Raw genomic sequence first — 57,671 nt, 5'->3', positions numbered from 1 at the left:
TTAATTACATTATGGCAGTTAATTTTATTAGCTTTAATAGGTGGTCAAGATGTTGTAAAACCTCATGATAGACTTGTCAATATAGCGGCTATTATTTTTTTAAGCTTAAATTTATTTACAATCAATTTATATTTATTATTTAATATTGATGAATTAGCCTTACTTTATACCCAATTATTTCAATATGGTTTATTATCTATACCTGTAATATTTTTATTTATAAGTACTGATAATCGTCATGAGCATCGTTATTATATTGATTTTTTTCATGGCTTAATTGTAGTAATGATAGTTACTATTATCGCTTTAGGTAGTTTAGTTTTGATGTATTCGAGTAATATTGTTTTGCCCTTAGCTATTTTTCAAATGTGCTTAATAGTAACAATATTATTTTTAGCTATTAGCTTGTTTTGGTTGATTTTAGTAAAAGCTCAAGGTATTGATTATTTATGGAGACGACATTTATATAATATTGGTAGTGCCTTGGAACAATGGTTAGAAGATGTCGCACAACCAAGTAATTATAAAAATATTACACCACAAGAATTTTTACATCTTGGTTTTGAAAAACTTTTAACTTTATCTTGGATTGAAGGTATTACTTGGCATTCATTGTATGGTAAAGAAATGTTAGGTCATCAAAATGATTTAAATAAAGTCATTATTACTATACAATCTATTGAAGTCATAATTTATAGTAATTACCGTATTAATGCTAGTCAATATTTTCAAGTTAAAATATTAATACAATTATTAGAACATTTTCATCAAGCTAAACGTCGTGAAGCAGCCTTTGCTCAGCAAGCTCATTTACAAGCTATTCATGAAACTGGAGCTAAACTAACTCATGATATTAAAAACTTGTTACAATCCTTGCATGTAATTACTTCAGTAATAGAAACCTATCCGCCAACACAGTTTGGTAATACTCAACGTCTGTTACAGGGTCAAATGCCACGCTTGACACAACGTTTAAAACGTACTTTAGATAAATTACAAAAACCAGCAGAATTTTCCTATTCACATGTACCTGTTAATCTATGGTGGGGTAATTTACTAGCTAGATATCGCAAGAGTCAAATTGAATTTACAGATTATACAGAAGATGAAAACGTTCTGATTCCTGAAGATTTATTTGATAATGTTTCAGAAAATCTGTTGCAAAATGCTTTAATGAAACGTAAACGTGAACCTAATTTGTATATTAAGGTAGGTTTATATATTGAAAAAGGTCGTTTACATTTCAGTGTATGTGATGATGGTAGTATCATTCCTGATGATATTGCGAAAAATTTATTAATGCAGCCAGTACCGTCTCGTGATGGTTTTGGTATTGGTTTGTATCAAGCGGTTAAGCAGCTAGCTAATACTGGATATAAACTAGAAATCATGAAAAATCATGAAGGTCAAGTCTGTTTTGAATTAGGAAGTTGCGAATAATAAAGAACTTATACAAAAGGAGTATAAATAAATGCGCGAAGAAATGCTTAAGTCCATTCTTAGTGAATTAAATGGAACTTCAGCAGAGATAGAAGCATCAGCGGCTATTTCTACTGATGGATTAGTAATAGCCTCTATTTTATCATCTGATATGGATGAAGATCGTATTGGTGCTATGGCTGCAACCATGCTATCATTAGGTGAACGAACCTCATATGAATTAGGACGAGGCAAGTTAGAACAAGTACTAATTAAAGGTGAAAATGGGTATATATTAATGACTAGTGCTGGTAATGATACTGTGGTTTGTGTTGTTACTAAAGCATCTGCTAAACTAGGATTAATCTTTTTAGATATTAAACGCGCTGCTGAATCTATCAGTAAAATCATTAGTTAATCGATTTATAAGTTTGGTTGTTTTAGAAACAACTAAACTATGAGAAAATAATTATGATCAAGCAAACATCCATAAAGATTGCTACTGTTGGTATGGATAAACAAATGCTTAGAATCCTTGAAATGGTTTTTGATGGCCCCGGCAAAGGCGATTATATACTTGTCAATAAATTAGAGGAAGCTCAAGCTTGTATTTTTGATTTAGATAATTTAGAGGGAATGAAATCATGGAAAGATTATCGTAATAGTAATTTAAAATTACCAACAATCATTTTATCCCTTAATTACAAAGATATAGCTGGCACTACCTTTGTAAAAAAACCAATTAAAATTAACGATTTACTAAAAAATTTAATCAAAATTACAAATTCTACTGTCTCTGCCCCTCAGAAGTCAGTGCAGAAGGAATCTAATAGCAAAATTCATCAACGAAAGTCAATATCTAATAACGCTGAATTAATAACAGAAACAAGTTTTACAGAACAAAATGCTACTCAATTATATGGTAATAATGAGGATATAAATCTTAATAATAAAGAAGAAATTGATAAACTTTTTTATGATACAAGTGAATATTTGCAAGGTTATTTTGAATATGCTTTTGGTTTAAGTCAAAAATTAGAAACAGGTGGATTATTAATTGAAGGTTTATATTGTCCTGTTATATTAATAGCTAGACAGAATAGAATTCTGCGTAGTAATGCTTTTAATGATAATCAATTACGGACAATGACTTTATTGCCTTTATCTAATATCACTGTGCGACATGATAAAAATCATGGTAAAGCATTAAAAGTTCATTTAAATGAGAAGCATGGTTTAAATATTGTAAATTTAAATGAATCCGAACTAGCTCAATATCAAAAACAATATAATTTAAATCCACATAATTTAGATGGAATTTTATGGCTTATAGCTTTATGGACTGCACGAGGGCGTTTACCTGCTGATACTGATTTAAATAAACCTGTAATATTAAGGAATTGGCCGAATTTTACTCGTTTAATTAAAACTCCTTATGCATTAAAAATTGCAGCTTTTTGGATATCTAATCCACATTCTTTAGTAGAAACAGCACGCATTTTGGACATTCCACAACGTTATGTATTTGCATTTTTTAATGCTGCACATGCAATTAGGTTAGCATCTACTAATTCAAATTTTGAAGCAAGTTCATCGACAACAGCTAATGTTGCCAAAAAACATGCTAAACGTGGTTTATTTCAGCTGATTTTAACAAAATTACTTAATTAATAATGAATGATTATAAATTTATTTTTACAGGACCTACGGGTTCTGGTAAAACCACGGCAGTTGCAGCAATCAGTGATACTAAAGTTATTCATACTGAAGCCAAGTTAAGTATTCCTGATGATGATCATCATGAGAAAAAAACCTTAACAGTCGGTTTAGATTATGGAACTTTGACGCTAGAAAATAAAGATAAAATTCACCTTTATGGTACTCCCGGTCAAGAACGTTTTGATTTTATGTGGGAAATATTGACTGAAGGTGGCTTGGGTTTAATTTTACTGTTAGATAATTCACGAGCTGATCCAATTGAAGATATGCATTTCTTTATGAACTTCTTTAAAGAATTTACTGATTCTAATAGGCTGATTATTGGTGTGACTCACATGGATATTAATCCTATACCTACTATAGCTTCATATCATAAAGAATTAGAGACAATGGGAATTGCAAAATTACCAGTGTTTGAAATAGATGCACGTAGTAAAAAAGATATATCTACTTTGTTACAAGCCTTATTATATGCTTTAGATCCGGGGCTGTAATATGAAAAGAGCATTTTTTTTACTACGCCTAAATGATCATATTCAATATCTGAAGAAAATTGAGGCAACATTAGCAGGTACTGGAGATTTTCAAGGAACTAGTCATTTTGACTGTAAATTAGGCAAGTGGTTATATGATGAAGGAATGAAGCAGGTTGCTGAGATGAAAGATGGTAATGCTAAAATACTTTTTAATGATATTTTTGAACCCCATGAATTATTTCATAAAAATAGTAAGATAGCATTAGATAAAAAGCAAGCTGGTGATAATGAGGAAGCTAAAGTTGCCATGACTAAAATGTATCAGTTATCACATATTATTGTACAAAAATTATTAGCTCTGGATAAATTAGGTTAATAACTCTCCTCGTAAGGAGTTAGGTAAAGCTTCTGTAATCTTAACATTTACAAAAGTTCCAATTAAGGATGAATCAGCGGTAAAATTTACTACTCTATTATTTTCAGTGCGCCCAGCTATTTGTTGAGGGTTTTTACGTGAAGGATGTTCAACTAGAATTCGTTGTACTGTACCAACCATAGATTGACTAATCACTGATGCCATTTCATTAATTCGCGCTTGTAGTTGTGTTAAACGCTGTTTTTTAATATTGATAGGTATATCATCTGGTAAATTTGATGCTGGTGTGCCGGGGCGTTGACTATAAATAAAGCTAAAAGAGTGATCAAAACCAATATCTTCAATTAATTGCATTGTTGCTTGAAAGTCTGTTTCAGATTCTCCGGGAAAACCAATTATAAAGTCAGATGATAGGCTTAAATCTGGGCGTACTTCTCTTAAGCGGCGTATTTTGTGTTTGTATTCTAAGGCAGTATGCCCTCGTTTCATCATACTTAAAATTCTATCTGAGCCACTTTGTACTGGCAAATGTAAATGACTTACTAGTTTTGGTACTTCTGCATAAACTTCAATTAGGCTGTCTGAGAATTCAACTGGATGAGAAGTGGTATAACGAATTCTTTCTATGCCGTCAATTTCTGCTATATATTGTATTAATAGAGCTAGATCAGCTATTTCTCCATTAGCCATATTGCCGCGATAGCCATTTACATTTTGCCCTAATAAGTTTACTTCACGTATGCCTTGTTCTGCTAATATTGCAATTTCGGCAAGTACATCCTTAAATGGACGACTAAATTCTTCTCCGCGTGTGTATGGCACTACGCAAAATGTACAGTAATGACTACAACCTTCCATAATTGAGACAAACGCGCTGACACCGTTGGCACTTGGTTTTGGCAAGTTATCAAATTTTTCTATTTCTGGAAAAGAAATATCAACTAGTGGTTTACGAGCGCGTTGTACTTCGGTTAGCATCTTAGGTAGGCGATGTAAAGTCTGTGGTCCAAAAATTAAATCTACATAGGGTGCGCGTTTACGAATAGCTTCGCCTTCTTGACTGGCAACACATCCGCCAACTCCAATCACCATTTCTGGTTTTGCCTTTTTTAAGCCACGCCAAACTCCTAGTAGTGAAAATACTTTTTCTTGGGCTTTTTCACGAATTGAACAGGTATTTAATAATAAAACATCAGCTAATGCAGGGTCATTTGTGAGTTCTAAGTTATGAGATGCCTTTAAAGCATCTACCATACGAGATGAATCATATTCATTCATCTGACAACCAAAGGTTTTTATATAGAGTTTTTTCATAATTTTGTCATATTTGTAAAGCATACTTGAACATTATTTTAATAAATGAGTGTTTGTAATATGCAAAAGAAAACCTTAAAAGCTCTTGCATTATGTCTAATTATAGTTGCAACTAATGCTTCAGCGATAAGTGAATTAAAATTTAATGGTGTGCATTATTTAGGTTTTACATCTTCAAAAGAAGATGGTGGTGATAGAGAAAGTAATTTTGAAACCAGACGTAATTATTTTCAAGTCAAAGCCTATTTTAACAAAAAAGATTATATGCGTTTGACTTTGGATAGTTTTCAAGAAACTAAAGGCTCAAACAAAGATAAGGGTAGTTGGTTGACTCGTGTCAAATATGCTTATCTGTATTTAGATGAAGTATTACCTTATACTGGTGTGGAAATGGGTCAAGTTCATCGCCCTTGGATTGACTATGAAGAACATCATGGTTGGTGGTTTCGTTCTATTTCTAAAGTTTTTGTAGAGTCTGGATATGGTGCGCATCTTATAAATTCAGCCGATTTAGGTGTGAATTTTAAGACTAAATTAGCTCATTTTTCTAGTGAAATTGGTGTTTATAACGGTGAAGGATACCATGCTATTGAAAATGGTGAGGGTTTATCTACTGAAGCGCGTTTAACATATCATGTATATGATAGTAGTAAAGGCAGAAAACCAAGCAATGATTATATTAATTTTTCATATTTTGGTATTAAAAGTCTTGAAGATAATAAGCGTGGAAATAATGATTTTACTCTGAATGGTTTACATGCTGTATATAACACTAAGCAATTCTTAATTGCAGGGCAATATATAAAAGCTGATAATGGAAATAATGATGTCTATGAAGGTGATGGATATTCTTTGAATTTTGAATATCGCCCAATGGATAAATTCTGGTTTATTGGTAGATATGATGATTGGGATCAAGCAGTTGCATCAAATGGCGGTGGCGATAGAAAACATTATTTGCTTGGTGCTGTATATAATTTATATAAACAAGTTAGATTTATTGCTAACGTAAGACAGACTGATTATGATGAATCAGATTCACTTAATGCAGGTATTAAAGATGAAACACAATTTATGTTGACTGCTGAAGTTCATTGGTAATTTAATTATTCTTATTTTCACATCTATTTATTTGCTTTATACTAAAGCATTTAAATAGGTGCGAAAAAAAATGATTAGATTAGTTTTTTTTATATTCATATCCCACTTCCTTTCTTCTCCAGCTGTTTCATGTTGGAACAATCTCAAATATAATTCTTCTACACCTGCTAAGTTTATTTTAGCAATGGGTGCCAATACAGGTGATTTGAAAAACACAAATCATGACGCTGAAAATTTTCTCAATGTCATTCAGCAACGCTTTAAGATACCAAATTCTAATGTATGTTTGATTAAAAATGTCACATCTTGGGAATTTGAATCTTCTTTGAAAGGTTTAGCTAAAATAGTTGATTCAAAGGATCAGGTATTTATTTATTTTTCTGGGCATGGCACTCAATATCCTGATAGTACTAATGATGAACAAAATTGTGTCGATGAAGCTTTGATTCCATTTGATTTTACAGGTAAAAGGTATCAAGCTATTAGTGATGATTTATTTGTCTATTGGGTTAATCAAATTAATACCAATAATATAATTAGTGTTATAGATACTTGCTTTTCTGGTGGTATGTTTAGAGGCGATAAAATGTGTCAGAATGCCAAATCTAAATTTTGGTTGATGGATTATATAAATTCCTTATTACCCAAGAAAACTTGTGAAGTTAAGCCGTTAAAGAATAGAATTAAGGGTGTATTATATGCCGCTGCTAAGGAATCTCAAACCGCTTGGGAAATTGCTCAGGGTGGTTTTTTTACTGTTTATTTTTTAAAAAATATTAAAGCTTATCCTAATAAAACACTTGAAGGTATATTTGAAATCACTGCTAATGAAATTAAGTTAGAATCTAGTAACTGTGATATTCAACAAGAGCCACAAAGATGGTATTCTGAATGAAATAGGAAGTGTAACTATGAATGACAAAGAAGCATTAGAATTAATGCGTAAAAATAATCCGAAAGGCTTAGAATTTCTGCATAGAAAATATTATAGCCGAGTTAGAAAGGCGATCTTATCTATAAAAAAGAAGCCGATTTCTGAAGCATCAGCAGATGAAATCTGTAATGATACGTTCTTTCAATTTCATCATACAATTAAAGGTTTTAAAGAACAATGTAGTGTCTTGACTTGGTTAGGTACATTGGCTATTCAAGAAACCAGCAAAAGATTGAGAAAGGAAAAATTTATGATCAAGAATCCACTAGCCAAAAATGAAATTGATATATTTTTTTTAGAAATGGAAAAATTAGAAAAAGATGATTGTTATCAATATTGTATAAGAACAAACATAGCTTATAATACAAATCCATTGTATAAAAATTGCTATGATAGCCTGATGTTTTTTTACAAAGGGCATTCTATAAAAGAAACATCTCAAAAAATTAATCGATCATTATCTGCTACCACAAGCTTTTTCTCGAATTGTCGGAAAACCTTCAAACAGATTTCTTCTTTTAAAGAATGTTGGGAGGATTGTAATAAAAATTAATAAATAATAATTAATAGGAAAAAAATTATGTTAAATAATGATGATAAAATTTGGTTAGATACAATTGCTGGTAAAAATGTGCCAGAAGATGCTAACCCTGATACCGTAGCTGAAGCTCAAGCTTTGCGAGATGCGTTTCATGCTGAAGAACAATTACAAAAACTAATGTCAAGAATTGCTGCTGAAACTAAAACAGAACCTAAAGAAACTTTCATAGAAAAATTGCGTCTTTGGTGGGCATCGAATACAATGACACCAGTTTTAGTGCCTTTAGTTGTAGTTGTTTCTTTTGTTGGATTGATTGTTGTTAAAATGATACCTAATCCAAAGAATAATGATTTGATGTTACCAAAATCTGCACCCAAAATACAGCCACTTAATTCTACAGAAGCTATTGTAAAAATATCTCCAACTGCTAAACAAACAGCAGAACAATTGAAACAAGAATTTATTGCCGCTGGTGCAGATGTCAAATTAACGAACAAACAAAAATCATATCAATTAGATATCGAAATGCCAACATCAGCATCTGATAAGCTACGTGATTTATGTGATCGTATTGGTATTGATGCTGAAAATAGATCAGTACGTATAATTGTTAAATTACCAGAATAAGATGCCGTTTTTTCAAATTATAATTTTGGTGTTAAGTATTAGTATTAGCACTATTGTAACTGCTAATGATCATAAATATTATGGTTTTTTAGCAGAAAAATATGAACAACAGCAGCGTTATGATGAAGCCTTGGTGTTGACGCGCCGAGCCATTTTTAAAGCGCAAGAAGCTTATCATCCAGCTTGGTTAATTCGATGGCAATGGCAATTGGGGCGAATTTTTAAAGCACAAAATAAAATAGTTCCAGCAATTGCCGCTTATCAACAAGCCTTAGATGGTTTGAATTATTTTTGTAAAACCAAATCTAATATTTATCAAAAAATACGCCCTATATATTTTGAATTAGCTGATTTATTGTTACAACAAAACTCAATCGCTGAGGCTAGAGATGTAGTTGAACAATTAAAAACCGCAGATTTAAAAAGTTATTTTGGAGATTGTGTTTTATTAAAAACTAAGTCGATTGACAAAATCGCAGATAGGCATACTGCTGTGATTTATCCTATCGTTTTAGAAAAGCGGCTAGAATTAATAATAAGTTTGCCGCATCAAGATTTGAAACGTATTACAGTAAATGTTGGGCATCAGCAAATTTATAATACAGTCACAGCATTTAATAAAGCCATACAAAAAGGGCGTAGTGATTTAGAAGATACTAGTTATTTAAAAACTGCACAGCGTCTATATAATTGGCTAATTCGCCCAATCACCCTAAATAATATTAAGACATTAGTATTTGTGCCTGAAGGTATATTAGGCACATTATCAATGGCAGCATTACATGATGGTAAACAATTTTTAATTGAAAAATACGCGCTAGCAATTACGCCTAGTCTAAATTTAACCATAGCTAAAACTAATAAACAGAAGAAAAAGATATTAGTTGCCGCTATCACTAAAGCTACACAAGGCTATGCCAAATTACATTATGCAAAAAATGAAATTAAACTAATTAGCAAACTTGGAGAAACTAGTCAATTATTAGATGAAAAATTTACAGCGGCAAATTTCAAAAGCTATTTAAATAAAGATAATTATAATATTGTTCATATAACCAGCCATGCAGAATTTGCATCAGAAGCAAAAGCCAGTTTTATCATTACTCAAAACGGTAAAATCAAGCTAAATGAATTAGATTCAATGATAAAATTCAAACAAACAATTGACTTATTAACATTAAGTGCTTGTAATACCGCAAAAGGTGATCAAGAATGGGCAGCTTTAGGATTATCAGGAATTGCGATAAAGGCGGGAGCTATAAGCTCATTAGCGACACTATGGAAAGCTCATGATTTAACGACTTATCATCTAATAAATATATTTTATCAAAACTATTTTAACAACCAATCAAAAGCACAAGCTTTACAAGCGGCTCAAAAAATAGTCATTGATACAATATATCATCACCCAATTTATTGGGCACCTTTGGTGTTGATTGGTAATTGGATATAAGATTAAACCTGACAGGTTTTAAAAACCTGTCAGGTTTTTCTCGTTACTTATTATTAGAAGCCTGATATTCTTTAGCTGCTAAATAATCAACAACTTTCATCATATTTTTATAACCAGAAAATTTCTCTCCCGGCAATTTATATTTACCATTGACAATAATCGCTGGCACACCATTTAAATCATAAGCAGCAGTTGTATCAACCGCAGTATTTAATTGTTTATAAATCCAAAATGACCTATAAACTCGGTTAAATTTTTTTGCCTTTACTCCATGTTTTTCAAAAAAGCTTCTAAGACCATCTTTTGATTGAATAATATCATACTGTTTTGGTTTGGAATTATGTATGGCATTAAAAATTGCACCATGAATTGTATCTAACATATCCAAAGCATCTGCAATATAATATGCTTTTGCACCAAAAGCCCAACCATGAGTTTGATGAAAAACAGCAGGCACCCGTTTAAATTCTATATAATCGGCTTTAGTTTTTAACCAATTATTTAAAGGTGCTTCGATATGAGAACAATGTGGGCAGCCATACCAGAAAAATTCTAACACTTCCACTTTACCATTGCTTGTTGTTGTTTCTTCAGGAAAATCTAACACCTTATACTGACCAGCATAAGGATCTTCAGCAAAACTAATGCTGCTAATAAAAAATGTGAATAAACCAATAAAAAAAGTATTTTTAATCATATTAATATAAACCTTGTATGTAATTTGTAACAGCTTGCATTTCTGCTTCAGACATTCTGATAGCAATATCACGCATAATTTCGGCTTTACCTGTGGCTTTACGTTTACCGCTCTTATAATCTTGCAATTGTTTTAAAGCATAAGCAGCATGTTGACCACTAATAGCTGGGTATTTTGCTGCGGGATTACCCTTGCCACTTGGACCATGACAGGCTATACATGCACTAACACCAGTTTCTTTATTACCGCCCCTATAAATTTTTTGTCCTAGCATAAGTGAATCTTTAGAAGTACTACCTCCATTAATAGTTTCACTAGCAAAATAAGCAGCTAAATCAAGCATATCTTGTTCACTTAAATTTGCTGCTTGAGGTGACATACTTGGATCTTGACGATCATCAGATTGAAAATTTTTCAATTGCTGAACAATGTAACTTTCATGTTGTCCAGCTAATTTAGGCCATAATGCATTAGTGCTATTACCATCAGCACCATGACAAGCTGCACACACCGCAGATTTATCTTTACCAGCATCAGCCATAACCGCAATAGAACTTATAGAAATACAGATCGCAAATATGTGTTTTTTCATAAATTATTTTTCTCCCAATAAGATTTATCTAAATGTTTCTTATCTATTTTATTAGATTTTTTACTAAAAAAATTATAGCCAGTTTTTTCTTCAACATCAGCTACAGACATTGCATTATCCCATAATTCACTCGCTTTGACAGGCTTGTTAGGAAAAATAAAACCAATACACTGCTTATCCTTAAATGAGTAAATTACCTTATAAAAACTCTCAGGTACTGGCATATCATTAATCAATTCTGGATTATCATTATATATTGGACCAGTAATAACCAGCATTTTACCCTTGGTTTGAGTCCATTTTCTAACTTTTCCCTCTAAATTTCCCCACGCTTGGCGATTTAATTTAGGATCTTGCAATACAATATTAGACATTGCAAAAGTTTGCTCATTACTTCGACGGCTAAAATCGATAGCGGCACTAGGAGCTAAATGACCTTTATCATAACCTGTATTTGTAAAATCATTTGGTTCAACTCTAAGTAGTTCTGGAATATCGGGATCAGCATAAAAATTATTTCCTCGTTCTACATTAATTCCAACAGAACCTTTAGACATAATATATGATACCCATAATGCAGCTTTATATTTAAAGCTATAACCAACACTATAACCATCCCTATCAAGTACTACACTAGTTTCAGTCGGCTCACCAAAATTTTTATGATTACGTAAAGCAAAAATCCAAGTATAAGTTTTATGACGATTTGGCCATAAATGTGTTGAGATCACATATTGTACTGTAGCACCAACTATAACACCAGCACTGCCTATCAGAATACTCTTTAATTCCATATTTAATTTGCTCTATGTATAATAATTTCTACTCTACGATTTTTCTTACGCCCTGCTCGCTTACGATTACTAGCAACTGGGCGACTTTCACCTAAACCTTTTGCTGTAATACGTGTAGAAGCAATACCATGCTCCATTAAAGAAAATTTTACTGAAGTAGCGCGTCGTTCAGATAAACCAAAGTTATGTTGACGATTACCCTTATTATCTGTATATCCTTCCACTGATATTTTTAGATTAGGATGCTGCTTCAGAAATTTAGCTAAAATTTTAATATCACGTTTATCAACATCAAATAACAGCTCATCTAACAATGTTACAACTAAACGCCCACTATGACTTTTTTCCCATTTAGCTAACTTCTTTTTTAATTTGGGGTTTTGTTTACGCATTGCCTCCAATTTTGCTAGTTTTTGTTGTTTTTTACGAGCTTCCTCTTCTTCAACAGCAGCACGTGCTTGAAGTTCTGTTATACGAGCTTGTTCTGCTGCTAGAGCTGCTGCTTCTGCCTCTGCCTTTAAATCTGGTTTTTCAGGCGCACCAGCACAACCATTTAAAATTAATGTAGTAATAATTATAGTGTTTCTTATTATCATTTTTTATCTTCAAAGCTAATGTAGTAATTAATAGTATTATCGCGTTGTTGCTCAAGTTTAATTAATTGATCAGCAAGATCTGACCAAGTTATATCTTGCTTTTCGTCTGTAGGAGAAGCTATCTCAGATGGGAATTGTTTAAAATTTTTTACTTCTTGGTTTGATAATTCAGAAGTTAAGTCTCTAATAATTTGACTATGTTTTGTTTCTAAATCTAATATTTGCTTAGTTAATATTGACCAATATACTTCTGGAGGTTTTGGCGGTTTAGTAAAAATTGGCTTCACTTTAACTTGCGTAATATCAGAGTTAATTAATATTACCACTATACTTAAAATTATGATTTTTAATCCATTGCTTAATATCACTTTCACTTTCTGCAATCTGCCTAACAATAATTTTTAATTCACTTAAATCAGTAAGTTTTTTTAAACTAACTAAAGAAGTTTTACCTAACAAAGCTATATTAGCCGATTGTTGATAAATATCTGCATTGATATTTAACATATGCAATAGCAATTCAATTTTTTGAGAATGATTATGCAATTTTGCCTCTAGACGATTTTGTGCATTATAAAATTTCTGCCATACAACTTTTTGTGCATATAAACTTTCAACAATACTTTTATAACCATCAATAGATAATTGTTTTTTTTGCCTTTCTAAAGGATCAACAATATTAGTTAATTCAATTTGCGCCTTTTTCAGTTGAACTAATTTAGCTTGTTTTTGCTTTTCTAAACCTTCGATATTATGCAAAGTTCTACCCTCTAAACTGGTAATCAATTCAAATTGTGTTTCATGCACATCCATTAATTCTGCCTTCATAGCTGCCATATTTTTATAATTTTGTGCAACAGCAATAAAGCTTTGAATTATTTCACTCATTAAAGATTCAGCATTTTCTCGATTCAATTTAGTTTGTAAACTTTTAAATTGCTTTAAATGTTCTGTAATCTTAATATAAGCTTCTCGCGTACCTTGTTTTAAAATAATATTACTAGCATCAATCAATTGATGTTTGATTTCATTAAATATTGTTCCTGACAAACGCGAAAAAATTTTAACAACCACACCCTTATCATTGGTGCGATTATCAGACTGAAAACTTACAAAAATCGCAGAACCTTCTACAGTAAATTGTTCATTTATAACACCACTAAATTTCGCAATTTCTTTTTTCTTACTATCTCTAATAATTAAATAATCATAATTTTTTTCTATCTTACCAACAACAGTCACTTCTAAACTATTGGCATCTGGAATCATCAATTTTTTAGTAAGTTTTACATTATCATTATAATTTTTAGCATATTCACCAATCGAAAATGAAGTTGCAAAAGTCTCGCTTTTAGCTGCAAATAAAATATTACTATTTACTAATAGAACTAATAACAATAGTTTCTTCATAAGAATACCATAAATCCCCACTCAGGGGGATGCTATTTAATCTCGACGCGCATTTAAAAACGCATCAGCCATAATACCAACAAAATCAGAAGGTTGTTTGTTATTACTAATCATTGGTGCTTTGTTAGAACTTGCTGATTTTTTATTGTTTTTGCGTTGTGGTTTTTTACGTTTAGGCTTTTTAGTCGCAGTTGCAACTTTTTTAGCAACTCGTGGCTTTTCTTCTAAATACATACTCAAGCCTATTCTTTTTCGTTTTAAATCAATTTCTAAAATCTTGACTTTCACCACATCTCCAGCTTTCACAACATCACGAGGATCTTTAATAAAGCTATTTGATAAAGCAGAAATATGTATTAACCCATCATGATGTACACCAATATCTACAAAGGCACCAAAATTTGTGACATTAGTTATTATACCTTCTAACACCATATCAGCTTCAAGATCTTTCAGATCTTCAATACCTTCTTTAAAATGAGGCATTTTAAACTCAGGGCGAGGATCTCTACCCGGTTTTTCTAATTCACGAATTATATCTTTAACTGTTGGAATTCCAAAAATATCATCGACAAAATCTTTTGCATTTATAGTACGTAAAAATATAACTTCACCAATTAATTCCTTAACAGGCTTATTAGTTTGAGCCACAATACGTTCTACAACTGGATAAGCTTCAGGATGAACCGCAGAAGCATCTAATGGATTTTCACTATCCATAATTCGTAAAAAACCAGCCGCTTGTTCAAAACTTTTTTCACCAAAACGCGGTATTTGTTTTAAACTTTCTCTATTAGGAAAAGCACCATGTTCATCGCGATATTCAACTATATTACGCGCTAAACCAGCATTTAAACCTGATACTCTACCTAATAAAGAAGCAGACGCAGTATTTAAATCAACACCAACTGCGTTTACACAATCTTCTACTACCGCTTCTAATGCTCGTGCTAATTGAGTTTTATTGACATCATGCTGATATTGTCCTACACCTATTGATTTAGGTTCAATTTTAACTAACTCAGCTAATGGATCTTGCAATCTTCTAGCGATAGATATAGCTCCACGTAAAGACACATCAACATCAGGAAATTCATTACTAGCAAGTTTAGAAGCAGAATAAACAGACGCACCTGCTTCTGAAATAACTAATTTATATAAGCCCAAATCAGCATGCGCTTTTAATAATTCAGTGACCAACTTATCAGTTTCGCGTGAGCCAGTGCCATTACCAATACTAATTAATTCTACCTGATGTTTACGTGCTAATTCAACTAAAGTATCAATTGATTGTTGCCATTGCTTTTTAGGTGGATTAGGAAAAATAGTAGCAGTATCAACCAGTTTCCCAGTTTTATCAACCACAGCAACTTTTACCCCTGTGCGTAATCCGGGATCTAAACCAATAGTTGCTCGTTGCCCTGCTGGCGCAGTTAATAACAAATCATGTAAATTACTACCAAAAACCTTAATCGCTTCAGCTTCAGATTTTTCACGTATTTGTGTTAATAATTGAGCTTCTAAATGTGTGCGAATTTTAAAACGCCATGCTAAATCCACAGTTTCTAATAACCAATCTTGATTCTCAATATTAAAATAAGCGGCAATTTTCTGTTTAAAATAATCATCCTCTTCAACCACTAAACTTAAACGCAAAATCTTAATTTTACGCCCACGGAACAAAGCTAATGCGCGATGAGAAGGAATAGTTTTTAAAGATTCTTGAGAATCGAAATAGTCAGCAAACTTAGCCCCTTTTTCTTCTTTGCCCTCAATTACCTTAGATGTAAGCTTAGCATTTGCAAATAAATAAGCACGTAAATCTTCAAGCAATGTTGCTTGTTCAGCAAATTTTTCTATTAAAATATGTCTAGCACCTTCTAAAGCTTTTTCACTAGTATCAATTTCCTTATCGGCATTAATATAACTAGCTGCTGCTTCTTCTGGCACCAGAGTGTGATCTTCTAATAAAGCCAATGCTAAAGGCTCTAATCCAGCTTCTTTGGCTAATTTAGCTTTAGAATTACGCTTAGGTTTATATGGTAAATATAAATCTTCAAGACGAGTTTTAGTTTCAGCATCATTAATAGAAGCCTCTAATTCAGGCGTGAGTTTTTCTTGTGTACGAATATTATTAAGTATAACTTCGCGACGTTCATCTAATTCACGTAAATAATGTAAACGTTCTTCTAAAGTACGTAATTGAATATCATCTAAACCACCCGTTACTTCTTTACGATAACGAGCAATAAAAGGTACTGTTGCACCTTCGTTTAGTAATAAAATTGCGGCTTGTACTTTATGTTCTGGCACTGAAAGTTCTTCAGCAATACGTTGAGATATTGTTTTCATATGTGTGTATATATAGAAGGGAATGAACAAAACATTACATCTTGTTCAAATTGTTTTATAGGCGTTGTTCTAATTTTTACTTGGCAATAATGCACATGAGGTATTATTGCTATTAATATCACTTGCAAATTGTTTATCGGTTGGACAAAATTTCAAGGTAGTATGAATTGCTTCTAACGATGAAAGTAGCATACTTTCATAGTTGCCGCTATTAAAATCACTTTCTTTGATTAAAGCTCCTTGAAAGTAAAAGGTATCATTACCTGCTTCAACTTGACGTTTTAATTTATCAGTTTCTAAATCAATGTCAAATATTGCTGGTAATTTACCAGATTTTTTTTGTGCTGGTATTTCATAAGTACCCAAAATTTCAATATCTTTAGTATCTAATCGCAATTTATGCTTAGAATCTGTAGTTTTGATTTTAGCAGTATTAGATAAACAACGACTATAAAGTAATAATAATAATTGCTTATCCTGTGTGGTTGGAATATCCAACATAGTGAATTGCAATCTTACAGTTTCTTTTTTATTAGGATTAAAAGATAAAGACAATAAAGGATGGCGACGCGGTGCTTTCAGATACACTTTTGATTGTTCGCATTTTCTAACGCCTTTTGTTTTCTGTTCGCTATATGCAGGATCAATTCTGATCTCATCAATCTCAATTCTTTGTTTCTTAGAATTATCTGCTTTTTTATTTGCTATAGCAGCAGGTAAACCATTAGCACTTTTATTAGCAAATGGATTTGTTGGTGATGCTTTTTTTTCAGCAGAAGATTTTGATTTATCATCTTCATTAGTATCTGAAGGAATGGCTCCACCACTTTTATTAGGAGCAGCCCATGCAGGCGTTGTGGCTAATAACAGCGCGTAAGCAAGAGTCGATTGTTTAAATTTAGTTTTCATATCTTATAGCTTGACAAATGTTTATTTATATATGAATATAATACCATTAAAAATGAGATAATGTTATGAAACTAATAATTACATTAATAATACCAGTATTATTAGGATGCAATTCTACACCCACTAAAAGCAAAATAGAGTTAGAAAATATCAGATTTATTGACACAGAAATATTTGATAAAGATCTTATACAATCTATGAAAGCTAATAGTGAAACCATTACAATTTCAATAATAGGTAATATTTCAATTAATAATATTCCAGAACGCTTAGGCAAATGGTTAAGCATCGTAATGGATAAGCAAGGTAAAGTCGATTTTAAGATTAATGAACGCACAACTGGCGTTGAACCCCTGAGTCTATTAATGGGTGTTGCACCAACTGCTTATAAATTTCTAAAAAAAGAAGCATCTTATGGTTTAGCAGGTAATTACAATGTAACGGTTTTTTATATATATGATAATGGAATCATCACCAAAATTATATTTACTAAAAAACAATAGGCACTAAACAGCCACTATATAAAAATGAAGCATCAATAATTGCAACTTTTTTAGAACGATATTTCTGCATATAATCTGTATATTGCTTTAAACTTAAATGTTCTTTGCCTAAATATATAACCAATTTGCCTTGTGGATTTTTTATCAGCCACGAACACATATTATATTCTGTTACCACCTCTAAGGGTTGTTGTAAACGTCCTAAAAATTGATATTGACCATGATATTTACCTAAATGGGCTATGGTTTCACCATTCATTTGCAATTCATGAATTTTGCTACTAATATTCCGTACATCATAACTTGGTTCAGTTGCCTTTATAAAACTTAATGGAAGTATAATACTAATTAATATTGAAACAGTACTAATTATGATAATTTTATCTTTCTGCTTTACTAAATAAGCTATTAATAAAGCAAACGCTGGAATTATCGGTAATAAATAATGTGGTTGTTTACCGCTAATCAGCGAAAATGCAACAAAAACAACTAAAAACCAAATCAAACAAAAACGCACCCCATAATCACTAATATGTTGTGGTATTTGCAATAAAGCTTGCCAAACCGGCTTCCAAAATAACCAAGGAAATAATATTATTGGTAATAAAGGTAAATACCACCAAATTGGATGTTGATGAGCAAAAGAATTAACAATACGATTAGCCGTTTGCCCCCAAAATATAGCCTCTCTAAATTCATCACCACCATATATAGCCGCTGGAATCGCCCAAGCCAATGCAATTGCAGCTCCTAAAATCACACCTAAATACCACCTATTCCACGAAGAAGCAAGTATAGCGACTGGTAATAAATGTAACAAAATTACCGGTCCTTTAGTAAGGACACCTAAACCTATAGCAATGCCTAATAACAACCATGAATTTTTAACGATTGCCACCATACCCAACAAAGTAAAAAATGCCAACATTATATCAAACATAGCAACCGTGGAAAATAAACTCCACAACAAACAAGCTAACAAAATAAAAGGTGCAGATTCAGCAATCTCAGAATCTTGCGGCCATAATTGACGCGCTAAATAAACCAGCAACCACAAACTAGCCAAAGAAAAACAACCCGAAATTAATCGCGGTGACCAATCATTAACACCAAAAATTGCCCAAGTTAAATTTATTAACCAAAACAATAAAGGAGGTTTATGATGATAAACTTCACCATTTAGATATGGCACCAACCAATTACTATGTATCCACATTTCCCAAGCAACTGATACATAACGAGTTTCATCAATCTGTATTAAAGTACGACTAAAAAGGGGAATAAATACCAATAAACTCCACAAGCTAATTAGCTTGAATTTCAGAAGCTTGTTGCTCATATTTTTTAATTAAATATAAATTGCGCATATAAATAAATAATCCCGCAAATTGCCCTACAATAAATACAGGATCAAGACGATAAATAGCATAACTTAACAAAGTCACCCCACCAGCAAGACTGAAATACCAAAATTCCATTGGAATAACACTACGTTTTTGACGCTCACTCTGCCACCATTGCACTAAAAAACGTAATGAAAATAACAGTTGCCCTGCAAACCCAATTATTAACCATATAACTTCTGTCTTCATTTATTATCCTTGATAATTTCTGCGTTTATAGCACGACGCTGTAACCACATAACACCAAACAAATCAACAATTCCCACCATCAACCGATCAAAAAAACCATATTTAGATTGACCATGAACTCTGGATCTATGATTCACAGTTATTGACACAATACCACCACCATTTCTTAAAAAAAGTGCTGCCAAAAAACGATGCATATGATTAAAATGTGGTAAAGTTAGAAATGCTTGACGCGAAAATAGTTTTAGCCCACAACCAGTATCTATAGTATCATCATGCAACAAGCGGCAACGTATTCCATTAGCCAAACGTGAAGAAATACGTTTAAGCCAAGTATCTTGACGTTTAAGTCTAATACCAGCAACCATTTGTATTGAGGGATGTTGTTTTAAAACTGCTAACAAACGTGGAATATCAGCTGGATCATTTTGACCATCACCATCTAAAGTCACAATCCATGTACCAAGGGCTGCTTTAACCCCAGTTAAAATAGCTATACTTTGTCCATATGTAGAACCATGACGAATAACTCGTAGTTGATTAAAATCCTGACTCGACTGTTGCAAAATTTGCCAACTTCCATCACTACTTCCATCATCAACATATATTAACTCATAATCTATTAAACCATCTAAAGCAGCGCGAATTTCACCTACTAATAATCTAATATTATCGGCTTCATTATATATTGGTACTAATACTGATAAATAAGGAATATTATTCATTATGGGAGGGTTGATTGAAAAAGGCGAACTATATGTTCGCCCAAAATCAAATTAAGACCATTGTTGTATAATTTTATCTAAGCTTGGCGTTGCCAAACCTTTAATACGTGTCACTACTTCTTCTAAAGAAGTAAAGGTTTGAAAATCATCCTTTTTCCTCTCATTTAAAATATTCTTAATAACATTTTGTCTAGCATTTGCTTGTTTAAGCTTCTCTATGATCTCATCAATAGATGAAGTATTAATTGTATCTAAAAACATCTCAGATGGTGATTTTTTAGGTGTTGGCTTTTTGACAACTTTTTTCTTTACAGCCTTTGCAGGTTTAGCTTTAGGCTTAGCTTTAGCTTTAACATTGTTATTTAACAAAGGCTGTAAATCATTGATTTCAGTTATAACATCATTGACAGCATCTACTAATGCTTTTAATGTAGTATCTAAAAGTACAAGCCCATCATGTAAATTAGTTACATTAGATGAATTAGTATTGGCTTTAGAATTATTCGCCATAAAATTGCTCCTTTAAAATGAATGATCAGAGGATATGTAGATGAAAAAAATAATATTAATATTATTAATGCTTTACTCAGAATTATTACTTGCAGTATCACCTTATATTGGCATCAGCGTCGGAAAAAATATTAATCAATCTACTTGCTTAATAGCTGCTAAAAAAGTTCTTCAAACTGAAAGATTTCAAAAAATAACCCAATACAAAGGTAATGCCAATTTATTATTTGCTGCTTATAAAAATAAGCCACAATATAAATATAAAAGTCTAGTCAAGTGCCTACCAAAATTAGTAATAGTAATTATCGTAGCACAAACACCTAGATATATCTTAAAAAAAGCTAACAAGTTACGTCAGCAAATTGAAAAATTAAGTCGTTCTAAACGACTAAGAAATACAGAGAATCAATCTTATCACAAAACATCAATTCCACCTTATCTTAGCATAAGTGTTGGAGAGATCAATGATCTTACAAATCAAAAATGTTTAATCACAGCAAAACAAGTACTAAAAAATCATGGCTTTGAAAAGATTATCCAATATAAAAAAAATGCAACATTATTTGCCGCTTATCATGATAAAATATCTTATAAGTATAAAGCTGTTATTAAATGTTTAGTTCATGAAGGAATCGTTGTAGTTGTAGTTGTGGCAAATACTCTTAAAAACATTAAACAACAAACTAATATATTACGAAAAAAAATTCAAGAGTTTAATTATAACATTGAACCTACAGAAGATAAACCCCATGACATGCTAATATCAAAAATTGAAATGGATACTATTTTAAGCCAAGAAATATGTTTAAATCAAGCCAAATTAGCAATTAAAAAAGCTGGATTTTATAATAATATAGAAATTAATAATTATTATTCGGTCACAGGACAAAATGATAATAAATACCTTAGCGTAATTCGATGTATTACAGATGAAAATATTGTGGTTTTTTGGGTCAAAGGTAAAAACCTTAACATAAGAAAACGTTTTTTAAATATAATTCAAAAAGAATTTTAATACTAACTTTTATAAAAGAGGACTTAAATGAACGAGGATGCCAATGAAGCTGATCAAATAACTGGTGCCAATATTTTAATTAATAGCTTAGTTGCCGAAGGTGTCGAATTTATCTTTGGATATCCCGGTGGTGCAGTATTACATATTTATGATGCTTTATTTCAACAAAATAAACTACAACATATTCTAGTTCGTCATGAACAAGGAGCAACTCATGCAGCCGATGGCTATGCACGAGCTACTGGTAAAGCTGGAGTTGCATTAGTAACCTCTGGACCCGGTGCAACTAATGCCATTACTGGTATAGCTACTGCTTATATGGACTCAATTCCTATGGTAGTTATAACAGGGCAAGTAGCTAGCAAACTAATTGGTAATGACGCATTTCAAGAGGTTGATTCTATAGGTATTTCTCGTCCATGCGTCAAACATAATTTTTTAGTTAAAGATGTTAAAGAATTAGCGACAACTGTTAAAAAAGCATTTTATATAGCTACAACTGGTCGCCCCGGTCCAGTTATAATAGATATACCTAAAGACATAACTGCCCATAAGGCTGTATTTGAATACCCAGAAAAGATTCAAATGCGATCTTATAAACCCATACTTAATGGACATACAGGACAAATACGTCGCGCCGCTGAATTGATCTTATCAGCAAAACGCCCAGTTATTTATACTGGTGGTGGAGTTGTATTAGGTAATGCCTCAAAAGAATTAATTGAATTTACCCGCTTATTAGGTTTTCCAATTACTCAAACTTTAATGGGTTTAGGTAGTTATCCAGCAAATGACCCGCTATTTATTGGAATGTTAGGAATGCACGGTGCCTATGAAACTAATACTGCAATGCACCAAGCTGATGTATTAATCGCAATAGGTGCTCGCTTTGATGATCGAGTAACAGGTGATCTTGAACAATTTTGTCCTAAAGCTAAAATTATACATATTGATATTGATCCTGCTTCAATATCTAAAACTGTAACAGTTGACATACCAATCGTTGGAACAGTTAATAGAGTATTAACCGCGCTTATAAAAATCATTAAAGAAACTGATAAAAAACCAGATGCTAATGCTTTAGCTGCTTGGTGGAAACAAATTAAAACTTGGAAACAAGAAACAAATTCTTTAGTTTATAATCGTAATAGTGACAAAATTAAACCACAATTTGTAATTGAAACATTAAGTGAACTAACTAAAGGTGAAATATTCGTTACCTCTGATGTTGGTCAACATCAAATGTTTGTCGCACAATTCTATAAATTTCTGCAACCGCGTCGATGGATTAATTCCGGTGGCTTAGGTACAATGGGATTTGGTCTGCCAGCAGCGATGGGTGTACAATTAGCCCATCCAGATGATACAGTAGTTTGTGTTACCGGTGAAGCCAGTATCCAAATGTGCATACAAGAATTATCAACCTGTAAACAATACGATTTACCTATTAAGATTATAAATCTAAATAATGGCTACATGGGCATGGTACGTCAATGGCAAGAAATGTTTTATGATAATCGTTACTCACATTCTTATGTAGATTCCTTGCCAGACTTTATGAAATTGGCGGAAAGTTATGGACATGTTGGTATGAAAATCGACAAACCTAGCGATGTTGAAGCAGCATTAAAAGAAGCTTTAGCGATTAAAGATAAATTAGTATTTATGGATATTATTATTGACGACAAAGAAAATGTATATCCTATGGTTGCTGCTGGTAAAAGCCATAATGAAATGGTTTTACGCCCAGAAGGAGAACTTGCTTAAAAATGCGTCATACAATTTCACTTTTATTAGAAAATGAATCAGGAGCCTTATCACGAGTTTCCGGTTTATTTTCAGCGCGTGGTTATAATATCGAATCTTTAACCGTTGCAGCAACCGAAGATCCTACAGTTTCAAGGATGACTTTGGTAACCAGAGGTTCTGATAACATCATTGAACAGATCACCAAACAACTAAATAAACTAGTTGATGTGATCAAACTGATTGATTTAACAGAAGGTCTGCATATAGAACGCGAATTACTGTTAGTTAAAATTAATGTGCCAACATCTAATCAACGCGAAGAAATCAAACGTTTAGTTGATATTTTTCGTGGTAAAATTATTGATGTAAGCAATAACTATACAGTTGAACTAACAGGAACACCTCACAAATTAGATGCTTTTATTAAGGCACTAGAAAATATGAAAATACAAGAAGTAGTACGTTCAGGTATTTTAGGTATTGGGCGTGGTGATAAAAATTTACATTTATAACAACAAAAGGAACATTAAATGAACGTCTATTACGATAAAGACGCTGATCTATCAATTATTCAAAGTAAAAAAGTAGCCATTCTTGGTTATGGTTCACAGGGTCATGCTCACGCCAACAACTTAAAAGAATCAGGCGTTGATGTTGTCGTAGGATTACGTGCTGGTTCAGAATCAGCTCATAAAGTAGAACAAGCTGGCTTACGTACAATGCCTGTTGATCAAGCCGTTGCTTGGGCAGACTTAGTCATGGTACTAGTACCAGATGAAAATCAAGCTAAAGTTTATCGCGATAGTATTGCACCTAACTTAAAAGCTGGTTCCGTGCTTGCGTTTGCACATGGCTTTAATATTCATTTTGAACAAATAGAACCATCTGAAAATATAGATGTAATTATGATCGCGCCAAAAGGTCCCGGTCATTTAGTACGTTCTACCTATACTCAAGGTGGAGGCGTACCCTCTTTAATTGCTATTTATCAAGACTCTTCTGGAGAAGCTAGAGAGATTGCTCTTTCTTATGCCAGTGCTAATGGTGGTGGACGCGCAGGTATTATTGAAACTAGTTTCCGTGAAGAAACAGAAACCGACCTCTTTGGTGAACAAGCAGTTCTCTGTGGAGGCGTAACCTCTTTAGCACAAGCAGGTTTTGAAACCTTAGTAGAAGCAGGCTATGCACCAGAAATGGCTTACTTTGAATGTTTACACGAACTAAAATTAATTGTTGACTTAATGTATGAAGGTGGAATCGCTAATATGCGTTACTCCATCTCTAATACCGCTGAATATGGTGACTTAACTCGTGGACCCCGTATTATTACTGATGAAACCAAAGCAGAAATGCAAAAAATTCTCAAAGAAATTCAAAACGGTGAATTTGCAAGAGAATTTATTATGGAAAATCAAACAGGTCAAGCCAGCTTCAAAGCTAAACGTCGTTTAGGGCGCGAACATCAACTTGAACAAGTAGGTGCAAAATTGCGTGGGATGATGCCTTGGATCAAGGCTAACCAACTAGTTGATAAAACTAAAAACTAACTCAACTATGAGCAATGAAATTGAAACCCCAGAAAAGCGGCGTCGAGGTATTTATTTACTACCTAACTTAATTACATCTGCCGCTTTATTTTCTGGTTTCTATGCAATAGTTGCCGCTATTCAGAATCACTTTGAAGCAGCAGCTATTGCAATTTTTATTGCCATGATACTTGATGGTCTCGATGGGCGCGTTGCCCGCTTGACCAGTAGTGAAAGTGCATTTGGGGCTGAATACGACAGTCTTTCAGACTTAATCTCTTTTGGTTTAGCCCCCGCTTTACTTATGTATCAATGGTCATTATCATCCTTAATTGAAACCTCTAATATTCTTGGCAAAATAGGTTGGTTAGCTGCTTTTATTTATACTGCTGCGACAGCATTACGCTTAGCTCGTTTTAATACCCAAGTAGAATTAGAAGAAAGTAAAGGTTACTTTCAAGGATTAGCTAGCCCATCGGCTGCCGCTTTAATGGCTGGATTTGTATGGCTAGGTACAGACTATCAAATTGAAGGTTCCACATTAGTCATACCAGCATTATTTATAACTCTAGCTAGCGGCTTTTTAATGGTTAGCAAAGTACGTTATAATAGTTTTAAAAACTTTGACCTCAAAGACAAAGTACCTTTTATAACGATTCCGATGTTAATAATGCTATTCGTACTAATTGCAATTGACCCATCGCAAATGATATTTTTAGTATTTTTAATTTACGCAATATCTGGACCTATATTAACCTTAATCGAATTAAAAAAACGCCGTGCTACTCGTAATTTATAGATGAAATTTATTAGAAGCATTTCCCAACTACGCAAACATCATCAAAACTGTGTTGCCACAATAGGTAATTTTGATGGCGTACATTTAGGTCATCAAGCAGTTTTTAAACAATTAGCAACTAAAGCCGCAGAATTACAACTCCCAATGGTAGCCATGATTTTTGAGCCACAAGCTCAAGAATTTTTTCTCCCAGATAAAGCACCCGCCCGTTTAACCAGATTACGTGAAAAACTCCTAGCATTGCGCCGATACACCAGTATTGATCAAGTATTATGTTTAAATTTTAATAAAAAATTTGCAACTTTATCTGCCGAGGATTTTATTCAACAAGTTTTAGTAGATGGCTTAAAAATACAACATTTAGTTATAGGTGATGATTTTCGTTTTGGGAAACAACGTAAAGGTGACTTTAAGTTATTACAAAAATATAGCAGCTTTACCGTCGAAAATAGTTATACATTTAAAATAGATGACCAACGAGTTAGCAGTACTCGCATTCGTCAAACATTAAAACAAGATAATTTTAAAGAAGCTAGTAAATTATTAGGTCGTCCTTTTACAATGTGTGGACGTATTGCTTATGGAAAACAACTAGGTAGAACAATTGGATTTGCTACCGCTAATATTGTTCTACATAATAGAATATCTCCATTAAAGGGTATATTTGCCGTTAAAATACATGGTATTACAGAAAAACCATTATTAGGAGCAGCAAGTATTGGAACAAATCCTGCTGTGAACGGTAAAGAATTGCTATTAGAAGTGCATATTTTTAATTTTGATCAAAATATTTATGGATGCTATATTGAAATCGAATTTATCCAAAAAATACGTGATGAAGAAAATTTTCCAAACCTAGAACAATTAAAACAAAGAATTAAACTAGATGTAAAGATAGCTAAACAGATTTTATTACTTTCTTAGGAACAAAATCAATGGCAGATACTAGCATTAATGAAACATTCAGCGAATTAGATAACATAGCTCAGAAATTAGGCTTTTTATCTCCAGAACAATCTTATACCGATAAGATTTCAGTGTGGCCCATGATTTCAATACTTGGAGTCTATTCAGCAGGTAAATCAAGTTTTATAAATCACTACCTTGGACAAACAGAATTACAACGTTCAGGTATGCAAGCAGTTGATGATAAATTTACTGTTATTTGTTTTAGTGATGACGAAAGCAATCAACTACCCAGCTTAGCTTTAGACGCAGATCCGCGTTTTCCGTTCTATAAAATAGGTAAACAAATTACCGCATATTTACAATTAAAAAGCTGTCCAATTGAACGATTAAAAGGCAAAATATTAATTGACTCTCCCGGATTTGATGCAGATCAACAACGTACTGCTACTTTAGAAGTAACCCAGCATATTCTTGATTTATCAGACTTAGTATTAGTATTTTTTGATGCGCGTCGCCCTGAACCCGGATCAATGCCAGATACTTTAAAGCACTTAGTTGCAGAAACTATTAATCGCCCAGATTTTAATAAATTTATGTTCATTTTGAATCAAATGGACACCACAGCTAAAGATGATAATCCTGAAGACGTAGTAGCTGCTTGGCAAGCAGCCTTAGCAGAAGCTGGATTAACAGGAAAACATTTTTATAGAATATATAATCCTGACGCTGCAATAGAAGTTGAAGATCAAAATGCCCTAAAACGTTTAGAGAAAAAATCTCAAACAGACATGCAAGAAATTCATAAACGCATGGACAATATAGAAATAGAACGAACCTATCGACTAATTGCGATTATCGAAGATACAGCAAAAGATATACAGAATAACTTAATACCACAATTACAAAACTTACTTAAACGTTGGAAAAAACGTGTTCTGGTTATTGATGGTATATTATTTGTAACTTTAGCAGTTGTCATAAGAACATGGTTAAATAATAGTGAAATTGCTTTAGCGGCTCAAAACCCGATAGTTTTAGGCTTATTTGCTACAGGAACTTTTATTTTACTAATATCATTACATCTGAATATAGCTAAACTGACAGCCAACCATATTCTGAAAAGAACTAACAATAATGCTTTAGCACAGGCGTTTTTGAAAAATACAGGTACAAGCCGATCATTATTTATGATCTTTATAGATAAACCAGTTGCTTGGGGTAATAAAATGCGTAGCCGTATTGCAGGAGTCTTAAGCAAAGTAAATCACCATGTACAAGAATTAAATAATACTTTTGCCAATCCTGATGGATTGAAGGCTGCTGATGACAATAAATAAAACTATGGTGCAGATTGCATGACTCCAGCCAAAGATTCCATGAACGAAGGAAATTGTAGGGCGTAAAGGCGACTACAAAGCAGTTATTGCCTGTTTGGTTCAACATAATATTGTGACTTTCACTGTGGCAGGGCCATCATACAACTCTACAAGATGGCTTACCAAAAAGCTTAAAAACCACTTTTGACCTTAGATCTTCATCAGGCTTTGTATTTGATACAACTTGAACTGACACAAGAGTAAGACATATGCGTATGCAATCCCTATAGTAATAGTATTAGAAAAAATCTACATTTGTTCCCATTCAAATGAATCAATATTTTTATCATCAGGATTAAATTCGACACCAATCAAATAAATAGCGGCTTGTTCATCTTGATACTTTTCAAAATAACGCCGCTGTTTTATTTGCTCTAAAGCTCAATAGGATAAGATAGTTTATAAATTTCTTTAGAACCTAACTTCTTTGTTCCTGTAATGGTTAAATAGCCAGTTTGAAATAAAATTGTTTCTAATTCAATTCTATCTATATCAAAACTACCTAAAAAATTGTAGCCATTATACCAACGTTTAAGTAGTGAAAGTTACTTCCACATTTTCCTCTTTAAACACTAATTCTTGAGGAAGAGGTAAAAAATCTGCCACAATATTTAATTCACCTAATGGTTCATCAGTATATTCAATTTGTTTGTTCATAAATATTTTTTCCTTTTCTCCAATAACCAGCACCAAAAATACGAATAATATTATTTCTATATGTAAATCTAACTGTTAATATTTTGCCTTCAATTTTTCCAAAACAATAATAACGTTTTTCATTTTGACTATGATTAATATCTTCTGCTAAAACACGATTTGGATCAGCAAAAGCATATTGTGCAGTTTCAAATGAAACATTATGATTTTTGTTTTCATCCCATTCAAAATTAGTTTCATTTTTCATTTATCTAATTTGTATTTATATATTTATAATACTATGCTTTTGCATACTGGGCAGCTGGTTAGGATTTTTACTCTGCACATTTTCCCACTTATCCTACAATAATTTTTTCTACCAATTGATAAACCCTTGTTCCTAATCCATTCGACCATCTTTGCTTAGGATTAGTATCAAGTTTTTTAGCTCTTTCAATTGCTTGTTTCACAAAGGGTAAAAATTGAGCTGTATCTAAGTTAGATTTATTATAGCTATTTAATAAATTTATTAGTTCAGCTTCCAATCGGGTTCTACTGGAACTTACTTTTTTATTTTCTAAAAATTCATCTAAAGCATTGTCAGGATATTCTTCTAGGGATTTAATGTGAAGCAATAGCCATAACTCAAAACAAGGATTACTTAATGCTAAAAAATATCCATACCAATTTTTAGATACTAAATCTTCAAAATACTGTTTTTCAGTTTGTTCTCCTTCGGTTGCAATTATAAACAGTCTGGCATCTCTAACAGCAGAAATTCTTTCAAGTTTTTTTCGTTCTCTAGCCATTTTTAACCTTTGATGATTGAAATAAATTATTTCTAATCATCGGAACTGCACCAAATCTCCCTAATAAGTAACCTTCTTTAATTTCATTATGATAGTTAGGTTTAAATTCTTCTAATGAATATACTGAAGATTCTTCTTTTTGGTTTTTTTCTATAAACCAACAACATCGCTTCGTAAGTTGTCTGAATTCAGCAATTCCGATTCGTGAGTTGAGAATATTAATTGGCTTTTTACTTTTTTAGAATAAGTTAAAAATAATTCTAATAATGTTGTTGTTAAACGGGGATGTAAGCTGCGTTCTAGTTCATCTATAACTATAACTTTTTCTGATTCCAGTAATATTATAAAAGTTGGTATTAAATCAATTATTCGCTGTGTACCTTCAGATTCTTCACTTATTTCAAACAAAGCTTTTAATCCATCTTGAGTAGAATGTTCTGTCATTAGCTTAAATGCTTTGATTTGATTATCTTTTCTAAAAATAACATATTGTCTGTTATTATTAGCATGAATTAAACGGCTTTCATTCTCTTCTAAATTCAAGATTATCTTATCTTTATTTTCCTGAGTTAAGTCTTTCACTTCATTTTCAAAATCAACTTCTATTGTTTTAATTCCTAGAATTCCAGTGTCAAATACTTGGAGTAAATTTAATAAATTATTATGAATAATATGTTCTGAATTTATTTCAAAGCTTAAATTATCTGGAAATATTATTGTTAATACTTGATTAAACCATTGATAAGCATCTAATAAAGCAGGTATTTTAATTTTTTTAGTATTGATTTTAGAAACTTCAGTCAGAAATAATTGATTTGCTCTAGTGCTGATATTGCCAGTATATTTAAATATACCTTTTTGTTCTTCATTTAAAAATTCAAGTTTGTTACCCGGAGTTATAATTATTTGTTCTTCTGAAAGTGTCTGTCTTTCAAATATCGCTTGTTCATCCACTTGATTTATTTCATAAAGCCACTCTTCAAGAATCCATTTATTATTTAAAACAAAACCATATGCATAATTTTTACCACCATGTTTGAATTCAAATTCAAAACGTGAAGGTTTATTCAGACTGGTTTTATCTAGTTTAAATGGTTTGATAGGAATGAATTTATTAGGCGCGGTTCCTTTGACAATTAATTGTTTAGCAAATGACATAGCTTTAATTAAATTAGACTTGCCAGCGGCATTTGCGCCATATATAACAGCCGTTTTTAACACATTGATGTCTTCATCTTTAATTATGTGATCATTTAATTGCTGCTTTTTTGCAGGAATCATTGAAAATTCAACACGTTCTTTAAAAGATAAAAAGTTTTCTACAGTAAATCTAATTAGCATATTTATGATATCAATTCTTTAACTTACAACAACACCCTTTCAACTCCATCCAGTTGAACAATCCCATTTGCCGTCTGGTTCTATGCCAGTTTCGTCGCTGTAACGGGCTAAGCCTTGTTGGGTGATAAAAATCACCTTACCCTTGTTCTAGTCTGGATATTTGCTCTAATAGCATTATAAAGTTTAATCTCTTTTTCATGCTCAAATGTAACTGAAATACAATAATCCTGCATTTTTGTCTGATCAGTTATCCATTTATTAACATTTAAAATAACCAGAGATATAGGGGAGTTTGGTTTGTTTTTAGGTTTTTTTTGGTATATCTTCCGTGCCTTTTGATGGCATCCTGCTTTTCGGGTGTTTGCACCGGGAAAAAAATCAATTTCAAATTTCTTTAAATCATCAGGCGCACCTGTTTGTTCAACATCATCATTAATTACACCATATTTTTCTATTAATATTTGTGGATCAACTGAATGAAATAGATGAAATTCCATACGATTACCCAGATAACTATCACCACGAGTAGCACGAGTTTCAGGTGTGAATGTGAGCGTGACGATTATCTTTTTATTACCAGATTCTTCAAAAAACAGTTCCGGTAGTTGTAGTGAATAGACCTTAATTTGATTGAGGGCAATTTGTCCTTCATTCCAAAGCACTGTTCTATTATCAAAGGAGTTGATGGATTTTTCATAGTGACTTAAACCATAACCACAAACAGATAAATGACATTGCTCCGCTTTTTTCTTATTTTTTGTATTGTAAAAGTCTTTAGTTGGCAAAAAAGGATAATCCGCACCTAGTAATAACATATTTTTAATAAAATTAGCTGATTTATCAGGAAATTTATTGGCAATTTTTCCTGCAAGATGAGCAACTTTTGGAGCAGAAAAACTTGTGCCAACATCAAATTTAATAATATCCTCCATAACTTTGTTATTTAACAGCGTTAGTTTGCCACCTTTATCCTCAACAATACGACTATATTGCTCAGATAAAATCATATTTCCGCCATATTCAACCAGTTCTGGTTTAATCATACCATTGATACCGAAGCCAGTTCGTGTAAAGGGTGATGGTTGATGTACTTGAGCAATAGGTGTTTTTATTTTTTCTGCACCATCACGCTCTTGCTCAATCCTCTCTTCACCAGCTATTGAGCCGATAGTAAGAGCTAAAGCAGAAGTGGCTGGATTGATTATTCTAAAATCATCATTTTTGATGAGATAACTAGGATAATTTTCTATTATTTCAGAAATAGATTCATAATCTGTCAGTGGTGATTGATTACCAGTAGATACTATAAAAACAACATCTTGGAAATCAAAAGCTAGTTCATCAATCAAAGCGGCTAATGGCAATTGACGGGAATAGTGCTTATGCCAAATTTCGTTACTATTACCCAAAGAAATATTTACCACTTTGATGTGGTACTCAGGATTGGATAAAAAACTCTCTACTGCATCTTTAAACTGATGTTCAATTAATTTTTGTTGGTCATAAGTAGCATTGATAGGATTTCCATTAAAATCTTTTTCTGCATACATTACCTTGGCAGAAAACAACCACAAGAATGGGGTAAAGTTTTTCTTATTTAAGCTTTCTTCAATATTACCATAAACAGCACAACCAGCCACTGCTGTACCATGTCCAACTGTATCTTGTAATTTACTTTCACCTGATTGAAAATTTTCTTCGCCACCAACGCACTTTTCTAACATAGGATGATTAGATACAATCCCAGAATCAATAACCAATATGCCTGTGGCAGTTTCTTCAGGAGCATTAAATTCAATGTCTGTTACATTGGGTTGCATCATTGGAAATGGATTAAACTGAACGGTTGATGGTCTATCTGCTCTTGCAATTTCTTTTAATTGAATAATTTCATCAAATACTGTTTTGTTGAGTTTTACTCGGAGCAAAACAAAAGATTTTGTAATAAGTTGATCTGTAATTCTTAACTGAGAAAAAGAATAATGGTTTTTTAATTGTTCTATAAATTTTTCATTTTTTTCTGGATCATCCATTTTCCATAATTCTAAGTCAATAAAATCAGCAGTATTCGCTAATGGTTGATTGGCTAATTGTTTACCAATTTTCTTTTCAACTGGAATATCTTGAAAGGATTCAATGGCATTGAAAAAATCATAGTTTGCACCCGTTTGTGAACCATAAGTTTCAAGTTTTTTTTGAAATTGTTTTAAATATTCATCCTCACTAAACACAATCCAATAACCTTTTTTATCCTCGGCAATGGATAAAACATGAATTCCCATAGAGGCAAGTGTTTGTTCAAAGGCTTCTGTGGAAACACCTTGGTTGATTTCTATTTCAAAAATAAGACTTGGATCAATACTGCCTAAGAGTTGTGTTTTTGAGGATAGAAATTCATTACTCAATTGTTGAGCTTGCTGACATGCTTTTTGTGAAAACTGAGCTTTATTTCTACCTTGTGGTAATGAGAAACCACCACCGCCACCACGTTTTTTACGTTCAACATTACTTTCAAATAAAGGAAGTTTCAGATGTTGGTGTTTTTCCATTATTTATTTCCCAATTTTATTGTTTCCCTAGCTATAAATTGTTTAATAGAGGTTTCCAAGTCATTCATAGATAATGTATCTCTGCTATCAAGAATGGCAGTTTTCATAGCTTCAATTGCAATCATTTTAATATCTGCTGGTGATAAACCTTTACTATCTGTTGCCACTTTTTCAAAATTGATTTTTTTATCATGCTTAATTGAGCGTAAATAATGTTGAAAAAGTTGTTTACGAGTCAGTTCATCAGGTAATTCATAATTAATTACTGCATCAAAGCGTCGCCATATCGCACTATCAAGCATATTTTGATGATTGGTAGCGGCAAATAGGATGCTATCACCTTTGAAATTATCCAACATTTGCAGAAAATTATTCACCACTCGTTTGATTTCGCCGTGTTCGTGATTGTCATCGCGATTTTTACCAATAATATCAAACTCATCAAATAATACTATCCAAGTGCCGTTTTCAATAAAATCAAACACCTTGCGTAAATTACCCGCAGTTTCGCCAAGATAGGAGGAGATAATTGCGTCAAAACGAATATAAACTAAAGGTATATTCAGAATAGAACTTATAATTTGCACTGAAAAGGTTTTGCCTGTTCCGGGCTTGCCGCAGAGCAAAATTTTCTTTTTATAGCTCAAATTATAAGTAGCTAAAATATCGGCATCTTTGAATTCACGGATAATCCGTTCAAGTTGGGCTTTGGTATCCTGAGATAATATCAGGCTGTCAAAATTATGCTCAAAATGCTGAATTTCCAGCAATGGAAAGCCTTTTTCTGTATCTCTAGGAATCGGCATACTTTGCTTGAAACGCCTTTGAGTGTTAGCCGTTCCCACAGTTTGAAATAAGGCTTTTTCCAATCCCTTGGCAACAATAGTATGCTTTTTACGTTTTTCCCGTTCAATGTATTCCCTTGCTGTCTGTATAAAAGTATCATTGTCTTTATTGTTAAATGACAAGAATAGTTGTTTGATAAGTTCTGAATTTGTCATATTTCATAAAAATCACTATTTTAGCATGGATTACAGATATTTTGAATAAATATTAAACTACAATAACACCCTCTCAACCCCATCCAATTGAACTTTATCAACAAATTCCATTTCCCAATCCTCTCCCAAATGGTATTTGGCGAGTTCTACTACTATGTAGTCTGGTTCTGTGCCAGTTTCATCGCTGTAGCGGGCTAAGCCTTGTTGGCAGGCTGGGCAGCTGGTTAGGATTTTTACCCCTTTTTTTATTTCTTCTTGTTTACGGTAGCGCACTTGGGTAGCTATATCTGGTCTTGATACTGCGAAGGTTCCGGCTTCTCCACAGCATCTATCTGATAGTTCTATATTTTTTCCCATTAGGGTGCTTGCTACTTTTAATGGGTCATGAATTTTCATTGGAGTGTGGCAGGGATCGTGGTATAGGTATTCTACGCCTTTTACTCCTTCTAATGCTATGCCTTTTTCCATTAGTAATTCGTGAATGTCTAGTAGGCGGCAGTCGGGGAATATTTGTTGGAATTCGTATTTTAGTAGTTGATCTAAGCAAGTGCCGCAGGATACTATTACTGTTTTTATGTCTAAGTAGTTTAGAGTGTTGGCTATTCTATGGAATAATATGCGGTTTTGTGTGGATATTGCTTGTCCTTTTTCTTTGTCGCCGCTAGCCGTTTGTGGATAGCCACAACATAAGTAACCCGGTGGTAATACTGTTTGTACTCCAACTTCATATAACATTGCTAGTGTCGCTAATCCAATTTGACTGAATAAACGTTCTGAGCCGCAGCCGGGGAAGTAGAATACTGTTTCTGTTTGATCTTTTTTGGGATCTCCTAGGATTGGTATGTATTTGTCGCTGTCTAAGCCTAGTAAGCTACGCATTGGTTTGGGAGGTACTTTTTTAGGCAGAGGTTTGTTGACAAAGTTTATTATTTGAGTTGGTACATTTGGGGTTTTGGTGGTGGCACGGGGAGTTTGTGCTTTGGTTAATCCTAATAGTTTGGCGGTTTTATAGCCTAATCTTTGCCCTGCATATCCGCCCTTAATCAATAAATTGCGCATTAAGCTAATCGCGCGTGGATTGGTGATGTTTAGAAATTGCATTGATAGCCAAGTGGCTGGATTTGATGATTTTTTGCCTTGAGCGCGTAAAATTTCTCGCATTTTTATTGTAACTTCGCCAAAGTCAATATTAACTGGGCAAGGGCTTAAACAACGATGACAAACTGTACAATGATCTGCTATATCGTTCAGTTCTGCATAATGATCTAATGAAATTCCGCGTCGAGTTTGTTCTTCATATAGTACAGCTTCTATTAATAAGCCTGTGGCTAAAATTTTGTTACGTGGAGAATATAATAAATTAGCGCGTGGCACATGGGTTGTACATACTGGTTTGCATTTTCCACAGCGTAGGCAATCTTTGATTTCGTCGTTTAATTCGCCTAAATCGGTTGCTTCTAAAATTAGGGCTTCTTGTGCTACTAAGCGTAGTGATGGGGTATAGGCATTTTCTAATGTCGCGCCAGCTAATAATTTGCCTCTATTAAATATTCCTTTTGGATCAATATGTTGTTTGTATTTAGTGAAATTTTCGCGCTTGTCGGCTGATAAAAATTGGTATTTAGTAATGCCAATTCCATGTTCTCCAGAAATTACTCCATCTAAGGATTCGGCTAATTTCATTATACGCGCTACAACTATTTCAGCTTCGTGCATCATGGCGTAGTCGTTAGAATGTACTGGAATATTGGTGTGTACATTACCATCGCCTGCGTGCATATGAGTTGCCACTAGTAAGCGGCTGGCATATATGCGCTGATAAATTTCATCTATTTTAGTTTCATGCTCTGGAAATAATTTTTTTATTTGAGCTATATCTACTAAATCTAATGCTAATTGACGCTTAGTTTCTGTAATTTCCAGAGTTTCTATATAAGATTTTATTGCCGCTAATATGGCTTGATCATTTTTTATCGCTTGTTCACGATTAATTTCTGCAATGCCCTCATGATATTCACCTAAGCGAGGTAAAGGAATAACTACGTCTTCATTGATTTTAAAGGCATTAGTATGTGCAGCAATTGCCGCTGTGCGAGCGCGTTCAGCCCAAAATCGTTTACGTTCTGCTGCTGTGTATGCAATAAAACCTTCAGCTTGTCGCGCTGATGCTAATTCTACTATTTGTTCAGCGGCGGCATTTAAAGCAGTTTCATCATCACTTATAATGTCTGCTAATAAGATCATTTTAGGTAAATGAGGGCGAGCAGCTTTGGTTTCATATTTTACCGCTTTTACATAGTGTTCATCTAAATGCTCTAAGCCAGCTAATAATACTTTGGGTGTATTTTCTATATATTCGATGGTTTCAACGATTGCAGGTACGGCATCTTTTACTGCTCCAAAAAATTCTAAACATACGGTTCTGGTATATTTAGCTTGTTTATGCAGCACAAATACGGCTGAAGTTATTAAGCCATCACAACCTTCTTTTTGTACGCCGGGTAATTCAAATAGTGTTTTGTCGGTAACATCTTTACCTAATCCAACTTTACGTAATGATTGTCCGGGAATTTTTAAAATTCTGTCTTTGCCTTCAGAAGTAATACGAAATTCAACCATTTGTTGATGATGAATTTTGCCAAAATTATGATTCAGACGCTCAACTTTTAAGATGTTTCCATCTGGCATAACCATTTCCCAAGCGGCAAGATTATCTAAAGTCGTACCCCAAAGTACTGCTTTTTTACCACCGGCATTCATGGCAATATTGCCACCAATAGTTGATGCGTCTTGCGAAGTTGGATCAACTGCAAACACATAACCGACTTTTTCAGCCGCTTCTGCAACTCGCCTAGTAACGACACCTGCACCGACTCGAATTGTCGTCATATCATCATGGAATTCTACAGGCTCAAGAAAATCGAGTTTTTCGGTATTGATTACTACGCTATTTGCATACAAAGGTACGGCACTACCAGTATATCCTGTACCACCACCACGTGGAATAATAGGCAAATCCAAATCAATACAAACTTGTACCATTGCATGAATTTCGGTATCAGAATCAGGATTTAAAACTGCCAAAGGCATTTCTACTCGCCAATCAGTAGCGTCGGTGGCATGAGAAACTCGTGCTAAACCATCAAAAGATATATTATCAGAATCCAGACGCTTAGTTAATTGTTCACGTAATTGCTTTTGTTCCAGCAAACTTTGCTCAAACTGAACCACAGCCTGCCGAGTTTCACGTTCTAATTCCAAAGCATGATCATTACCATCAGCGCGAGCAACAACTTGATCAAGCCGATGATATAAAGCCTGACGTATAAGCGAAAAACGTTTAGGATTCTCTAATAAATCGTCTTGAATAAAGGGATTACGTTGAATAACCCAAATATCGCCAAGCACCTCAAATAGCATACGCGCAGAACGCCCAGTACGCCGCTGATTACGCAATTGCTCAATGATTTGCCAACCTTTTTCACCGAGGAAACGAATTACTATTTCCCTATCAGAAAAGGATGTATAATTATATGGTATTTCACGAATACGTGGGGTTTGATTTAATGTCATTGGTTTAGTTCAGTGCAAATTCGATAAATTATCGCATATAAGGTGAATGAAAGCCTAATACAATATCTTCTTGTGGAACAGCTTTAGTATTTAGTTTGATCTTTTTGTGCTGCTATAATTTTTTCTGTTAATAAATAAGTATAAAATATTGATCGTTTTTACTATATCAGTAATATTAAAATTGAACATTTATCCAAATAGTTTTTAATTGAATTTAATGCTTGACAGGATGATTTTATGGGTGTTACATTGTGCCTATAAAAGTTCTCCACTAATATTAATTAATAACATTAAACATTTTTTGCTTACCCTATAAGCCAAAGTTTATATTTACTTTGTAATAAAAAATATTATTACTCTTTTTATCAAACAAACGGTAGGAATAATGTCATGCCAGTTACGAAGACGGATAAAGAAACAATCATTAAAAAAAGTATTCATCTGTTCAAAGTTCATGGCTATTACAACACTACTATGGCAAATATAGGTGATACCTGTGGTTTAATAAAAGGTAGCATTTATCATCATTTTAAAAGCAAAGAAGCTCTAGCTTTTGGATGTTTGAGATACATTCATGAATATTTTAATACAGAAATATTTTCTATCGCATATCGAAAGAATATGTCGTCTTCAAATAAACTAGAAGCATTTACAAAGGCGGTTGAAACATATTTATTAAATAGCGAAGGTGGTTGTTTATTAGGTAATTTTGCACTTGAAATATCTAACAATATACCGTCTTTGAAAAAAGAAATAAAGAGTTATTTTGATCATTGGGAGGAAGCATTATGTGAAATATTAAAATCAAAATTTATCGAACAAGTAGCTCAAGAGAAAGCAAAGCAGATTATAGCTAGTACTCAGGGTAGCATTATGATGATGAGACTATATGATTCGCCACATACATTCAAAAACCAGAATAATGAAATAAAAAAACTTTTGTCTTAATATTTTTTATTATTTTTAAGGAGAAATAAATGCTATATTTTCAAAAATTTAAAGGTTTATCTAAACCAATACCGCCTAGTCCACCATTAAAAGTAGTTGGATTTGTATGGTTAGGAGGTTTTTTAGCAGCAGTTGTAGTCGGTTTTTTGGCATTTTTTACCAAACAACCGTTAGTTTAATTATCGTTCGGTGCATCAATATTTGTAATATTTATATTACCTGATACACCATTTGCTCAACCTCGTAATATTATTGGTGGTCACTTCATTTCAACACTTGTTGGATTACTATTTTTCCATTTGGTCAGTCCTCAGTGGTGGAGCATGGCATTATCATTAGCTACTGCATTATCTTTAATGCAAATTTTAAATGTTCCTCATCCTCCAGCGGGTTCAAATCCATTCATTGTGTTTTTAGTGGGAGCAAATTGGGAATTTTTATTGACCCCAACCTTGTTAGGAGCAATTTTGCTGGTTGTAGTTGCGTTATTTTACAACAACTTATCAAAAGATATAAGTTATCCAACTTATTGGTTTTAAAAAAAAATAATACGAATTTAAATAAAAGGTTATATAATGTCGTACATAGATCACCATGAAATGCTTATGAAATGGATGCTAAAGAATAAGTTGTTAGATAACAGAGAAAAAATAACTAATTTTTATCCTGATAAATATTTTCTAAAATTTGTTTACCTTTTAGACTAATTAATACTTAGGTTTTTTTCTAAATATTCAATGGTTAAGTTTGCAACTTTAGGGGTTCCTACATTAATATTTATAGGATATTTTTTAATTTTTCCAATTCTAGTGTATCCTCTTCGTTGATAATATGAAATTAGTTCTTTTCTTTGGGATACTACAACCATCACAAATTTATCAATTGTAAATTTGTTTATAGCATATTGTTCTGCTAGTTGTAAAACTAGTTTTCCAATACCTTTGCTTTGGTTCTTTGGTGTTACTGCAAATAAACCAATATAAGCATCATGATTGATCTTTTCTATACAAATACAAGCTATGATGTTATTTTTATCAGGATAAATTAATAAATGAGTATTTGGATTTAAAATAATAGATTTGATCTCATTTGGTGTAATTCTATTGCCTTGAACTAAATCAGTTTCTTTGGTCCATCCTGTTTTACCTCTGTATGCTTGATTAACCAAATTTGATATTTGGTCAATATGTTCTAGTCTTGCTAATTCTAATTTCAAATTTTGGACTCCAATAAGTCTGAAAACTTATTTATGACTAAGTATCCCGTAGACGCGGGGTAACTAGAAAACGCCTGCGTAAGTGCTTTGCCCTGTTTTTTAAATTATCTTTAATTGTGTGAATAGTGATGAAATACATAATAAACCAATAAGCAGCTCAAAGATAACACCGCCAATATTTTTGGGTGTCGCAAAACCGAAAAATAAGGTCATTAAACGCACAATAGCAGCACTGAGCCATCCACAACCTAACAACGCGAATGCCTGAGAGTTTTGTGTGACAATTCCAAAAAGAGAAATGCCTAAAATTAAACTTATCGTAGCTCCAATATTTGAAGTTATAATCAGCATAAATTAGTTTCCTTAGTATGTAAGTAATTAAGTTGGCTTTAATTTCAAATTTGTTTATCTTTTAGACTAACGGTTAAACTGTTTCTGATAATTCTAAAATTCTGTAAATTCTGATTCTGACAATTATATCCCAAGATATTTTATAATGTCTTCTGCCAAAAAAGTGCCTTACCAACTTCAGGATCCAATTCAAACCCTTCAAATCCAAATTTATTATATGATTTTCTAGCAGTTTCATTACCTTCTAAAACCTCTAAGGTTATTTTACAGCAGCCAATTTCTTTAGCGCGTTCTTCCACTTTAGCCAATAGAAGTTGACTAATTCCCAAGCCACGAAATTTAATTGCCACTACTACATCATGTATATTGATAAGAGGTTTACATTTAAAAGTTGAGAAAGCTTGAAAACAGTTTGCTAAACCTGCTGGTTTATCATCAATATAGCAAATCACACTAAAAGCATCGGGATTTTTTGATAATTCTATAACTAGATTTTCTTTGTAAAATAAATCAATATGAAACCTAGGGCGTTGCCCTAGGCTATATTATGTCGCCCCTTCAGGGCTTGTAATTTAATGACATTTTAGAAACAAAGTTATGCTAAAATAAAGAATTTTGAAACCGTATTTTGATGACTCATATGGTAACTATTGAAATAGATGGTAAATCATACCAAGCTGAAGCTGGTCAAATGCTTATTGAAGTAACAGATAATCATGGAATTCATATTCCTCGTTTCTGTTATCACAAAAAGTTATCAGTTGCAGCAAATTGTCGCATGTGTTTGGTTGATGTTGAGAAAGCTCCTAAACCTTTACCAGCATGTGCAACCCCTATTATGGATGGGATGAAAATATTCACCCGTTCTGAAAAAGCCCTTATAGCCCAAAAGTCTGTAATGGAATTCTTACTTATCAATCACCCTTTAGATTGTCCAGTCTGTGATCAAGGTGGTGAGTGTGAATTGCAAGATGTAGCTATTGGCTATGGTAAAGATCTCTCGCGTTATCAAGAAGCTAAGCGCGTTGTTTTTAATAAAAATATCGGTCCATTGATTGCGACTGAAATGACTCGTTGCATTCATTGCACTCGTTGTGTGCGTTTTGGTCAAGAAATTGGCGGCATTCACGAGTTAGGTGCAACTGGGCGTGGTGAACATACTCAAATTGGAACTTATATTGAACACAGTCTTAGTTCTGAATTATCAGGCAATATAATTGACTTATGTCCAGTAGGCGCATTAACTTCTAAACCATTTAGATTTAAAGCTCGTGCTTGGGAAATGCAACAAGCTGAGACAATTGCACCTCATGATGCTGTGGGTTCTAACCTTTATGTGCATTTACGTAGCAATCAGCTCATGCGTGTAGCACCTAAAGAAAATGAAGCCATAAATGAAGTGTGGATTTCTGATCGTGACCGTTTTAGTTATGAAGGCTTAACTGCTGATGATCGTTTAACCGCACCAATGATTAAAAAAGATGGTAATTGGCAAGAAACAGATTGGGAAACAGCCTTAGCTTTTACAACTGAAAATTTGAAAAAGCTTGAAAGCAATAACATTGGAGCTTTAGCTTCAGCGACTTCTACTATAGAAGAACTGTATTTATTACAAAGATTTATGCGCGGTATTGGCAGTCAAAATATTGATCATCGTCTGCGCCAAGTAGATTTTAGCGATCAAAATGATGCACCGTTATTCCCATACTTAGGACAAGACATTGCTGATTTAGAAAATTCTGATGCCGTATTAATTATAGGTTCACATTTACGCAAAGAACAGCCGCTATTAAATCATCGCATACGTAAGGCAAGCTTAAACGGTGCCAAAATAATGCTGTTTAACCCTATAGATTATGAATTTAATTTCAAAATAGCCGAAAAAATCATTACAACTACATGGGTAGAAAATTTAGCTGGAATTGCCAAAGCCTTATTAGAAACAGAAGCAACCTTATTACCAGTAGAAGTAAAAGCATTATTAGCAGAAGTTACTATTACTGAACCACAACGCGCCATTGCAAAAGTTTTATCTGCAAGTAAGAAAGGCACAATATTATTAGGTAATTTAGCAACTGCTAATCCACAATTTGCCAATATTCGTAGCTTAGCCGCTATCATTGCTAAATTAAGTGATGCTAATTTTGGCTATTGCGGAGATGCCTGTAATACTTCAGGAGCATGGTTAGCGGGTGCATTACCACATAGAACCGCTGGTGGTGAAGCAGTAGAAACCGCAGGATTAGATGCTCAAGCTATGTTTACTCAAGGATTAAAGGGCTATATTTTATTGGGTCTTGAACCAGAATTAGATAACTGGAATGGTGTCACAGCCCTAAATAGCTTAAAACAAGCAGAATTTGTAGTTTCATTAAGCGGCTATAAAACCACGGCAATGGAAGAATATGCAGATGTCATGCTACCTATCGGTTTATTTACTGAAACATCAGGAACCTATGTAAATGTAGAAGGTGATTGGCAAAGCTTCAAGGGCATAGTACCACCACCCGGTGATGCTCGCCCAGCTTGGAAAATTTTACGAGTTTTAGGCAATTTATTTGAATTAGAAGGCTTTGAATATACCAGTTCTGATGAAATCAGTGATGAATTAAGTTACATAATTGGTGACAAAGTAGCAAATAACAAAATGGGTTGGCAAATTCCTGAAAAACTTGAAACACAAAAAGCAGAAGGAATACAACGCATTACAGAAATGCCAATTTACTCAGTAGATGCTTTAGTACGTCGCGCTGATGCTTTACAAAACACCATCGACGCGAAAATCACTAAGACTGCGCATATCAATGCTAAACTGGCAAATCAATTAAATGTAAATGAAACTAGTTATATCCAAGTTAAACAGGATGAAATTATGTTCACATTAGCAGTCACAATTAATGATCAACTACCTGATAATGCTGTATTAATTTATGCTGGGCAAAATATTACTGCTGGCTGGCATGGGCAAGTTGAATTAAGTGCTACTACAGAAGGAAAAGCTTAATTATGGAAACATTAATGTATTTAATTATTACTATATTAAAAATTGTAGTAATTTTAGTGCCATTATTATTATCTGTTGCCTATTTGACTTATTTAGAACGCAAAGTCATAGGCTACATGCAAGTACGTATTGGACCAAATCGCGTAGGACCTCGTGGATGGTTACAACCGATTGCTGATTTTGTCAAATTAGCATTCAAAGAAATCATTATTCCTACCAAAGCCAATTGGTTCTTATTTGTAATTGCACCAATGTTAGTTTTGGCACCTGCCTTAGCTGCATGGGCAGTTATACCCTTTGCTGATGGTTGGGTATTAGCCAATATTGATGCTGGCTTATTATATATTTTAGCAATGACATCTATAGGAGTATATGGAGTTCTAATCGCAGGATGGGCTTCAAATTCCAAATACGCCTTATTAGGAACACTACGTTCAGCGGCACAAATTATTTCTTATGAAATAGCTATGGGATTTGCTTTAGTCGGTGTATTAATGGCTGCTGGTAGTTTAAATTTAAGCGCGATTGTATCCGCACAAAGTGGTGGACTATTACATTGGTATTGGTTGCCACTATTACCATTATTTATGGTCTATTTAATCTCAGGAATAGCAGAAACCAATCGCGCCCCGTTTGATGTTGCAGAAGGTGAATCAGAAATTGTTGCTGGTTTTCATGTTGAATACAGCGGCTTATTATTTGCCATCTTCTTCTTAGCAGAATATGCCAATATGATATTAATAGCAGCATTAACTGTTATTATGTTTTTAGGTGGTTGGCTATCACCATTTCAAGGCACATTTTTAGAAGCAGCATTTGCATGGATACCCGGTATATTTTGGTTTTTCTTGAAAATATCTGTTATTTTATTTTCATTTTTATGGCTGCGAGCTACTTTTCCACGTTACCGTTATGATCAAATCATGCGTTTAGGTTGGAAAGTCTTTATTCCTATTACATTAGTATGGATAGTTGTTATTGGTATTGCCATACTAGCTAAACTACCACCTTGGTTTAATTAAAATGCACGCAATAAAAGATTATATTAAGAGACTATTTCTGTTGGAAATGTTTAAAGGTTTAAACATTACCGGGCGTTATTTATTTAAGAAAAAAATAACCGTCCAATATCCAGAAGAAAAAACTCCACAATCTCATCGTTTTCGAGGGCATCATGCACTACGCCGCTATCCAAATGGCGAAGAACGTTGTATTGCTTGTAAACTATGTGAAGCAGTTTGCCCTGCATTAGCAATTACCATTGAAGCAGAACAACGCGCAGATGGTACACGTCGTACAACTCGTTATGATATAGATTTAACAAAATGTATTTTTTGTGGATTTTGTGAAGAATCTTGCCCAGTTGATTCCATTGTTGAAACCAGACACTTTGAATATCATGGTGAAGAGCATGGTGATTTAGTAATGACTAAAGAAAAATTATTAGCATTGGGAGACAAATTGGAACCACAATTAGCAGCAGATAGAGCTTATGATGCTAAATATCGTTAAATTATTAATGAAAATCATGTATTTTATCGTAGGGTGGGTAGAGCGGAGCGAAACCCACCAAAATAGTGCTATCAATGGTGGGTTTCGCTTCGCTCTACCCACCCTACAAAATTTGATGATTGTGATGATGATGCTATTAGTATCATCAGTTCAAGCAGAAGATATTGATAAAAAATATTACGATAGTGGAGCTGTGCAATTTCAATATGAATATAGAAATGGTAAATTGCATGGTAGTATTGAAGAATTTTATGAAACTGGCGAATTACAAGCTGAATATAATTATCGTTCTGGTGATTTAATTGGTAAAAAAACTTTTTCTCGGGAAGGTAAGCTAGAATATGAGCTTAGATATAAAAATAATGAGAAATATGAAATCCAGTTTCAATATTATACTTCAGGAGAATTATTCCGTAAACGTAACTTAATCAATGGTAAACGAGAAGGTTTAGAGATTGATTATTATCGAAATGCTAATAAAAAAGCAGAACGTAATTATGTAAATGGTAAAAAAGATGGTAGTGCCAAAGGTTATCATTATAATGGTAATTTACAAGGTGACTGGGTATTTAAAAATGGTGAACCAGTTTCGGCAATTATTTTTTATAATTCTGGAGAAAAATGGTTGCAACATATTTTTGATGACAACGGTCATTTAAATGGTACTAGTAAGGAATATGATAAAGAAGGTAACTTGATGGCAATTAGGTATTATACCGAAGATGAAATGGTCAAAAGAAACAAAATTAGACCTTGGTTACGATGGATATATATGTTTGATTAGTTGGTAATAAACTCATGATAAAATTTACTTTTTACTTATTTTCACTTGTTTTAATTTTTGCCGCTAGTCGCGTTATTACAGTTAAAAATCCGGTTCATGCCGCTTTATTTTTAGTATTAACGTTTTTCTCTTCGGCTGCAATTTGGCTATTGTTGCAAGCAGAATTTCTCGCAATGGTACTCATTTTAGTTTATGTTGGCGCTGTAATGGTGTTGTTTTTATTTGTATTAATGATGTTAAATATTAATTTTGATACTTTACGTGAAGGTTTTGTACGTCATTTGCCACTAGCTATCTTCGTTGGCTTAGTGATTTTGGCAGAAATGGTTTTAGTAGTTGGTGCATGGGATCATGCTATGCCAACAGAAGTTGCCGCCGGTAGTAATACTGCCGCTTTAGGATCAATATTATATACTGAATATGTTTATCCTTTTGAAATTGCAGCGGCAATTTTATTGGTTGCAATGATAGCAGCAATTGCTTTAACCATGCGCCCACACACACGAGCTAAATACCAAAAACCAGAACAACAGGTTAAGGTACGTCGTGAAGATAGACTAAGAATTATCAAAATGGACGCGGAAACAAAGGATTAATTATGCCAGAATTAAATGAATTTCTAATTGTAGCAGCGGTATTATTTTGCATTAGTGCCGCTGGTATTTTTCTAAATCGGAAAAATCTCCTAATTATACTTATGTGTATTGAATTAATGTTGTTATCAGTCAACATGAACTTTATTGCATTTTCTTATTTTAATGCTGATTTAGCAGGGCAAGTATTTGTATTTTTTATCCTAACTGTAGCAGCGGCGGAATCTGCTATTGGTTTAGCGATATTAATAATATTATTTCGTAATAAATACAGCATTAATGTCGATGACATTAATACGATGAAAGGATAACTAGATGCAAAATATTTCTCTTGCGATTGTATTAGCTCCACTATTTGGAGCCATTATTGCGGGATTATTCCCAGTTAGCAAGCGCGTTGCTCATTCAGTCACAATTGGCGCCGTTGGTTTATCCTTTGTTCTATCTGTATGTGTATTTTATAAGATAGTTATATTAGGAGAAGCCGGTTTTAATGAAACTCTTTATATATGGTTAGAAGTTGGTGCGATAAAGTTTGAAATCGGCTTTATGGTTGATTCACTTACTGCTATGATGATGTTGGTTGTCACCTTCGTATCCTGGATGGTACATATTTATACTGTTGGTTATATGCGCGATGATCCGGGTTATAATCGCTTTTTTAGCTATATTTCCTTATTCACTTTTGCCATGCTGATGTTAGTGATGTCAAATAACTTTATGCAGTTATTTTTTGGCTGGGAAGCGGTAGGTTTAGTCTCTTATTTGTTAATCGGTTTCTGGTTTACCAGAGAATCTGCAATTTATGCGAACTTAAAAGCTTTCTTAGTTAATCGCGTTGGTGATTTTGGTTTTATTTTAGGAATTGCAGCAGTTTTAATGTATTTTAATAGTCTGAACTATGTTGAAGTCTTTAGCCACGCTAATGAACATAAAGATACTATGATGCAAATAATTCCGGGCTTGGATTGGTCAGTTATGACTGTTATCTGTATTTTACTGTTTATCGGTGCTATGGGTAAATCTGCACAATTTCCATTACATGTCTGGTTGCCAGATTCTATGGAAGGTCCTACACCTATTTCAGCCTTAATCCATGCAGCAACAATGGTAACAGCAGGTATCTTTATGGTAGCGCGTATGTCTCCATTGTTTGAATTAAGTACAACTGCACTCAGTTTTGTGATGATAATTGGTGCTATTACAGCCTTATTTATGGGTTTATTAGGCTTGGTACAAAATGACATCAAACGAGTTGTAGCTTACTCAACTCTGTCACAATTAGGTTATATGACTGTAGCTTTAGGAGCCTCAGCTTATGCTGCTGGTGTTTTCCATCTGATGACACATGCGTTTTTTAAAGCTTTATTATTCTTAGGTGCAGGTTCAGTGATTATTGCTATGCACCATGAACAAGATATGCGTAAAATGGGTGGGCTGAAAAAATATCTACCAATTACCTATTGGACAGCGTTAATAGGCTCATTAGCATTGATTGGATTCCCCGGCTTCTCTGGCTTTTTCTCCAAAGATGCTATTATAGAAGCCACTCATCATGCCTATGAAGCAGAACGCGCTGGTGCTGGTTTTGCCTATTATGCAGTTTTATTAGGTGTATTCATTACAGCTCTATATAGTTTCCGCATGTTCTTCTTAACCTTCCACGGCAAAGAACGTATGGATGAACATACACGTAGTCACCTACATGAAAGTCCAAAAGTTGTTACCATTCCGTTGATTTTATTAGCAATACCATCCGTATTCATAGGAATGTTGACAATAGAACCAATGTTATTTGGTGAATATTTCAAGGGTGTAATAGCACATAATCCTTTCAATGCAGAAGACTATCATGGCGTAATAGGATTTATGATACATGGAATGTTACAACCACCATTTTGGTTAGCAATGGCAGGTGTAGGAACAGCCTATTATTTATATATGAAAGCACCTCACATTCCTGAACAAATTACATATCGTTGTAATCTGTTTCATAAAATCCTATTGGATAAATATGGCTTTGATAGATTCAATGATTGGTTCTTTGCAGGTGGTACACGTAAAATTGGTAACATCTTCTGGAAAATAGGTGACATCAAAATCATTGAAGGTATAGTAAACGGTCTTGCTAAGATGGTAATTTGGCTATCTAGCGTCATTCGCCAGACTCAAACTGGCTTCTTATATCATTACGCCTTTGCCATGATTTTAGGCTTGGCAGTATTATTAGGAATTTTCGTCTTTGGAGCTAAATTATAACTGATATGTTTACTGATTTTTCATTACTAAGTCTATTAATATGGTTACCAATACTAGGTGGTATTTGGGTAATCATCCTTGGAAACAATCAAGCCTCAATTGCTCGCCCGATTGCTTTGGCAGTGTCATTAGTGACATTTTTATTGTCACTAATTCTATATTTTGGATTTGATACTACAACTCCTGCTATGCAGTTTACTGAGACACTGTCTTGGATACCTGCTTTTAATATCCAATATTCTTTAGGTGTAGATGGTATATCTATGCCATTGATTATCTTAACAACTTTTACTACTGTATTAGTAATAGTAGCTGGTTGGGAAGTGATTCAAGATAAAGCGGCTCATTATATGGCTGCCTTCCTAATTATGAATGGCTTAATGGTTGGGGTATTTGCCGCTTTAGATGCAATCCTGTTCTATGTGCTATGGGAAGCTATGTTGATACCAATGTTTCTCATAATTGGTATTTGGGGTGGACCAAACCGCGTTTATGCTACTATTAAGTTCTTCCTTTATACCTTTTTAGGTTCAGTATTTATGCTAATTGCATTGTTATATTTATATTCACAATCAAATAGCTTTGCAATTCTGGATTATCATAAGTTAGCGATACCGATGACAGCTCAGATTCTGATATTTTTAGCATTTTTGATCGCATTTGCTGTTAAGGTTCCAATGTGGCCTGTGCATACTTGGTTGCCAGATGCTCACGTTGAGGCACCAACTGGTGGTTCAGTAATCTTAGCCGCAATCATGTTAAAAATGGGTGGTTATGGCTTCTTACGCTTTAGCTTGCCTATTACACCTGATGCAAGTCAGGAATTAGCTTGGCTCATGATAAGCTTATCGCTAATAGCCATTGTTTATATATCATTTGTCGCTTTAGTACAGCAAGACATGAAAAAACTCATTGCTTATTCCTCTATTTCACACATGGGATTTGCGACATTAGGCTTTTTCCTTGGTAGTAGTGTAATGGGAATAGAAGGCGGCATGGTACAAATGATCTCACATGGTTTTATTTCAGGAGCTTTATTTCTATCTGTGGGAGTACTTTATGATCGCTTACATAGCCGTCAAATTAAGGATTATGGTGGAGTTGCTAATACTATGCCTAAATTTGCAATGTTTGCAGTACTATTTGCAATGGCAAACAGTGGCTTACCAGCAACTTCTGGATTTGTCGGAGAATTCCTAATAATTCTAGCATCATTTAAAGTAAACTTTTGGATAGCTTTTGCCGCTGCTACTATAATGATCCTTGGAGCCGCTTATACTTTATGGATGATAAAACGAGTATTCTATGGAGAAATCGGCAATGAAGGAGTAGCTGCTTTAAAAGATATAAATGGACGCGAAACCTTCATTTTAGCTACGTTAGCAATAATAGTATTATTCTTTGGTATTTATCCAGCACCAATGCTAGATGTGATGCACAGCACTGTTGAGCATTTGGTTCAACATATTGGTATATCTAAAATACCAAATTAATTTCTTCTTTATTTTGGAGTACAAAGCTTAGCTTTGAACTCCAGTTTTTAACGACAGCAAATAAAAAAATGACCCTAACATTAAATACAACATTAATTTTACCAGAAATAATAATGCTAACAATGGCTTGTGTCATACTAGTCCTTGATGCTTATTTACCTAAAAACTTAAAAAATTTAACTTATCAATTAACTCAAGGTACTTTAATCGCTACCGCCATCTTAATTTTTGCTACTTATCCTGAGAAATCAGAATTGGCTATGAATGGCATGTTTGTCAACGATGTTATGAGTACTATTTTAAAACTCTTTATTTTATTAATAGTTTTTTTAGCATTTCTATATTCACGACAATATTTACAGGATCGTAAACTTTTAAAAGGTGAATATTTAGTATTAGGTTTATTTGCCACCTTGGGTATGATGATAATGGTATCCGCTAATAGCCTATTAACAATCTATTTAGGTTTAGAACTATTATCTTTATCATTATACACAATGGTTGCCATAAATCGCGATTCACAACAAGCCTCTGAAGCGGCAATGAAATATTTTGTTTTAGGTGCTTTAGCTTCTGGTATGTTGTTATATGGAATGTCAATTATATATGGCGTTACCGGAACCTTAGATTTAAATGCAATTGCTCAAGCTATCAGTCAAACAACTGAACATAAAACTATATTAGTATTTGGATTAGTATTTATAGTCATAGGCTTAGCATTTAAATTAGGCGCAGTACCATTTCATGTTTGGATTCCAGATGTTTATCAAGGCGCACCAACAGCAGTTACTTTATTTATAGCAAGTGCCCCGAAAATTGCAGCATTTGCAATGTTAATCCGTTTACTTGCTGATGGAATGCAAAGTTTACATGGCGATTGGCAAAATATATTGATTTTATTATCAATTCTATCAATGGCAATTGGTAATATTATCGCGATTGCTCAAACTAATATTAAACGCATGTTAGCCTATTCTACAATTGCTCACGTTGGCTATTTATTGCTTGGAATCTTGACAGGCACAAAAGATGGCTATGCCGCTTCCATGTTTTATGTATTAGTTTATACATTAATGACAGTTGGTGGATTTGGCATGATATTGTTATTAAGTAGAGCTGGCTTTGAAGCAGAAAGATTAGAAGACTTTAAAGGCTTAAACCAAAGAAATCCTTGGTATGCAGCAGTAATGCTAATACTAATGTTATCAATGGCAGGCATACCACCAATGTTAGGCTTCTGGGCAAAATGGGCAGTATTAGCACAAGTAGTACAAGCGGGCTTAGTATGGTTGGCAATAATAGCAGTAATATTTGCAATAATTGGCGTGTTTTACTATTTGCGAGTAATTAAGCTTATGTATTTTGACGATGCAGAAGATTTAACTCCGATTACAGCTAATACAGATATGAAAATAGCACTTAGCGCAAATGCTATATTGATTTTAATGCTGGGATTAATGCCATCTGGGTTGATTTCGCTTTGTTTGGGGGCTTTGGGGGTTAATTAAGAAACCAAACCTGACAGGTTTTAAAAACCTGTCAGGTTTTATATATATAAACAACACCAACCGCCCCGCTTTCATTCATGACGCTTTACAAAAAGCACTAGAATATTATCATGAACGCAAACTCATAGAAAAACATCGTCAAGGATATCTTCGTCAGCCTATAGAAAAAAATGAATTCTCAGTATGGGGTAATGAATGAAACGAGGTGAAATTCGTTGGTACACTTTTAAAGCACCTAGCAATCAGTGCCAATGCTATATTGATTTTAATGTTGGGTATTAATGCCATCGGGGTTAATTAAGAAACCAAACCTGACAGGTTTTAAAAACCTGTCAGGTTTTTAGACCATTATTTAACCAATGTCAACCAATCTTTATATTTATCATTACGCCCATGAGCTGCATCAAAATACAGACTTTGCAGTCGTTCTGTTATTGGTCCTCTTTTTCCATTGCCTATTGTACGGTCATCTAGTTCTCTGATTGGAGTTACTTCTGCCGCTGTGCCGGTGAAAAATGCTTCGTCTGCTATATATACTTCGTCGCGACTTAGGCGTTTTTCACATATTGTTAATCCTATGTCTTTTGCTAACTTAAAAATCGTGTTTCTGGTGATTCCATTTAGTGCTGAAGTTATTTCTGGTGTATATACAATTCCATCGCGTACTATGAAAATATTTTCTCCGCTACCTTCGGCTACATAGCCTTCTGTATCTAATAATAGAGCTTCGTCGTAGCCACAACTTACGGCTTCTTGTACCGCTAGTAAAGAATTCATGTAATTGCCTACTGCCTTGGCTTTACACATGGTTATGTTTACATGGTGACGTGTATAGGAAGAGGTGCGGATGCGAATGCCTTTTTCTAATCCTTCTGCTCCTAAATAACTTCCCCAATACCACGCTGCAATGCTTACGTGAACCTTTAAAGCATCTGTATGTAACCCCATACCTTCTGAACCATAAAAACATAGTGGGCGAATGTAGCCACTTTCTAAATTATTGTCGCGAACTGATGCAATAATAGCTTCATTGATCGTGTCTTGATCGTAAGGAATAGACATATTCAAGATATGCGCTGAATCAAATAAGCGGCGTGTATGTTCTTTTAAACGGAAAATTGCTGCACCCTGATCAGTTTTATACGCGCGAATGCCTTCAAATATTCCCATTCCATAATGTAAGGTATGTGTTAAAACGTGTACTTTTGCATCACGCCAATCTACCATTTTTCCATCAAACCAAATTACACCATCTTGGTCTTCCATTCCCATTATTTCTCTCCTCTTAATTTCGCAATATGATATTTGTTTGTTAATACTTTAGCTGCTGCTGAGATTAAATCATCAGACCCTGCTATATAAACTTCAAAGTTACTTAAATCTGGATAATCTGTCACTATTTGATTGATAGTTTGTGTTCTTGTATATTTTAAATCATCTAGGGCATCCACCCAAGAGCGGCATAGGTTATGTTGATAGGGTTCTGTTTCATCATTAGTTATCCAATATAAATGATTGATAGTCTCATTGTCTGAAGCTATAACATGTTCAATCAGACTTTTAATTGGTGGAAAACCTTTATCATCAGTAATAAATAATGCTGGGCGTTTTAAATCCTCTTGCAGAACAAAATCACCATGTGGTGCTTCTAGTTTAACTATTTGATTAAGCTTTAAATTTTTCTTAAATTTGCAACTTAAATGAAATTCTAAATTACGTCCATCACAAGGGCAACTGGCAATAAAAGCTTGAATTTCAGTATTATCAAATTGCAATGTTGCATATTGCCCGGCTAAAAAACGTAGAGTCTTAGTGCGCGGTGTTTGCAGACGCAATAAGAATAGATCTTCATTTAATTGTTCAAGCTTTTTGACTTTAGTATCAACTTGTTGTAATGGAATATCTTCAGGATTATGAGCTTCAGCGGCTTCAATGGTTAAATCAGTTATTGCTGTACAACTGCATAATAGCTGATAATTCATTTGCTTTTCTAAATCGGTAAAAACATAATCGTGGTTACGAATTGTTTGTACTTCTCCTGAAACTATTCTGGCTTTACAAGCACCACAATTACCATTTTCGCATCCATAATTTACAGCTAACCCTGCTCGTAGTGCCGCTTCTAAAATAGAATCTTTACCTTCAACAAAAAAATCATGCCCACTAGGAATTACTTTTACTTGAGCAGCTATGATACGTAATACAGTATCGTTAGCTAATAATTGAGCTGCTGGTTCTAATTTTGGGCTACGTTGTATTTCAGTACTTAGCCATTGATGTAAACTATCATCACCAAATTCAGCTAATTTATTATTGATAGTATCAAGTAATTCACTTTGCCTGTTAAATGCTGATTTTACTTCTACTAATTCTTTACCCAACTTAATTAAACGAGCTATTAGAACGTCTTGACTTGGCAAAGCAGATTCATGTTCTCGTGAGCTTGTAAATGTAGCAGCGGCTTTAATCTGTTTAACCCGCTCTAACATATGAGTATCATCTATTTGAGTTTCTGGATAAGCACGTAATAATTCTGTGACTTGTAATTTGCCCTCAAATGTAGATAATTCACCGTTTTGGATTTTTTTTTGAATTTTGCTGCGCGTCACACCCACTAAACGCGCTGCTCTGGATAAACTTAAAAGTTGAGGCATTATTGTTCTAATAAACGTGGCATCAATTCTACTAAATTACAGGGGCGTGTACGATAATCTAATTGGAATTGAATGATTTTTTCCCAGCCAGTTTTACAAGCTCCAGATGAACCGGGTAAGCAAAATATATAAGTAGCATTTGCTACTCCTGCTAAAGCACGAGATTGTAAAGTTGAAGTATTAATTTCTTCATAAGAAATTGCACGAAATAGTTCACCAAAACCTTCAATTTCTTTATCGAATAGTGGCTTAATAGCTTCAGGTGTGCTATCTCTGCCAGTTACACCAGTACCCCCAGTAGTAATAATAGCATTAATTTCTGGGTTGGCAATCCAAGTTGATACTGCTGCTCGCATTTGATAAATATCATCAGGCACTATCAGCTTATCAGCGCGATTATGCCCAGCGGCTGTTAAATTTTCAACTAGCGAATTACCAGATTTATCATTGTCTTCTGTGCGGCTATCTGAAATAGTCATTACCGCAATATTTAATGGAATAAAATTTCTTTGCATTGTATTATCTTAATAATTTTAAACGAATTGTACCAGCTTTTACACGAATTCTTTCAGCATATGTAGTTACACTATCACCCATTTCAAAACTACTACCAGTTGCTAAATAAGCGTCAGCACCCCAAGGCTGCATTTCAACTTTATAACCACCTTTTACTTCTGTAATGATAAGTGCTTCTATAGGTTTAGAACCCCAATCTTGTTTTAAATATAGCATTAATAAACGTTTTTTGGCTTCACCTTCTAAACCACGAGATTCACGCGCTGTTCGTTCTGCTGTTTCTAAAACCTGAAATAATTCTTCTTCATTATAAGGAATTTCTTCACCAGTGCTATGAGCAATTAATTGTCGTTGCATTACCAAATCTGCAAAGCGGCGCAAAGGTGATGTGAATTGGGTGTACATAGATAAGCCTAAACCACTATGTTGCCCTGCCTGTAAGGATAATGAAGAACGCCCTAAGAATTTACGAACCTTATGAAAACCCAAAGGATCAGTCATCATTTCTTTACTAATTGGTTCTGATGGAGGCGTTTGAACACGATATATCAAAGGCACTTGATGTTTATCTGCATATTTAGCCGCTACATGATTAGCCAATACCATCATTTCTGAAACTAAGGTGCGACTTGGCGAATTTCGTTCAAGCACTGCCAATTTAATTTCATTATTTTCAACACCAATTTTATATTCTTGCCGCTGTAAATTAAATGCACCATTATCTATACGCTTATTCTGTACATTTTTGGCACAATCTAACAAATTACGCAAATCATCAGCCATTTGATCTTCAGATTCAGCTATTAATTTATCAGCATCACTATAATGTAAACGTTTTAATACTTTAACTGTTTCTCGACTAATTGTACTATTAGTTATGTCACCCTGATCATCCAACCATACCCTAATTATAATAGATGAACGAGCTTCTCCAGCGGTTAAACTAGCAACATCGCAAGAAAGATATGGCGGTAACATTAAAAGATGTTGCGTAGGTAAATAAACCGTAGTACCACGTCGCATAGCCTCTTTATCTAAACTATCACCTCGCTTAATTAAATTAGCAGGATCAGCAATAGCAATACTAATTTTCCAGTTTGAACCATCGCGTTCAATAGCTAAAGCATCATCAACTTCACGAGTGTCTTCATCATCAATACTAAATGATATTTCAGTAATTGATTCATCACTGGCAACTTGTAAAGCTTGAGCCGCTGCATTAACAGCACTAGAAAATTCAGGTTTTAAACCTGCTATAATAACATCACGATCAGCATCTATTGGCAAACGCCCAATCTTTTGCAAAATTTCAAATACTAATTCGCGTTCAGTAAGTTTAGCCAGTGCAGCAGTTGGACGAATTAATTCATCAACTTCTTTATCAGCATCGCCTCTTAACCAAGCTTCTAAGCGTTCAACAAACGGTAAAATATCATCAGATATAGCAGTGACTTGAAACTTATCAACTTCCTGATCCTTAGATAAATGTAAAAAAATTGGCAATGGCAGTTTAGCCATTTTTTGTAACCAATCTTGGGCTAACTTTATGGCACGAACTCGTGCTTCTTCACGTTCACGTTGTTGTTTTAATTCCTGAACTTGTTCAGCGGCACGCGGTTCCCAATTGCGACTACGACGCTTAAAATGTAAACGATCATCAGCAATGCCACGCCAAATAGCCATTAAATGTTCAGTAGTAATTTCTCCACCAAAGTATAAATCGGCTAATTCCTTAATCTCTGAAATTTCTAATTCTAAAGCGTTTTCCCATAAAAGTTCAATGTCAATTTCCTTAGTTAATGAATTGACTTCGCTATGAATGGTACTGATTTTGAGTTGCCAATCTTCTACATCATGTGCTAAACTAGGATGTTGCCATAATAATTTTTCTTCAGATAAACGTAAATCGCGCCCTTTCTCATTAATCCCTTGAATTTTTTTCTTTATTCGTTTAGTAGTGCAGATAAAATAAACATTATCATTATCTTGAGCCACCCAAATTTGACCTTCAAATTCTGTCACAATGTTACCCTTGTTAGCTTATGTAGTTCTTTTGATGTGATACGAATATTATTATATCAGATGTATCTAATAATTAATTACATCGCCAATAACTATGTTTACATAGCCATTTTCTAAATGTAGCTTCAGCTTGATAAGCTTCTACTTCCATTTTATTATTATCATAACTAAATCCACCATTTATAAAATGTTTTGCGTATTCTGCACCGAAATTGCTAATTGATTGTAGTTCTTGATATTGCTTTACATGATAAATTTCATGGCTGAGTAAGGTTAATAATCCACCATTACGTGGTTTATAGGCTCTTTTTATGTATATTATATTTCCAAAGGTTTGAGCAAGTGTATCATCCATTATACTTATGGGCCAATTTTTTAAAATTTTATGTTTATTTAATAACTTGGCTTCATAAACTATACGTATTTGATAGGGATTGAGTTTCCATTGTTTTAAAAATGGACCCAACCATTTACGTTGCCATTTAGTGAGTCGTTGTAGTTTTTTATTGTGTTGATTTATATTTTGCTTAAATATGTCTTTAGCAAAGATCGGAAAAAATTTCTTTCCCCATGTTGGTAGTAAATTGGTATTGAAATTTTGTTTACATATTAATTGGTAGAGTTCACATTCTAATTGTTTGGAGTTTGATGGGCATGTTTGCCCGCATGTCCAAGCATATGAGGTATTTGTTAGTGTTTTCATAGAGTTTTGCCTAAATACCTGTCAGGTCTGATAGTTTTTATTTTTATGAAAGATTACTTGTACTTATATTTGTAGGGTGGGTAGAGCGACAGCGAAACCCACCATTTGGTATTATGATCGGTGGGTTTCGCTGTCGCTATACCCACCCTCTGTCTCTTATACACATCTGACGCTGCCGACGAGCG

General features: G+C 33.6%; 58 protein-coding genes and 1 pseudogene (1 of these 59 running past the window's edge). 30 read left to right on the top strand and 29 right to left on the bottom strand.

The annotated features are described in order from the left end of the window. The 5 genes in view from BHU68_RS08790 to BHU68_RS08770 are tightly spaced (at most 53 nt apart) and all read left to right on the top strand, a layout consistent with a single transcriptional unit that may run on beyond the window. Nucleotides 1–1,440, top strand: partial view of a HAMP domain-containing histidine kinase gene (locus BHU68_RS08790; RefSeq protein ID WP_069471623.1) — the 3' portion only. Its footprint begins 255 nt before the window's first position; only the last 1,440 of its 1,695 coding nucleotides appear in the window; the start codon falls outside the window, past its left edge; the stop codon is at nucleotides 1,438–1,440. A gap of 31 nt (nucleotides 1,441–1,471) precedes the next feature. Further along, nucleotides 1,472–1,837: a roadblock/LC7 domain-containing protein gene (locus BHU68_RS08785; protein WP_069471624.1), complete on the top strand. Its 366-nt coding sequence runs from the start codon at nucleotides 1,472–1,474 to the stop codon at nucleotides 1,835–1,837. A 53-nt stretch (nucleotides 1,838–1,890) separates the two neighbouring features. Continuing rightward, nucleotides 1,891–3,090, top strand: a complete 1,200-nt coding sequence (locus BHU68_RS08780) for a hypothetical protein (RefSeq protein WP_069471625.1) — start codon at nucleotides 1,891–1,893, stop codon at nucleotides 3,088–3,090. Nucleotides 3,091–3,092: 2 nt separating this feature from the next. Further along, the gene (locus BHU68_RS08775) at nucleotides 3,093–3,632 is read left to right on the top strand and encodes a GTP-binding protein (RefSeq protein WP_069471626.1); all 540 of its coding nucleotides are present in this window, start codon (nucleotides 3,093–3,095) and stop codon (nucleotides 3,630–3,632) included. A gap of 1 nt (nucleotide 3,633) precedes the next feature. Next, entirely contained in the window at nucleotides 3,634–3,990 is a 357-nt protein-coding gene (locus BHU68_RS08770) for a CZB domain-containing protein (RefSeq protein ID WP_069471627.1), read from the top strand. On the opposite strand, the gene miaB is transcribed toward BHU68_RS08770, so the two are convergent. Beyond that, entirely contained in the window at nucleotides 3,982–5,328 is a 1,347-nt protein-coding gene (gene miaB, locus BHU68_RS08765; RefSeq protein ID WP_445082179.1) for a tRNA (N6-isopentenyl adenosine(37)-C2)-methylthiotransferase MiaB, read from the bottom strand. The genes BHU68_RS08770 and miaB overlap by 9 nt on opposite strands. Nucleotides 5,329–5,364: 36 nt before the next feature. On the opposite strand from miaB, the gene BHU68_RS08760 reads away from it, so the two are divergent. From BHU68_RS08760 to BHU68_RS08740, 5 genes are all read left to right on the top strand, one after another. Further along, nucleotides 5,365–6,405 (top strand): porin, encoded by a 1,041-nt coding sequence (locus tag BHU68_RS08760; RefSeq protein ID WP_069471628.1) that lies wholly within the window; start codon nucleotides 5,365–5,367, stop codon nucleotides 6,403–6,405. A 70-nt stretch (nucleotides 6,406–6,475) separates the two neighbouring features. Further along, entirely contained in the window at nucleotides 6,476–7,300 is an 825-nt protein-coding gene (locus BHU68_RS08755) for a caspase family protein (RefSeq protein WP_069471629.1), read from the top strand. 16 nt (nucleotides 7,301–7,316) lie between these two features. Continuing rightward, nucleotides 7,317–7,892, top strand: coding sequence for an RNA polymerase sigma factor (locus BHU68_RS08750; protein ID WP_069471630.1), 576 nt, complete (start codon nucleotides 7,317–7,319; stop codon nucleotides 7,890–7,892). A 27-nt stretch (nucleotides 7,893–7,919) separates the two neighbouring features. After that, a complete protein-coding gene (locus BHU68_RS08745) occupies nucleotides 7,920–8,507 on the top strand; it encodes a hypothetical protein (RefSeq protein WP_069471631.1) in 588 nt (195 codons plus the stop codon). Between the two features lies 1 nt (nucleotide 8,508). Beyond that, nucleotides 8,509–9,960: a CHAT domain-containing protein gene (locus BHU68_RS08740; RefSeq protein WP_069471632.1), complete on the top strand. Its 1,452-nt coding sequence runs from the start codon at nucleotides 8,509–8,511 to the stop codon at nucleotides 9,958–9,960. A gap of 43 nt (nucleotides 9,961–10,003) precedes the next feature. Here the strand turns inward: BHU68_RS08740 and BHU68_RS08735 are convergent, their stop codons facing one another. The 8 genes from BHU68_RS08735 to BHU68_RS08700 all read right to left on the bottom strand — a co-directional run bounded on the left by BHU68_RS08735 (nucleotide 10,004) and on the right by BHU68_RS08700 (nucleotide 17,310). Further along, nucleotides 10,004–10,657: a thiol:disulfide interchange protein DsbA/DsbL gene (locus BHU68_RS08735; RefSeq protein ID WP_069471633.1), complete on the bottom strand. Its 654-nt coding sequence runs from the start codon at nucleotides 10,655–10,657 to the stop codon at nucleotides 10,004–10,006. Between the two features lies 1 nt (nucleotide 10,658). Beyond that, complete coding sequence (locus BHU68_RS08730) at nucleotides 10,659–11,249, bottom strand: c-type cytochrome (RefSeq protein WP_069471634.1); 591 nt, start codon at nucleotides 11,247–11,249, stop codon at nucleotides 10,659–10,661. Further along, nucleotides 11,246–12,043, bottom strand: coding sequence for a DNA/RNA non-specific endonuclease (locus BHU68_RS08725; protein WP_069471635.1), 798 nt, complete (start codon nucleotides 12,041–12,043; stop codon nucleotides 11,246–11,248). The genes BHU68_RS08730 and BHU68_RS08725 overlap by 4 nt, the downstream gene beginning before the upstream one ends. Nucleotides 12,044–12,045: 2 nt before the next feature. Continuing rightward, the gene (locus tag BHU68_RS08720) at nucleotides 12,046–12,639 is read right to left on the bottom strand and encodes an OmpA family protein (protein ID WP_069471636.1); all 594 of its coding nucleotides are present in this window, start codon (nucleotides 12,637–12,639) and stop codon (nucleotides 12,046–12,048) included. Continuing rightward, complete coding sequence (locus tag BHU68_RS08715; RefSeq protein WP_141698788.1) at nucleotides 12,636–12,965, bottom strand: hypothetical protein; 330 nt, start codon at nucleotides 12,963–12,965, stop codon at nucleotides 12,636–12,638. Before BHU68_RS08715 ends, BHU68_RS08720 begins: the two co-directional genes overlap by 4 nt. Further along, the gene (locus BHU68_RS08710) at nucleotides 12,949–14,049 is read right to left on the bottom strand and encodes a hypothetical protein (RefSeq protein WP_069471638.1); all 1,101 of its coding nucleotides are present in this window, start codon (nucleotides 14,047–14,049) and stop codon (nucleotides 12,949–12,951) included. The genes BHU68_RS08715 and BHU68_RS08710 overlap by 17 nt, the downstream gene beginning before the upstream one ends. 36 nt (nucleotides 14,050–14,085) lie before the next feature. Beyond that, complete coding sequence (locus BHU68_RS08705) at nucleotides 14,086–16,401, bottom strand: Tex family protein (RefSeq protein ID WP_069472724.1); 2,316 nt, start codon at nucleotides 16,399–16,401, stop codon at nucleotides 14,086–14,088. Between the two features lie 69 nt (nucleotides 16,402–16,470). Then, on the bottom strand, nucleotides 16,471–17,310 hold the full coding sequence (locus tag BHU68_RS08700) for a hypothetical protein (protein WP_069472044.1): 840 nt from the start codon (nucleotides 17,308–17,310) through the stop codon (nucleotides 16,471–16,473). 65 nt (nucleotides 17,311–17,375) lie between these two features. On the opposite strand from BHU68_RS08700, the gene BHU68_RS08695 reads away from it, so the two are divergent. After that, complete coding sequence (locus tag BHU68_RS08695; protein ID WP_069472045.1) at nucleotides 17,376–17,813, top strand: hypothetical protein; 438 nt, start codon at nucleotides 17,376–17,378, stop codon at nucleotides 17,811–17,813. On the opposite strand, the gene BHU68_RS08690 is transcribed toward BHU68_RS08695, so the two are convergent. The 4 genes from BHU68_RS08690 to BHU68_RS08675 are packed head-to-tail and all read right to left on the bottom strand — an operon-like array spanning nucleotide 17,800 to nucleotide 20,640. Next, the gene (locus tag BHU68_RS08690; protein ID WP_069472046.1) at nucleotides 17,800–19,152 is read right to left on the bottom strand and encodes an ArnT family glycosyltransferase; all 1,353 of its coding nucleotides are present in this window, start codon (nucleotides 19,150–19,152) and stop codon (nucleotides 17,800–17,802) included. The two genes, BHU68_RS08695 and BHU68_RS08690, sit on opposite strands and share 14 nt — an antisense overlap. Beyond that, a complete protein-coding gene (locus BHU68_RS08685; protein WP_069472047.1) occupies nucleotides 19,118–19,405 on the bottom strand; it encodes a lipid-A-disaccharide synthase N-terminal domain-containing protein in 288 nt (95 codons plus the stop codon). The genes BHU68_RS08690 and BHU68_RS08685 overlap by 35 nt, the downstream gene beginning before the upstream one ends. Continuing rightward, nucleotides 19,402–20,130, bottom strand: coding sequence for a glycosyltransferase family 2 protein (locus BHU68_RS08680; RefSeq protein ID WP_069472048.1), 729 nt, complete (start codon nucleotides 20,128–20,130; stop codon nucleotides 19,402–19,404). Before BHU68_RS08680 ends, BHU68_RS08685 begins: the two co-directional genes overlap by 4 nt. Nucleotides 20,131–20,181: 51 nt before the next feature. After that, nucleotides 20,182–20,640: a hypothetical protein gene (locus tag BHU68_RS08675; protein ID WP_069472049.1), complete on the bottom strand. Its 459-nt coding sequence runs from the start codon at nucleotides 20,638–20,640 to the stop codon at nucleotides 20,182–20,184. Nucleotides 20,641–20,680: 40 nt separating this feature from the next. Between BHU68_RS08675 and BHU68_RS08670 the strand changes: the two genes are divergently transcribed. From BHU68_RS08670 to BHU68_RS08640, 7 genes are read left to right on the top strand one after another with little or no spacing between them, the layout of a single operon-like run. Continuing rightward, nucleotides 20,681–21,655, top strand: a complete 975-nt coding sequence (locus BHU68_RS08670) for a hypothetical protein (protein ID WP_069472050.1) — start codon at nucleotides 20,681–20,683, stop codon at nucleotides 21,653–21,655. Between the two features lie 27 nt (nucleotides 21,656–21,682). Beyond that, entirely contained in the window at nucleotides 21,683–23,422 is a 1,740-nt protein-coding gene (locus tag BHU68_RS08665; protein ID WP_069472051.1) for an acetolactate synthase 3 large subunit, read from the top strand. A 2-nt stretch (nucleotides 23,423–23,424) separates the two neighbouring features. Beyond that, complete coding sequence (ilvN, locus tag BHU68_RS08660; RefSeq protein ID WP_069472052.1) at nucleotides 23,425–23,916, top strand: acetolactate synthase small subunit; 492 nt, start codon at nucleotides 23,425–23,427, stop codon at nucleotides 23,914–23,916. Between the two features lie 18 nt (nucleotides 23,917–23,934). Further along, a complete protein-coding gene (gene ilvC / locus BHU68_RS08655; RefSeq protein WP_069472053.1) occupies nucleotides 23,935–24,951 on the top strand; it encodes a ketol-acid reductoisomerase in 1,017 nt (338 codons plus the stop codon). Nucleotides 24,952–24,958: 7 nt separating this feature from the next. After that, complete coding sequence (pssA, locus tag BHU68_RS08650; protein WP_069472078.1) at nucleotides 24,959–25,729, top strand: CDP-diacylglycerol--serine O-phosphatidyltransferase; 771 nt, start codon at nucleotides 24,959–24,961, stop codon at nucleotides 25,727–25,729. Further along, nucleotides 25,730–26,653, top strand: coding sequence for a bifunctional riboflavin kinase/FAD synthetase (ribF, locus tag BHU68_RS08645; protein WP_069472054.1), 924 nt, complete (start codon nucleotides 25,730–25,732; stop codon nucleotides 26,651–26,653). Nucleotides 26,654–26,664: 11 nt separating this feature from the next. Continuing rightward, nucleotides 26,665–27,975 carry a dynamin family protein gene (locus tag BHU68_RS08640; RefSeq protein ID WP_069472055.1) on the top strand — a complete coding sequence of 437 codons (1,311 nt, stop codon included), beginning with the start codon at nucleotides 26,665–26,667 and terminating at the stop codon, nucleotides 27,973–27,975. Between the two features lie 288 nt (nucleotides 27,976–28,263). Here BHU68_RS08640 and BHU68_RS18345 read toward each other — a convergent pair whose 3' ends face one another. From BHU68_RS18345 to BHU68_RS08610, 8 genes are all read right to left on the bottom strand, one after another. After that, nucleotides 28,264–28,383: a hypothetical protein gene (locus BHU68_RS18345; RefSeq protein ID WP_083234085.1), complete on the bottom strand. Its 120-nt coding sequence runs from the start codon at nucleotides 28,381–28,383 to the stop codon at nucleotides 28,264–28,266. A 162-nt stretch (nucleotides 28,384–28,545) separates the two neighbouring features. Beyond that, entirely contained in the window at nucleotides 28,546–28,671 is a 126-nt protein-coding gene (locus tag BHU68_RS18065; RefSeq protein ID WP_256359156.1) for a hypothetical protein, read from the bottom strand. Continuing rightward, nucleotides 28,655–28,918, bottom strand: coding sequence for a BrnT family toxin (locus BHU68_RS08635; RefSeq protein WP_069472056.1), 264 nt, complete (start codon nucleotides 28,916–28,918; stop codon nucleotides 28,655–28,657). The genes BHU68_RS18065 and BHU68_RS08635 overlap by 17 nt, the downstream gene beginning before the upstream one ends. An 88-nt stretch (nucleotides 28,919–29,006) precedes the next feature. Then, nucleotides 29,007–29,459, bottom strand: a complete 453-nt coding sequence (locus BHU68_RS08630; RefSeq protein WP_069472057.1) for an RloB family protein — start codon at nucleotides 29,457–29,459, stop codon at nucleotides 29,007–29,009. 150 nt (nucleotides 29,460–29,609) lie between these two features. Next, nucleotides 29,610–30,800 carry an AAA family ATPase gene (locus BHU68_RS08625; protein WP_083234083.1) on the bottom strand — a complete coding sequence of 397 codons (1,191 nt, stop codon included), beginning with the start codon at nucleotides 30,798–30,800 and terminating at the stop codon, nucleotides 29,610–29,612. A 131-nt stretch (nucleotides 30,801–30,931) separates the two neighbouring features. Further along, nucleotides 30,932–33,349: a S8 family peptidase gene (locus BHU68_RS08620; RefSeq protein ID WP_069472058.1), complete on the bottom strand. Its 2,418-nt coding sequence runs from the start codon at nucleotides 33,347–33,349 to the stop codon at nucleotides 30,932–30,934. Further along, complete coding sequence (locus tag BHU68_RS08615) at nucleotides 33,349–34,350, bottom strand: AAA family ATPase (protein ID WP_069472059.1); 1,002 nt, start codon at nucleotides 34,348–34,350, stop codon at nucleotides 33,349–33,351. Before BHU68_RS08615 ends, BHU68_RS08620 begins: the two co-directional genes overlap by 1 nt. 57 nt (nucleotides 34,351–34,407) lie before the next feature. Next, entirely contained in the window at nucleotides 34,408–37,923 is a 3,516-nt protein-coding gene (locus BHU68_RS08610) for a DUF3683 domain-containing protein (protein WP_069472060.1), read from the bottom strand. 390 nt (nucleotides 37,924–38,313) lie between these two features. On the opposite strand from BHU68_RS08610, the gene BHU68_RS08605 reads away from it, so the two are divergent. From BHU68_RS08605 to BHU68_RS08600, 3 genes and pseudogenes are all read left to right on the top strand, one after another. Then, a complete protein-coding gene (locus BHU68_RS08605) occupies nucleotides 38,314–38,871 on the top strand; it encodes a TetR/AcrR family transcriptional regulator (protein ID WP_069472061.1) in 558 nt (185 codons plus the stop codon). A 29-nt stretch (nucleotides 38,872–38,900) separates the two neighbouring features. Beyond that, a complete protein-coding gene (locus BHU68_RS17650) occupies nucleotides 38,901–39,050 on the top strand; it encodes a hypothetical protein (RefSeq protein ID WP_216092556.1) in 150 nt (49 codons plus the stop codon). A gap of 15 nt (nucleotides 39,051–39,065) precedes the next feature. Further along, nucleotides 39,066–39,410: pseudogene (locus BHU68_RS08600) on the top strand (HPP family protein); the annotation flags it as partial. 164 nt (nucleotides 39,411–39,574) lie between these two features. Here the strand turns inward: BHU68_RS08600 and BHU68_RS08595 are convergent. The 3 genes from BHU68_RS08595 to BHU68_RS08585 all read right to left on the bottom strand — a co-directional run bounded on the left by BHU68_RS08595 (nucleotide 39,575) and on the right by BHU68_RS08585 (nucleotide 40,953). Beyond that, nucleotides 39,575–40,087, bottom strand: coding sequence for a GNAT family N-acetyltransferase (locus BHU68_RS08595; protein ID WP_069472062.1), 513 nt, complete (start codon nucleotides 40,085–40,087; stop codon nucleotides 39,575–39,577). 99 nt (nucleotides 40,088–40,186) lie between these two features. After that, nucleotides 40,187–40,438, bottom strand: coding sequence for a hypothetical protein (locus BHU68_RS08590; protein WP_069472063.1), 252 nt, complete (start codon nucleotides 40,436–40,438; stop codon nucleotides 40,187–40,189). Nucleotides 40,439–40,578: 140 nt separating this feature from the next. Then, on the bottom strand, nucleotides 40,579–40,953 hold the full coding sequence (locus BHU68_RS08585; protein ID WP_083234082.1) for a GNAT family N-acetyltransferase: 375 nt from the start codon (nucleotides 40,951–40,953) through the stop codon (nucleotides 40,579–40,581). 125 nt (nucleotides 40,954–41,078) lie between these two features. Here BHU68_RS08585 and nuoG point away from each other — a divergent pair, with 125 nt between their 5' ends. From nuoG to nuoN, 9 genes are all read left to right on the top strand, one after another. Continuing rightward, a complete protein-coding gene (gene nuoG / locus BHU68_RS08580; RefSeq protein ID WP_083234084.1) occupies nucleotides 41,079–43,442 on the top strand; it encodes an NADH-quinone oxidoreductase subunit NuoG in 2,364 nt (787 codons plus the stop codon). Nucleotides 43,443–43,444: 2 nt separating this feature from the next. Beyond that, complete coding sequence (nuoH, locus tag BHU68_RS08575; protein WP_069472065.1) at nucleotides 43,445–44,464, top strand: NADH-quinone oxidoreductase subunit NuoH; 1,020 nt, start codon at nucleotides 43,445–43,447, stop codon at nucleotides 44,462–44,464. Nucleotide 44,465: 1 nt separating this feature from the next. Further along, complete coding sequence (gene nuoI, locus BHU68_RS08570) at nucleotides 44,466–44,954, top strand: NADH-quinone oxidoreductase subunit NuoI (protein ID WP_069472066.1); 489 nt, start codon at nucleotides 44,466–44,468, stop codon at nucleotides 44,952–44,954. After that, on the top strand, nucleotides 44,935–45,738 hold the full coding sequence (locus BHU68_RS08565; protein ID WP_069472067.1) for a toxin-antitoxin system YwqK family antitoxin: 804 nt from the start codon (nucleotides 44,935–44,937) through the stop codon (nucleotides 45,736–45,738). Before nuoI ends, BHU68_RS08565 begins: the two co-directional genes overlap by 20 nt. Before the next feature lie 14 nt (nucleotides 45,739–45,752). After that, complete coding sequence (locus BHU68_RS08560) at nucleotides 45,753–46,334, top strand: NADH-quinone oxidoreductase subunit J (protein WP_069472068.1); 582 nt, start codon at nucleotides 45,753–45,755, stop codon at nucleotides 46,332–46,334. Nucleotides 46,335–46,336: 2 nt separating this feature from the next. After that, nucleotides 46,337–46,642: an NADH-quinone oxidoreductase subunit NuoK gene (nuoK, locus tag BHU68_RS08555; RefSeq protein WP_069472069.1), complete on the top strand. Its 306-nt coding sequence runs from the start codon at nucleotides 46,337–46,339 to the stop codon at nucleotides 46,640–46,642. Nucleotides 46,643–46,646: 4 nt separating this feature from the next. Next, on the top strand, nucleotides 46,647–48,590 hold the full coding sequence (gene nuoL, locus BHU68_RS08550) for an NADH-quinone oxidoreductase subunit L (RefSeq protein WP_069472070.1): 1,944 nt from the start codon (nucleotides 46,647–46,649) through the stop codon (nucleotides 48,588–48,590). Between the two features lie 5 nt (nucleotides 48,591–48,595). Beyond that, nucleotides 48,596–50,083, top strand: coding sequence for an NADH-quinone oxidoreductase subunit M (locus BHU68_RS08545; RefSeq protein ID WP_069472071.1), 1,488 nt, complete (start codon nucleotides 48,596–48,598; stop codon nucleotides 50,081–50,083). Nucleotides 50,084–50,151: 68 nt separating this feature from the next. Beyond that, nucleotides 50,152–51,591, top strand: a complete 1,440-nt coding sequence (gene nuoN, locus BHU68_RS08540) for an NADH-quinone oxidoreductase subunit NuoN (protein ID WP_069472072.1) — start codon at nucleotides 50,152–50,154, stop codon at nucleotides 51,589–51,591. A 348-nt stretch (nucleotides 51,592–51,939) separates the two neighbouring features. Here the strand turns inward: nuoN and BHU68_RS08535 are convergent, their stop codons facing one another. The 5 genes from BHU68_RS08535 to BHU68_RS08515 form a co-directional block, all read right to left on the bottom strand. Next, nucleotides 51,940–52,863, bottom strand: a complete 924-nt coding sequence (locus tag BHU68_RS08535; RefSeq protein ID WP_069472073.1) for a branched-chain amino acid transaminase — start codon at nucleotides 52,861–52,863, stop codon at nucleotides 51,940–51,942. Continuing rightward, a complete protein-coding gene (locus BHU68_RS08530; protein WP_069472074.1) occupies nucleotides 52,863–54,245 on the bottom strand; it encodes a 2Fe-2S iron-sulfur cluster-binding protein in 1,383 nt (460 codons plus the stop codon). Before BHU68_RS08530 ends, BHU68_RS08535 begins: the two co-directional genes overlap by 1 nt. Then, nucleotides 54,245–54,760, bottom strand: a complete 516-nt coding sequence (gene moaB, locus BHU68_RS08525) for a molybdenum cofactor biosynthesis protein B (protein WP_069472075.1) — start codon at nucleotides 54,758–54,760, stop codon at nucleotides 54,245–54,247. Before moaB ends, BHU68_RS08530 begins: the two co-directional genes overlap by 1 nt. A 4-nt stretch (nucleotides 54,761–54,764) precedes the next feature. Further along, nucleotides 54,765–56,783 (bottom strand): ribonuclease catalytic domain-containing protein, encoded by a 2,019-nt coding sequence (locus BHU68_RS08520; RefSeq protein ID WP_069472076.1) that lies wholly within the window; start codon nucleotides 56,781–56,783, stop codon nucleotides 54,765–54,767. A gap of 73 nt (nucleotides 56,784–56,856) precedes the next feature. Then, nucleotides 56,857–57,486 (bottom strand): hypothetical protein, encoded by a 630-nt coding sequence (locus BHU68_RS08515; protein ID WP_069472077.1) that lies wholly within the window; start codon nucleotides 57,484–57,486, stop codon nucleotides 56,857–56,859. Nucleotides 57,487–57,671: the final 185 nt, after the last annotated feature.

The organism is Candidatus Marithrix sp. Canyon 246 (genome assembly GCF_001723685.1).
Lineage (GTDB): Bacteria > Pseudomonadota > Gammaproteobacteria > Beggiatoales > Beggiatoaceae > Marithrix.
The sequence above is the reverse complement of the archived record's forward strand: the minus strand, read 5'-3'. Positions and strand labels throughout refer to the sequence as shown.

Coding starts and splice junctions, on each gene's coding strand:
- BHU68_RS08735 (WP_069471633.1), bottom strand. CDS start 10,657: ATGATTAAAAATACTTTTTTTATTGGTTTATTCACATTTTTTATTAGC.
- BHU68_RS08605 (WP_069472061.1), top strand. CDS start 38,314: ATGCCAGTTACGAAGACGGATAAAGAAACAATCATTAAAAAAAGTATT.
- BHU68_RS08780 (WP_069471625.1), top strand. CDS start 1,891: ATGATCAAGCAAACATCCATAAAGATTGCTACTGTTGGTATGGATAAA.
- BHU68_RS08695 (WP_069472045.1), top strand. CDS start 17,376: ATGAAACTAATAATTACATTAATAATACCAGTATTATTAGGATGCAAT.
- BHU68_RS17650 (WP_216092556.1), top strand. CDS start 38,901: ATGCTATATTTTCAAAAATTTAAAGGTTTATCTAAACCAATACCGCCT.
- BHU68_RS08760 (WP_069471628.1), top strand. CDS start 5,365: ATGCAAAAGAAAACCTTAAAAGCTCTTGCATTATGTCTAATTATAGTT.
- BHU68_RS08740 (WP_069471632.1), top strand. CDS start 8,509: ATGCCGTTTTTTCAAATTATAATTTTGGTGTTAAGTATTAGTATTAGC.
- BHU68_RS08640 (WP_069472055.1), top strand. CDS start 26,665: ATGGCAGATACTAGCATTAATGAAACATTCAGCGAATTAGATAACATA.
- BHU68_RS08615 (WP_069472059.1), bottom strand. CDS start 34,350: ATGACAAATTCAGAACTTATCAAACAACTATTCTTGTCATTTAACAAT.
- BHU68_RS08590 (WP_069472063.1), bottom strand. CDS start 40,438: ATGCTGATTATAACTTCAAATATTGGAGCTACGATAAGTTTAATTTTA.
- ilvC (WP_069472053.1), top strand. CDS start 23,935: ATGAACGTCTATTACGATAAAGACGCTGATCTATCAATTATTCAAAGT.
- BHU68_RS08620 (WP_069472058.1), bottom strand. CDS start 33,349: ATGGAAAAACACCAACATCTGAAACTTCCTTTATTTGAAAGTAATGTT.
- BHU68_RS08625 (WP_083234083.1), bottom strand. CDS start 30,800: ATGCTAATTAGATTTACTGTAGAAAACTTTTTATCTTTTAAAGAACGT.
- miaB (WP_445082179.1), bottom strand. CDS start 5,328: ATGCTTTACAAATATGACAAAATTATGAAAAAACTCTATATAAAAACC.
- pssA (WP_069472078.1), top strand. CDS start 24,959: ATGAGCAATGAAATTGAAACCCCAGAAAAGCGGCGTCGAGGTATTTAT.
- BHU68_RS08685 (WP_069472047.1), bottom strand. CDS start 19,405: ATGAAGACAGAAGTTATATGGTTAATAATTGGGTTTGCAGGGCAACTG.
- BHU68_RS08750 (WP_069471630.1), top strand. CDS start 7,317: ATGAATGACAAAGAAGCATTAGAATTAATGCGTAAAAATAATCCGAAA.
- BHU68_RS08560 (WP_069472068.1), top strand. CDS start 45,753: ATGATAAAATTTACTTTTTACTTATTTTCACTTGTTTTAATTTTTGCC.
- BHU68_RS08705 (WP_069472724.1), bottom strand. CDS start 16,401: ATGAAAACAATATCTCAACGTATTGCTGAAGAACTTTCAGTGCCAGAA.
- BHU68_RS08770 (WP_069471627.1), top strand. CDS start 3,634: ATGAAAAGAGCATTTTTTTTACTACGCCTAAATGATCATATTCAATAT.
- nuoK (WP_069472069.1), top strand. CDS start 46,337: ATGCCAGAATTAAATGAATTTCTAATTGTAGCAGCGGTATTATTTTGC.
- BHU68_RS08690 (WP_069472046.1), bottom strand. CDS start 19,152: ATGAGCAACAAGCTTCTGAAATTCAAGCTAATTAGCTTGTGGAGTTTA.
- nuoG (WP_083234084.1), top strand. CDS start 41,079: ATGGTAACTATTGAAATAGATGGTAAATCATACCAAGCTGAAGCTGGT.
- BHU68_RS08565 (WP_069472067.1), top strand. CDS start 44,935: ATGATGCTAAATATCGTTAAATTATTAATGAAAATCATGTATTTTATC.
- BHU68_RS08515 (WP_069472077.1), bottom strand. CDS start 57,486: ATGAAAACACTAACAAATACCTCATATGCTTGGACATGCGGGCAAACA.
- BHU68_RS08720 (WP_069471636.1), bottom strand. CDS start 12,639: ATGATAATAAGAAACACTATAATTATTACTACATTAATTTTAAATGGT.
- ribF (WP_069472054.1), top strand. CDS start 25,730: ATGAAATTTATTAGAAGCATTTCCCAACTACGCAAACATCATCAAAAC.
- BHU68_RS08530 (WP_069472074.1), bottom strand. CDS start 54,245: ATGCCTCAACTTTTAAGTTTATCCAGAGCAGCGCGTTTAGTGGGTGTG.
- BHU68_RS08545 (WP_069472071.1), top strand. CDS start 48,596: ATGTTTACTGATTTTTCATTACTAAGTCTATTAATATGGTTACCAATA.
- moaB (WP_069472075.1), bottom strand. CDS start 54,760: ATGCAAAGAAATTTTATTCCATTAAATATTGCGGTAATGACTATTTCA.
- BHU68_RS08670 (WP_069472050.1), top strand. CDS start 20,681: ATGAAAAAAATAATATTAATATTATTAATGCTTTACTCAGAATTATTA.
- BHU68_RS08785 (WP_069471624.1), top strand. CDS start 1,472: ATGCGCGAAGAAATGCTTAAGTCCATTCTTAGTGAATTAAATGGAACT.
- BHU68_RS08700 (WP_069472044.1), bottom strand. CDS start 17,310: ATGAAAACTAAATTTAAACAATCGACTCTTGCTTACGCGCTGTTATTA.
- nuoH (WP_069472065.1), top strand. CDS start 43,445: ATGGAAACATTAATGTATTTAATTATTACTATATTAAAAATTGTAGTA.
- BHU68_RS08635 (WP_069472056.1), bottom strand. CDS start 28,918: ATGAAAAATGAAACTAATTTTGAATGGGATGAAAACAAAAATCATAAT.
- ilvN (WP_069472052.1), top strand. CDS start 23,425: ATGCGTCATACAATTTCACTTTTATTAGAAAATGAATCAGGAGCCTTA.
- BHU68_RS08680 (WP_069472048.1), bottom strand. CDS start 20,130: ATGAATAATATTCCTTATTTATCAGTATTAGTACCAATATATAATGAA.
- BHU68_RS18065 (WP_256359156.1), bottom strand. CDS start 28,671: ATGAACAAACAAATTGAATATACTGATGAACCATTAGGTGAATTAAAT.
- BHU68_RS08675 (WP_069472049.1), bottom strand. CDS start 20,640: ATGGCGAATAATTCTAAAGCCAATACTAATTCATCTAATGTAACTAAT.
- nuoN (WP_069472072.1), top strand. CDS start 50,152: ATGACCCTAACATTAAATACAACATTAATTTTACCAGAAATAATAATG.
- BHU68_RS08730 (WP_069471634.1), bottom strand. CDS start 11,249: ATGAAAAAACACATATTTGCGATCTGTATTTCTATAAGTTCTATTGCG.
- BHU68_RS08775 (WP_069471626.1), top strand. CDS start 3,093: ATGAATGATTATAAATTTATTTTTACAGGACCTACGGGTTCTGGTAAA.
- BHU68_RS08610 (WP_069472060.1), bottom strand. CDS start 37,923: ATGACATTAAATCAAACCCCACGTATTCGTGAAATACCATATAATTAT.
- BHU68_RS08710 (WP_069471638.1), bottom strand. CDS start 14,049: ATGAAGAAACTATTGTTATTAGTTCTATTAGTAAATAGTAATATTTTA.
- BHU68_RS08745 (WP_069471631.1), top strand. CDS start 7,920: ATGTTAAATAATGATGATAAAATTTGGTTAGATACAATTGCTGGTAAA.
- BHU68_RS08630 (WP_069472057.1), bottom strand. CDS start 29,459: ATGGCTAGAGAACGAAAAAAACTTGAAAGAATTTCTGCTGTTAGAGAT.
- nuoI (WP_069472066.1), top strand. CDS start 44,466: ATGCACGCAATAAAAGATTATATTAAGAGACTATTTCTGTTGGAAATG.
- BHU68_RS08535 (WP_069472073.1), bottom strand. CDS start 52,863: ATGGGAATGGAAGACCAAGATGGTGTAATTTGGTTTGATGGAAAAATG.
- BHU68_RS08725 (WP_069471635.1), bottom strand. CDS start 12,043: ATGGAATTAAAGAGTATTCTGATAGGCAGTGCTGGTGTTATAGTTGGT.
- BHU68_RS08755 (WP_069471629.1), top strand. CDS start 6,476: ATGATTAGATTAGTTTTTTTTATATTCATATCCCACTTCCTTTCTTCT.
- nuoL (WP_069472070.1), top strand. CDS start 46,647: ATGCAAAATATTTCTCTTGCGATTGTATTAGCTCCACTATTTGGAGCC.
- BHU68_RS08665 (WP_069472051.1), top strand. CDS start 21,683: ATGAACGAGGATGCCAATGAAGCTGATCAAATAACTGGTGCCAATATT.